The sequence below is a fragment of the Rhizobium sp. 18065 genome, from assembly GCF_902706095.1.
In the GTDB taxonomy this organism is placed as follows: Bacteria; Pseudomonadota; Alphaproteobacteria; order Rhizobiales; family Rhizobiaceae; genus Allorhizobium.
The window spans coordinates 287,330-345,000 of sequence record NZ_CACSJP010000003.1 but is presented as its reverse complement, the minus strand read 5'-3'; the positions used below and the strand labels follow the sequence as shown (position 1 = coordinate 345,000).

General features: G+C 59.5%; 46 protein-coding genes (2 of these 46 running past the window's edge). 24 read left to right on the top strand and 22 right to left on the bottom strand.

Annotated features, from left to right (window positions below):
* Together GVK95_RS10225 and GVK95_RS10220 are read left to right on the top strand one after the other, a co-directional pair.
* On the top strand, window positions 1–1,877 hold the final stretch of the coding sequence (locus tag GVK95_RS10225) for a DUF5801 repeats-in-toxin domain-containing protein (protein WP_159949134.1). Its footprint begins 15,469 nt before the window's first position; the window shows 1,877 of its 17,346 coding nt (coding positions 15,470–17,346); the start codon falls outside the window, past its left edge; its stop codon occupies window positions 1,875–1,877.
* 202 nt (window positions 1,878–2,079) lie between these two features.
* Window positions 2,080–2,838 (top strand): SDR family oxidoreductase, encoded by a 759-nt coding sequence (locus tag GVK95_RS10220; protein ID WP_159949132.1) that lies wholly within the window; start codon window positions 2,080–2,082, stop codon window positions 2,836–2,838.
* 24 nt (window positions 2,839–2,862) lie between these two features.
* On the opposite strand, the gene GVK95_RS10215 is transcribed toward GVK95_RS10220, so the two are convergent.
* Complete coding sequence (locus GVK95_RS10215) at window positions 2,863–3,525, bottom strand: GntR family transcriptional regulator (protein ID WP_159949130.1); 663 nt, start codon at window positions 3,523–3,525, stop codon at window positions 2,863–2,865.
* A 476-nt stretch (window positions 3,526–4,001) separates the two neighbouring features.
* Between GVK95_RS10215 and GVK95_RS10210 the strand changes: the two genes are divergently transcribed.
* From GVK95_RS10210 to GVK95_RS10190, 5 genes are all read left to right on the top strand, one after another.
* Window positions 4,002–5,219 (top strand): NRAMP family divalent metal transporter, encoded by a 1,218-nt coding sequence (locus GVK95_RS10210; RefSeq protein ID WP_244618744.1) that lies wholly within the window; start codon window positions 4,002–4,004, stop codon window positions 5,217–5,219.
* Window positions 5,220–5,331: 112 nt separating this feature from the next.
* Window positions 5,332–6,096 carry a 5-oxoprolinase subunit PxpA gene (locus tag GVK95_RS10205; protein WP_159949126.1) on the top strand — a complete coding sequence of 255 codons (765 nt, stop codon included), beginning with the start codon at window positions 5,332–5,334 and terminating at the stop codon, window positions 6,094–6,096.
* Between the two features lie 24 nt (window positions 6,097–6,120).
* Window positions 6,121–6,927: a putative hydro-lyase gene (locus GVK95_RS10200; protein ID WP_159949124.1), complete on the top strand. Its 807-nt coding sequence runs from the start codon at window positions 6,121–6,123 to the stop codon at window positions 6,925–6,927.
* Between the two features lie 7 nt (window positions 6,928–6,934).
* Window positions 6,935–8,536 carry a 5-oxoprolinase/urea amidolyase family protein gene (locus GVK95_RS10195; RefSeq protein WP_159949122.1) on the top strand — a complete coding sequence of 534 codons (1,602 nt, stop codon included), beginning with the start codon at window positions 6,935–6,937 and terminating at the stop codon, window positions 8,534–8,536.
* 41 nt (window positions 8,537–8,577) lie between these two features.
* Window positions 8,578–10,308, top strand: coding sequence for a biotin carboxylase N-terminal domain-containing protein (locus GVK95_RS10190; RefSeq protein WP_159949120.1), 1,731 nt, complete (start codon window positions 8,578–8,580; stop codon window positions 10,306–10,308).
* A gap of 51 nt (window positions 10,309–10,359) precedes the next feature.
* On the opposite strand, the gene GVK95_RS10185 is transcribed toward GVK95_RS10190, so the two are convergent.
* On the bottom strand, window positions 10,360–11,190 hold the full coding sequence (locus GVK95_RS10185; RefSeq protein WP_113140158.1) for a p-hydroxycinnamoyl CoA hydratase/lyase: 831 nt from the start codon (window positions 11,188–11,190) through the stop codon (window positions 10,360–10,362).
* A 57-nt stretch (window positions 11,191–11,247) separates the two neighbouring features.
* Window positions 11,248–12,816, bottom strand: coding sequence for an AMP-binding protein (locus GVK95_RS10180; RefSeq protein ID WP_159949118.1), 1,569 nt, complete (start codon window positions 12,814–12,816; stop codon window positions 11,248–11,250).
* Between the two features lie 153 nt (window positions 12,817–12,969).
* On the opposite strand from GVK95_RS10180, the gene GVK95_RS10175 reads away from it, so the two are divergent.
* Window positions 12,970–13,482, top strand: coding sequence for a MarR family transcriptional regulator (locus tag GVK95_RS10175; protein WP_159949116.1), 513 nt, complete (start codon window positions 12,970–12,972; stop codon window positions 13,480–13,482).
* A gap of 60 nt (window positions 13,483–13,542) precedes the next feature.
* Here the strand turns inward: GVK95_RS10175 and GVK95_RS10170 are convergent, their stop codons facing one another.
* A complete protein-coding gene (locus GVK95_RS10170) occupies window positions 13,543–14,988 on the bottom strand; it encodes an aldehyde dehydrogenase (protein WP_159949518.1) in 1,446 nt (481 codons plus the stop codon).
* A gap of 224 nt (window positions 14,989–15,212) precedes the next feature.
* Window positions 15,213–16,385, bottom strand: coding sequence for a 4-hydroxybenzoate 3-monooxygenase (pobA, locus tag GVK95_RS10165; protein WP_159949114.1), 1,173 nt, complete (start codon window positions 16,383–16,385; stop codon window positions 15,213–15,215).
* Between the two features lie 134 nt (window positions 16,386–16,519).
* Here pobA and GVK95_RS10160 point away from each other — a divergent pair, with 134 nt between their 5' ends.
* A complete protein-coding gene (locus GVK95_RS10160) occupies window positions 16,520–17,431 on the top strand; it encodes a helix-turn-helix domain-containing protein (protein ID WP_244618725.1) in 912 nt (303 codons plus the stop codon).
* Here the strand turns inward: GVK95_RS10160 and GVK95_RS10155 are convergent.
* Window positions 17,415–19,040: a sulfatase-like hydrolase/transferase gene (locus GVK95_RS10155; RefSeq protein WP_159949110.1), complete on the bottom strand. Its 1,626-nt coding sequence runs from the start codon at window positions 19,038–19,040 to the stop codon at window positions 17,415–17,417. The genes GVK95_RS10160 and GVK95_RS10155 overlap by 17 nt on opposite strands.
* A gap of 71 nt (window positions 19,041–19,111) precedes the next feature.
* On the opposite strand from GVK95_RS10155, the gene GVK95_RS10150 reads away from it, so the two are divergent.
* Complete coding sequence (locus GVK95_RS10150) at window positions 19,112–20,035, top strand: lysylphosphatidylglycerol synthase transmembrane domain-containing protein (protein WP_159949108.1); 924 nt, start codon at window positions 19,112–19,114, stop codon at window positions 20,033–20,035.
* A gap of 14 nt (window positions 20,036–20,049) precedes the next feature.
* On the opposite strand, the gene GVK95_RS10145 is transcribed toward GVK95_RS10150, so the two are convergent.
* From GVK95_RS10145 to ribA, 3 genes are read right to left on the bottom strand one after another with little or no spacing between them, the layout of a single operon-like run.
* Window positions 20,050–20,805 carry an FkbM family methyltransferase gene (locus GVK95_RS10145; RefSeq protein ID WP_159949106.1) on the bottom strand — a complete coding sequence of 252 codons (756 nt, stop codon included), beginning with the start codon at window positions 20,803–20,805 and terminating at the stop codon, window positions 20,050–20,052.
* Window positions 20,802–21,590, bottom strand: coding sequence for a CDP-alcohol phosphatidyltransferase family protein (locus GVK95_RS10140; protein WP_159949104.1), 789 nt, complete (start codon window positions 21,588–21,590; stop codon window positions 20,802–20,804). Before GVK95_RS10140 ends, GVK95_RS10145 begins: the two co-directional genes overlap by 4 nt.
* A 25-nt stretch (window positions 21,591–21,615) precedes the next feature.
* A complete protein-coding gene (gene ribA, locus GVK95_RS10135; protein WP_159949102.1) occupies window positions 21,616–22,722 on the bottom strand; it encodes a GTP cyclohydrolase II RibA in 1,107 nt (368 codons plus the stop codon).
* A gap of 162 nt (window positions 22,723–22,884) precedes the next feature.
* On the opposite strand from ribA, the gene GVK95_RS10130 reads away from it, so the two are divergent.
* From GVK95_RS10130 to GVK95_RS10115, 4 genes are read left to right on the top strand one after another with little or no spacing between them, the layout of a single operon-like run.
* The gene (locus tag GVK95_RS10130) at window positions 22,885–23,889 is read left to right on the top strand and encodes a zinc-binding alcohol dehydrogenase (RefSeq protein ID WP_159949100.1); all 1,005 of its coding nucleotides are present in this window, start codon (window positions 22,885–22,887) and stop codon (window positions 23,887–23,889) included.
* Between the two features lie 11 nt (window positions 23,890–23,900).
* The gene (locus GVK95_RS10125) at window positions 23,901–24,299 is read left to right on the top strand and encodes a 6-carboxytetrahydropterin synthase (RefSeq protein WP_159949098.1); all 399 of its coding nucleotides are present in this window, start codon (window positions 23,901–23,903) and stop codon (window positions 24,297–24,299) included.
* Window positions 24,296–25,339, top strand: a complete 1,044-nt coding sequence (locus GVK95_RS10120) for a glycosyltransferase (RefSeq protein ID WP_159949096.1) — start codon at window positions 24,296–24,298, stop codon at window positions 25,337–25,339. Before GVK95_RS10125 ends, GVK95_RS10120 begins: the two co-directional genes overlap by 4 nt.
* On the top strand, window positions 25,336–26,136 hold the full coding sequence (locus tag GVK95_RS10115) for a class I SAM-dependent methyltransferase (protein ID WP_159949094.1): 801 nt from the start codon (window positions 25,336–25,338) through the stop codon (window positions 26,134–26,136). The genes GVK95_RS10120 and GVK95_RS10115 overlap by 4 nt, the downstream gene beginning before the upstream one ends.
* Here the strand turns inward: GVK95_RS10115 and GVK95_RS10110 are convergent.
* The 4 genes from GVK95_RS10110 to GVK95_RS10095 form a co-directional block, all read right to left on the bottom strand.
* Window positions 26,089–26,904 carry a RibD family protein gene (locus tag GVK95_RS10110; RefSeq protein WP_159949092.1) on the bottom strand — a complete coding sequence of 272 codons (816 nt, stop codon included), beginning with the start codon at window positions 26,902–26,904 and terminating at the stop codon, window positions 26,089–26,091. The genes GVK95_RS10115 and GVK95_RS10110 overlap by 48 nt on opposite strands.
* A gap of 21 nt (window positions 26,905–26,925) precedes the next feature.
* Window positions 26,926–27,465, bottom strand: coding sequence for a cytochrome b (locus GVK95_RS10105; RefSeq protein ID WP_159949090.1), 540 nt, complete (start codon window positions 27,463–27,465; stop codon window positions 26,926–26,928).
* Between the two features lie 187 nt (window positions 27,466–27,652).
* The gene (locus GVK95_RS10100) at window positions 27,653–28,825 is read right to left on the bottom strand and encodes a hypothetical protein (protein WP_159949088.1); all 1,173 of its coding nucleotides are present in this window, start codon (window positions 28,823–28,825) and stop codon (window positions 27,653–27,655) included.
* Between the two features lie 90 nt (window positions 28,826–28,915).
* On the bottom strand, window positions 28,916–35,518 hold the full coding sequence (locus GVK95_RS10095; RefSeq protein WP_159949086.1) for a VCBS domain-containing protein: 6,603 nt from the start codon (window positions 35,516–35,518) through the stop codon (window positions 28,916–28,918).
* Window positions 35,519–35,959: 441 nt separating this feature from the next.
* Here GVK95_RS10095 and GVK95_RS10090 point away from each other — a divergent pair, with 441 nt between their 5' ends.
* On the top strand, window positions 35,960–36,760 hold the full coding sequence (locus tag GVK95_RS10090; RefSeq protein ID WP_210252957.1) for a transglutaminase-like cysteine peptidase: 801 nt from the start codon (window positions 35,960–35,962) through the stop codon (window positions 36,758–36,760).
* A 39-nt stretch (window positions 36,761–36,799) separates the two neighbouring features.
* On the opposite strand, the gene GVK95_RS10085 is transcribed toward GVK95_RS10090, so the two are convergent.
* The 5 genes from GVK95_RS10085 to GVK95_RS10065 all read right to left on the bottom strand — a co-directional run bounded on the left by GVK95_RS10085 (window position 36,800) and on the right by GVK95_RS10065 (window position 44,022).
* Window positions 36,800–37,417 carry a ribbon-helix-helix domain-containing protein gene (locus tag GVK95_RS10085; protein WP_159949082.1) on the bottom strand — a complete coding sequence of 206 codons (618 nt, stop codon included), beginning with the start codon at window positions 37,415–37,417 and terminating at the stop codon, window positions 36,800–36,802.
* A complete protein-coding gene (locus tag GVK95_RS10080) occupies window positions 37,417–38,781 on the bottom strand; it encodes an HlyD family type I secretion periplasmic adaptor subunit (protein WP_159949080.1) in 1,365 nt (454 codons plus the stop codon). The genes GVK95_RS10085 and GVK95_RS10080 overlap by 1 nt, the downstream gene beginning before the upstream one ends.
* A 3-nt stretch (window positions 38,782–38,784) precedes the next feature.
* The gene (locus GVK95_RS10075; RefSeq protein ID WP_159949078.1) at window positions 38,785–40,899 is read right to left on the bottom strand and encodes a type I secretion system permease/ATPase; all 2,115 of its coding nucleotides are present in this window, start codon (window positions 40,897–40,899) and stop codon (window positions 38,785–38,787) included.
* A gap of 52 nt (window positions 40,900–40,951) precedes the next feature.
* On the bottom strand, window positions 40,952–42,385 hold the full coding sequence (locus tag GVK95_RS10070) for a TolC family outer membrane protein (RefSeq protein ID WP_159949076.1): 1,434 nt from the start codon (window positions 42,383–42,385) through the stop codon (window positions 40,952–40,954).
* A gap of 839 nt (window positions 42,386–43,224) precedes the next feature.
* The gene (locus tag GVK95_RS10065; protein ID WP_159949074.1) at window positions 43,225–44,022 is read right to left on the bottom strand and encodes an NAD(P)-dependent oxidoreductase; all 798 of its coding nucleotides are present in this window, start codon (window positions 44,020–44,022) and stop codon (window positions 43,225–43,227) included.
* A 171-nt stretch (window positions 44,023–44,193) separates the two neighbouring features.
* On the opposite strand from GVK95_RS10065, the gene GVK95_RS10060 reads away from it, so the two are divergent.
* From GVK95_RS10060 to GVK95_RS10025, 8 genes are all read left to right on the top strand, one after another.
* Entirely contained in the window at window positions 44,194–44,937 is a 744-nt protein-coding gene (locus GVK95_RS10060; RefSeq protein ID WP_159949072.1) for a FadR/GntR family transcriptional regulator, read from the top strand.
* Window positions 44,938–45,006: 69 nt separating this feature from the next.
* The gene (kdgD, locus tag GVK95_RS10055; protein ID WP_159949070.1) at window positions 45,007–45,912 is read left to right on the top strand and encodes a 5-dehydro-4-deoxyglucarate dehydratase; all 906 of its coding nucleotides are present in this window, start codon (window positions 45,007–45,009) and stop codon (window positions 45,910–45,912) included.
* A 1-nt stretch (window position 45,913) separates the two neighbouring features.
* Window positions 45,914–47,050: a mandelate racemase/muconate lactonizing enzyme family protein gene (locus tag GVK95_RS10050; RefSeq protein ID WP_159949068.1), complete on the top strand. Its 1,137-nt coding sequence runs from the start codon at window positions 45,914–45,916 to the stop codon at window positions 47,048–47,050.
* Window positions 47,050–47,934, top strand: coding sequence for an amidohydrolase family protein (locus tag GVK95_RS10045; RefSeq protein ID WP_159949066.1), 885 nt, complete (start codon window positions 47,050–47,052; stop codon window positions 47,932–47,934). Before GVK95_RS10050 ends, GVK95_RS10045 begins: the two co-directional genes overlap by 1 nt.
* A gap of 56 nt (window positions 47,935–47,990) precedes the next feature.
* Window positions 47,991–48,965: a TRAP transporter substrate-binding protein gene (locus GVK95_RS10040; RefSeq protein ID WP_159949064.1), complete on the top strand. Its 975-nt coding sequence runs from the start codon at window positions 47,991–47,993 to the stop codon at window positions 48,963–48,965.
* Window positions 48,966–49,056: 91 nt separating this feature from the next.
* Window positions 49,057–49,578 carry a TRAP transporter small permease gene (locus GVK95_RS10035; RefSeq protein ID WP_159949062.1) on the top strand — a complete coding sequence of 174 codons (522 nt, stop codon included), beginning with the start codon at window positions 49,057–49,059 and terminating at the stop codon, window positions 49,576–49,578.
* Window positions 49,578–50,858, top strand: a complete 1,281-nt coding sequence (locus GVK95_RS10030; protein ID WP_159949060.1) for a TRAP transporter large permease — start codon at window positions 49,578–49,580, stop codon at window positions 50,856–50,858. Before GVK95_RS10035 ends, GVK95_RS10030 begins: the two co-directional genes overlap by 1 nt.
* Window positions 50,859–51,057: 199 nt before the next feature.
* Window positions 51,058–52,110 carry an ornithine cyclodeaminase gene (locus tag GVK95_RS10025; protein WP_159949058.1) on the top strand — a complete coding sequence of 351 codons (1,053 nt, stop codon included), beginning with the start codon at window positions 51,058–51,060 and terminating at the stop codon, window positions 52,108–52,110.
* 55 nt (window positions 52,111–52,165) lie between these two features.
* Here the strand turns inward: GVK95_RS10025 and pdxA are convergent, their stop codons facing one another.
* The 4 genes from pdxA to GVK95_RS10005 all read right to left on the bottom strand — a co-directional run bounded on the left by pdxA (window position 52,166) and on the right by GVK95_RS10005 (window position 56,543).
* The gene (gene pdxA / locus GVK95_RS10020) at window positions 52,166–53,149 is read right to left on the bottom strand and encodes a 4-hydroxythreonine-4-phosphate dehydrogenase PdxA (RefSeq protein WP_159949515.1); all 984 of its coding nucleotides are present in this window, start codon (window positions 53,147–53,149) and stop codon (window positions 52,166–52,168) included.
* A gap of 29 nt (window positions 53,150–53,178) precedes the next feature.
* On the bottom strand, window positions 53,179–54,312 hold the full coding sequence (locus tag GVK95_RS10015; RefSeq protein WP_159949056.1) for an iron-containing alcohol dehydrogenase: 1,134 nt from the start codon (window positions 54,310–54,312) through the stop codon (window positions 53,179–53,181).
* Between the two features lie 105 nt (window positions 54,313–54,417).
* Complete coding sequence (locus GVK95_RS10010; protein ID WP_159949054.1) at window positions 54,418–55,626, bottom strand: exo-alpha-sialidase; 1,209 nt, start codon at window positions 55,624–55,626, stop codon at window positions 54,418–54,420.
* Between the two features lie 11 nt (window positions 55,627–55,637).
* Window positions 55,638–56,543, bottom strand: a complete 906-nt coding sequence (locus GVK95_RS10005; protein WP_159949052.1) for a dihydrodipicolinate synthase family protein — start codon at window positions 56,541–56,543, stop codon at window positions 55,638–55,640.
* Window positions 56,544–56,837: 294 nt separating this feature from the next.
* Here GVK95_RS10005 and GVK95_RS10000 point away from each other — a divergent pair, with 294 nt between their 5' ends.
* On the top strand, window positions 56,838–57,671 hold the 5' portion of the coding sequence (locus tag GVK95_RS10000; RefSeq protein ID WP_159949050.1) for an ABC transporter substrate-binding protein. 810 nt of this gene lie beyond the right edge of the window; the window shows 834 of its 1,644 coding nt (coding positions 1–834); the start codon lies at window positions 56,838–56,840; the stop codon falls past the right edge of the window.

The following is a 57,671-nucleotide window of genomic DNA, read 5'->3' as shown; positions in this document are numbered from 1 at the left end:
CCGGCACGAACGATATGACGGTCACCCTGTCGGTGGGTTATGGCAAGCTGACAATAACGTCCGGAAACAGCGGCGTTCAGGTTTCGAACAACAACTCGCCTTCGGTGACGCTGATCGGCACCTACGCTGAAATCAATGCGCTGTTGGCAGGCGGGGGTTCAGGTAACAACAGCAAGACCATATACTATCTGGCCGACACTGACGCCCCTCCGTCGTCCACCACGCTCACGCTGACCGTCAATGATGGCGGCAATTCGGGCACCGGCGGCGCCAAAACTGCCAGTGATGTTGCCACGATCAACATTTCAGCTGTCAACGATGATCCGACGGCCACGATCTCGGCAAGTACCTACAGCGCTACGGAACAGACGACCCTCGTCCTGCACGGGACGGGTCTCAGCGTATCCGATCCGGATGCGGGCATGAACGATGTCACCGTCAAGTTGTCGGTGGGCTCCGGAAAACTGAACGTGGCGGCAGGCGACAGCGGCGTCGTGGTCACAAACAGTGGCACTTCGCTCGTTACACTGGTTGGCACAATCACCGAGATCAACGCTCTATTGGCAGGCGGTGGTGCAAAGACCGTCACCTATATCGCAGACAGCGACACGCCTGCCTCATCAACCACATTGACGCTTTCCGTCAATGATGGCGGCAATACGGGAAGCGGCGGCCCAGATAGCGACACCGATACCGCAACGATCAACATTGCGGCTGTCAATGATGCGCCGACTGCGACAATTGAACAGATAAGCTACAATGCAACGGAACAAGTCGCACTTGCCCTGCAAGGCAGTGGGCTAACGATCGGCGACGTTGACGCGGCATCGGATGATGTCACCGTCACTTTGTCGGTGGGTTTCGGTAAACTGACGGTCGGCTCCGGCTACAGTGGCGTAAGCGTCACCAACAACGGAACAATGTCGGTAACTCTGCTCGGTACGCTTGCAGAGATCAACGCTCTGCTTGCAGGTGGCGGTTCAGGCGGAAGTGCCAAGACCGTAACCTATCTCGCCGACAGCGACATTCCTCCGGCATCAACCGTGTTGACTATGGTCGTGAATGACGGTGCCAACAATGGATCGGGAGGCGCATTGTTGGCAACCGACTTCGCCACGATCAACCTCACCTCAATAAATGATGCGACAAGTCTTAGTGGCGATCGAGTCTATACAAACGCCCAAACTGACGGAACGACAAAAATTCCTGAATGGGCACTGCTATTTGATGATGATCGGGATTCAGTTCTCGATATGACCGGTGTCAACGACAGCAGCAGTTTAAGCGCAAGTTTCTCGTCCGCCGATGGGATTGTTACCATTCTCGACAATGGCGCCAGCACTAGCGGCAACGGCAAGACTGGAGATTTTGACTACGTCATTGCGGGGAACCTTGAAGCGGGTGTCGATCTTTACATCGATAGGAACGGGTCGCTCAACGACTCCGATTCCAACGACGACATCCTCATCGATGCCCTTGCAGGAGCACATTCCCTCGTCGCATCCGGTGGAAACGACATCCTCATCGGCAACGACGGCATCGACACCATGACCGGCGATGACGGCGCGGATGTGTTCGTCATCGGGGCGGACAGTCTCACTGTCGGGATCCACGACATCATTACCGACTATGAGATGAACGATGGCGACGTCATCGATCTGTCGGAAATCCTGTCCGGTCTGGCATCGAACACGGCGTTGGAAAGCAGCTTCGTCAAGCTCGTCCAGGTTGGCGGCAATGCTGAACTTCAGGTCGATACCGATGGTGCCGGAGCCGCGAAATCGTTCGAAACGGTTGCCGTCCTGAACAGCTTCAATGTGACGAATGAACATGTCCGGATCCTGTTCAACGATCACAAAACCGCAGATGATGTTTGATTGCGGCTTGCTCTAAGACCTCGAAGGGCCCCGATTTTTCGGGGCCTTTCTTTTTTCCCGGTCGGCTGAGCAACGGCACACAGCGCTGATATTGATTCATTCACCATAGCAGGCTGCGATTGGCCGTCCTTTGGCATCGCTTGACTTGGCGCAAGCCTGTTGTCCACTTGTCCTCGGCAAACGTTAGCAGCGGGAGAACGACATGGGACACGCACTTTTTGACCTGAGCGGGCGGCGGGCGCTGATTACCGGCTCGTCGCAAGGCATTGGCCTGGCGCTGGCCAAGGGGTTGGCGGAAGCAGGCGCCGAGATCGTGCTCAATGGTCGCGACATCGGCAAGCTGGAGGCCGCCGCACAGGACATCGGTGGCAACACCCGTATCCTCGCCTTCGATGTGACTGACCATGCCGGCGCCCGTGCGGCCGTCGACCGTTTCGAAGCGGACATTGGTCCTATCGACATCCTGGTCAACAATGCCGGCATGCAGCATCGCGCGCCGCTGGAAGACTTTCCGGCCGAGGCCTTCGAAAAGCTGCTGGCGACTAATATATCCAGTGTTTTCAATGTTGGCCAGGCGGTTGGTCGCCACATGATCGCGCGCAAGCGCGGCAAGATCATCAACATCGCCAGTGTCCAGACACGTGCCGCACGCCCGACGATAGCGCCCTATACAGCAACCAAGGGCGCCGTCGGCAACCTGACGATGGGTATGGCGACTGACTGGGCCCGGCATGGGCTGCAATGCAATGCGATTGCGCCCGGCTATTTCGAAACGCCGCTGAATGCGGCCCTGGTTGCAGACCCGGCCTTCACCGGCTGGCTGGAAAAACGCACCCCGGCCGGACGATGGGGCAAGGTCGAGGAACTTGTTGGCGCCTGCATATTCCTGGCGTCGGACGCCTCGTCCTTCGTCAACGGTCATATTCTCTATGTCGACGGGGGAATGACGGTTTCGCTTTAGACCGGGCTCGACGCAAAGCCGGTTTCAGCCGTTGGCATCAATCCGCGAGAAGGCGGCAAGAACGGTGCGCTCCGACTGCAGAAGATAGGTCTCCAGTGCCGCGGCAGCCTCTTGCGTGCGGCCGACCGCGAGCTTTTCCAGGATTTCCGCGTTGAGATCGACATAGGGCGCATGCAGGAGCTCGGGATCATCCAGCAGGCCAAAGCTCAGACGGAGTTCTGCAGCGATCTGGGCATAAAAAACATTGAGCCTCTGACTATCGGCCAGATCGACGATCGCCGCATGGAAAACCATGTTCTGGCTGCCGACGGTTAGCCAATCCTTCGCATCGCGTGCAGCCCTTGCATGTTCGACGGCTGTCTTCATCCGGGCAACGGCCGGATGGTTGGGATAGGCATTGGCGATCGCCCGGCATTCGATCGTGCGCCGCACCCGGTAGATGTCGATGATCGAGGCCATGCTCGGGGTCGCGACAAAAACGCCACGATTGGGCTCGTGGCGGAGCAGACCTTCCTTGGTGAGCAGCCGGAAGGCTTCGCGCAACGAATTGCGCGAGACATCGAGATCGGTGCTGAGTGCTGCCTCGGACAGGCGCTGGCCGGGCTTCAACTCGCCGGCAATCAGCTTGTCGCGGATCTGTTCCGCCAGCCGTGGCGCAAGCGCCGATGTCGTGTCCTGCTCAGCCATGTATGTCCCTTGAGCACCGCAACCGCGATGCACCATCCCTTGCCCGCATCGTTATCGTGCTTCGCACGCAAACAAAACCGGCGGTCACCGGTGAAAACAGTTTTATCTTCTGTCGGTCCCGAGCGGGTTACCTTGACCATAGGGCCTTCAACGCTATCCCGATTTATCCGGCAGGGATAAGATAGTGGACCGAAAGCGAACATGGCATGTCCACCGAGTGGTCAAATTTTGTCCGAACACGCATCAAACATGCCCAGAAGAGAAACAAATCGCTCAGCATTTTCACAACTTAGTAGAACGATAGAATTAAATCGTTGAACAATCTTGACAGAATTGTGAAACGCGACGACGCTGCCCTTATCGATAGTCAAGTCCGACAAGACATTTCGAATGACGAAGCGATCAACGGAGAGGGTAACATGGATCAGAATTCGACATCGCCAGGCGGCGCCAGCCGCGGCAGCGCATCGGGCGGCATGTCCGTCAAATCACGCCGCGCCGCACTGACGGCCGCCATCTTTCTTATGGCCACTTCGGCCATCGGTCCGGGCTTCATCACCCAGACGGCAACATTCACAACCAAGCTCGGCGCAGCATTCGCCTTTGCCATTCTCGCCTCGATCATCATCGATTTCGTCGTCCAGCTGAACATCTGGCGGATCGTCACGCTGACCAAGATGCGCGCTTCCGATATTGCCAATGCCGCCATCCCTGGCACGGGCTATGTACTGGCCATTCTCGTGATCGTCGGCGGCCTGTTCTTCAACATCGGCAATATCGGCGGCGCAGGCCTTGGTCTGAATGCCATGCTCGGCCTTGACCCGAAATGGGGCGGCGCGATCAGCGCCTTGATCGCCATCGCCATCTTCATGTCGAAGCGCGCAGGCGTCGCCATCGACCGGCTGATCGTGGTTGCAGGCGTGTTGATGATCGTCCTGACACTCTATGTCGCGATCGTCTCGGCACCGCCGGTTGGTGATGCACTGTTCCAGACCTTCCTGCCAAGCACGATCGATTTCGCTACGATCACCACAATCGTCGGCGGTACGGTCGGCGGCTACATCACCTATTCCGGTGCCCACCGCCTGCTCGACAAGGGCCAGGTCGGCATCGAGAACCTCGGCGCCGTCAACCGCGCGGCTCTTACCGGCATCGCAGTGACCGGCCTGATGCGCTACGTCCTGTTCCTCGCCATTCTCGGCGTCGTCGCCTCTGGCGTTGTCATCGACGTATCGGGCAAGGGCGCAAACCCGGCCGCCCAGGCCTTCCAGGCAGCTGCCGGTGATGTCGGTTTCCGCATCTTCGGTGCAGTCCTCTGGTTTGCCGCCATTACCTCCGTCATCGGCGCCGCTTACACCTCGGTATCCTTCATCACCGTGTTCAAGCAGGACATTACAGAGCGCGCACGCAACATCGCGACCGTGATCTTTATTGCCGTCTCGCTGTTCTTCTACGTGATCATCACCACGCCGCCAGCCCAGATGCTCGTCTTCGTTGGCGGCCTGAATGGTCTGATCCTGCCGATCGGCCTGTCGATCTTCATCTATGCAGCCTGGGCGCGCTCGGATCTGATGGGTGGCTATCGTTATCCGCGCTGGCTGCTGGTTCTTGGCGTCCTGACCTGCGCGTTGACCTGGTACATGGGCTACAAGTCCATCGGCCCGATCTTCGCTCTGCTGACAGCTGCCGGCTAAGAAATCCCTCCCCGTTTCCCTGAAACGGGGAGTTTCCCTTGCCATTTGTTCTGTGCAATTCCGGATACCTGGCCACCACGGGTCTTACCGGAATTGCCTTGAGGAGACTGACATGACAACCATCGATCTGAACAGCGATCTTGGTGAAAGCTACGGCGCATGGGCCATGGGCGACGACGCGGCAATGCTTGCCATCGTCTCCAGCGCCAATGTCGCCTGCGGTTTTCATGCCGGCGATTCCCTCGGCATCCTGAAGACCGTCAGGGCAGCGGCTGAAAAGGGTGTTTCGATCGGGGCGCATGTCTCCTATCCCGATCGCGTCGGCTTTGGCCGGCGCGACATGGACGTCACGCGCGACGAACTGATCGCCGATGTAATCTACCAGATCGGCGCCCTGAAGGGCATCGCGGCAGCAGCCGGCGTCAAGGTCGGTTATGTCAAGCCGCATGGCGCGCTCTACAATCGCATCGCCAATGACGCCAAGCAGGGCCAGGCTGTGATCGACGGCATCAAGGCCATCGATCCTTCGCTCGTGCTGATGGGCCTTGCCGGCGCACCGATCCTCGATCTTGCCCGCAAGTCGGGCCTTGAAGTTGTTGCCGAAGCCTTTGCCGACCGTGCCTATACGCCCGATGGCCAGCTCGTCTCGCGCCGCGAGGCCGGTGCTGTCCTGCACGACACCCAGGTGATCGCACGCCGCATGCTGCAGCTTGCCAAGGACGGCACGCTGGAAGCCATCGACGGTTCGACGATCAAGGTCGATGCCCGGTCGATCTGCGTGCATGGCGACAGCCCCGGCGCCGTTGCAATCGCGGAAGAAATCCGCCGCACCTTCGAGGCCAATGGCATCACGGTCCGCTCTTTCTTGTCAGCCTGATTTCGATACCCCGGGAGGAATGCAATGATTGCCCTAGACCATCTTCGCCACGTCGACATCGAGCCGGCCCGCAATGCTCGCGAACGCTACCGTGCAGGCAGCATTGAACCGACGTCAGGTGTCGCACCCGGCTTCACCCAGGCCAACATGATCGTGCTGCCACGCGACTGGGCCTTCGACTTCCTGCTCTATGCGCAGCGCAATCCGAAAGCCTGCCCGGTCCTCGACGTGTCGGATCCGGGTTCACATGCCACGCTGCTGGCGCCGGGTGCGGACCTTCGCCGGGATCTGCCGCTCTATCGCATCTGGCGCGACGGCAAGCTTGCTGAAGAAACGGCAGACGCGACGGCCGCATGGGCAGAGCACCCCGATCTCGTCAGCTTCCTGATCGGATGCAGCTTCACCTTCGAAACGCCGATGGTCGAGGCCGGCATCGAGATCCGCCACATGACCGACAAGTCGAACGTGCCGATGTACCTGACCAACAAGCCATGCCGCCCGGCTGGTCGCCTTCATGGCAACATGGTCGTCTCGATGCGCCCTATCCCGGCATCGCGCGTGGCAGATGCCGCAACCATCTCCGGCCGCTTCCCGGCCGTGCATGGTGCACCCGTGCATGTCGGCGCGCCGGAAGAGATCGGCATCCGGGATCTTTCCAAGCCGGAATTCGGCGATCCAGTGCGCATCGAACCCGGCGAAGTGCCAGTGTTCTGGGCCTGTGGCGTCACCCCGCAGGCGGCCGTCATGGCGTCGGGCGTGCCCTTTGCCATCACCCATGCGCCGGGCCACATGTTCATCACCGATATTCCCGATTCCGCTTATCACGCCTGAGGTTCCGATGCGTTTCCTGCCCGTCAGCCTGACAGTTCTGCTGGTCGAACTCGCCGATCTCGACGAGACACTGGCGCTGTTTGCCTCGCTCGAAGCCGATCCGGTTGATGGTATCATCGACATGGTGCCGGCCGCCCGCACACTGATGATCCGCTTCCGTCCTGAAAAGCTGACGGCGGAAAGCCTTGCCGGCGAGATCGCCACGCGCGATCTCTCGGCAAAGATCGAACCATCGGACATGCTGGTCGAGATCCCGGTCAATTACGACGGCGAGGATCTTGCCGATGTCGCAGAACTGACCGGTCTTTCGGTGGAAGAGGTCATCCGCCGCCATACCGAAAGCACCTTCACCGTCGCCTTCTGCGGCTTTGCGCCCGGCTTCGGTTATCTGGTCGGTGGCGATCCGGCATTGCATGTGCCGCGCCGCCAGAGCCCGCGCACGAAGATCCCGGCAGGCTCCGTCGCCCTTGCCGGCGCCTTTTCCGGCGTCTATCCGCAAAACAGCCCTGGCGGCTGGCAGATCATCGGCACCACGCCGGAAAAAATGTGGGACCTGTCGCGCGATCCGCCGGCTTTGTTCCAGCCCGGTCACCGGGTGCGCTTCTTTGATCTGGCGAAAACGGCCCGCAAAGTCTCTACGATAGCAACCAAGGCGCCAGCTGAAGCATCAGTCGAAACCGCCGGCGATGCGCTGACCTTCAAGGTCCTGGCAGCCCCCATGCCGGCGCTGTTCCAAGATCTCGGCCGCTTCGGCCAGACCGGCCAGGGTGTGTCGTCATCCGGCGCGCTCGATCAGGGCGCGTTCAAAGCCGCCAATCGCATCGTCGGCAATCCGGTCGCAACACCTGTGCTGGAGATCATCCTCGGCGGCTTTTCCTTTGAAGTCTCCGGCCGCGCAGTGCTTGGCGTAGCCGGTGCGCCCTGCCCGATCACCATCCGGGATGCCTCGGGCCGCAGCATTTCTGCCGAAACCTATCAGCCGATCGCGCTGGAAGCAGGTGATGTCGTCACGCTCGGTCAGGCGCCCAGGGGCATGCGCAGCTATCTCTCGGTGCGTGGCGGCTTTGCCGTCAAGCCGGTGCTCGGCAGCGCCTCCACCGATACGCTCGCCGTCGTCGGCCCCGATCCGGTCACGACCGGAACTATCCTGACGCTCCATGGCGAGACAGCATCGCTGACCAGCGTTTCACTTTCGGAAGCCCCCGCCTTCGAGCATCCGGCCTCTGGCGAAATCGTCACGCTCGACGTGGTGATGGGCCCGCGCAGCGACTGGTTTACCCAGACCGGCATCGACACCCTGTCCAGCCAGCTCTGGCAGGTGACGCCACAGTCGAACCGCGTCGGCATTCGCATTGCCGGCGATGTGCCGCTGGAGCGCAAGGACAAGGCGGAACTTCCGAGCGAAGGCACGGCCACCGGCGCCATCCAGGTGCCGCATAGCGGCCAACCGGTTCTCTTCCTTGCCGACCACCCGCTGACCGGCGGCTATCCAGTCATCGGCACGGTTGCCGAATATCATCTCGATCTCGCCGGGCAGATCCCGGTCAATGCCCAGATACGCTTCAGGCCCGTGACATCCTTTGCCGACATCAAACCCGTCAGGGCTTGAGACGCGGACGCAGGGCAACAAGAACAGTTGAGGAGACATCCATGAAAAAAGTGCTGATCGCCAATCGCGGCGAAATCGCCGTCCGCATCATCCGCGCCTGTCGCGACCATGGCATCCAGTCGGTTGCGGTCTATGCCGATCCCGACATGGATGCGCTGTTCGTTGGACTGGCCGACGAGGCCTATGGGCTGGAGGGCAGCCGCCCGGCGGAAACCTATCTCGACATCGAAAAACTGATCGGCATTGCCAAGCGTTCGGGCGCAGATGCCGTACATCCAGGCTATGGCTTCCTGTCGGAACGGGCTGAATTCGCCCGTGCCGTGCAAGAGGCCGGCCTGATCTGGATCGGTCCCGATCCGCATGTCATCGAAGCGCTCGGCGACAAGGTCGAAGCCCGCCGTATTGCCACCAGCGTCGGTGCACCACTGGTGGCCGGCAGCGACGGTCCGGTCGAGACAGCCGCCGAGGTAATCGCCTTTGCCGAACAGCATGGCCTGCCCGTTGCCATCAAGGCCGCCCATGGCGGCGGTGGCCGCGGTCTCAAGGTCGCGTGGAACATGGAAGAAATTCCCGAACTCTATGATTCTGCCGTGCGCGAGGCGAAGGCCGCCTTTGGTCGCGGCGAGTGTTTTCTCGAGCGTTTCCTCGACCGGCCACGCCATATCGAAGCGCAGGTGCTGGCCGACAAACATGGCAATGTGCTGGTTCTCGGCACCCGCGACTGCTCCTTGCAGCGGCGTAACCAGAAGCTCGTCGAGGAGGCCCCGGCCCCATTCCTCTCCGAGGCCCAGCGCCATGAAATCCATGACGCCGCCAAGCGCATCTGCGCCGCCGCAGCATATTCGGGTGCCGGCACGGTTGAATTCCTGCTCGGCGTCGACGGCACGATCTCCTTCCTCGAGGTCAACACCCGCCTTCAGGTCGAACATCCGGTCACCGAAGAAACGACTGGCATCGATCTGGTCATCGAACAGTTCCGCATTGCCGACGGCCTGCCACTGCTGGTCACCGAGACACCTGCCCCGCGCGGTCATTCGATCGAATTCCGCATCAACGCCGAGGATCCGGGGCGTGGCTTCCTGCCGACGCCTGGCACGATCACGACATTCGACGCCCCGTCCGGCCCCGGCATTCGCCTCGACACCGGCGTCGTATCCGGCTCGACCGTGCCTGGAACGTTCGATTCCCTCATGGCCAAGCTGATCGTCACCGGCGCCACGCGCGAACAGGCTTTGGCCCGCGCCCGCCGGGCCTTGAAAGAGTTCAAGATCGAGGGCATTGCCACCGTCCTACCCTTCCACCGCGCCGCCATGGAGAGCCGGGACTTCACCGGCGAAGACGGTTTCAAGGTGCATACGCGCTGGATCGAGACGGACTTTGCCGCAACACTGGATGCGGCAGCCCGACCGGAGACCACAGGTGACAACGCCCTGATCCGCACCCATGTCGAGATCGACGGCAAGCGCCATGCACTCGGCATTCCAGCCGCCCTGCTGGCTGGTCTCGGCGGACTTTCCGGTCAGAACACCGGCGCGGCTTCATCCGCGAAAGCCGAAGATGCACTCAGTATCACGGCACCCATTTCCGGCACGCTGCAGGCATTCAAGGTCGAAGACGGCGCAGAAGTTGCTGCCGGCGACCTGATCGCCGTCATGGAAGCGATGAAGATGGAAACCCAGGTGACGGCCGTGCGTGCCGGCAAGATCCGTCTGGTCGCGGAAGCTGGAGCCTATCTTCAGGCCGGCACAGAGATTGCGCGGTTCGAGGCATAGTCCGATAAAACCAACCGGCCAGAAAATTTGGCCGGTTGCTCATTCCCTGCTTCAGCGCTTGTAGGTGCCGAGCCCCGGACGATAGGTCTTGTCGTCGAGGAATTGCTTCAAACCCTCGGCGCGACCATTGCTCTTGTCCAAAAACAGCATCTGCTCCAGCTTCGCATAGATGTAATCGTCGGCCAGTTCCCAGGGCATGTTGCGCACCCGCTTGAACGTGTCCTTTGCGGCCTTCAGCACCACCGGGTTCTTTTCGAGTAAGGTCGCGCAGATGGCACGCACGCGTGTCTCGAGATCGGCCAAAGGTACGGATTCGTTGACCAGTCCCATATCCCGCGCCTTCTGGCCGCCGAAATTCTCGCCGGTCATGATGTAATAAAGCGAGTCGCGATGGTTCATCACTTCGGCGACGGCACGGGTGACATTGCCACCCGGCAGGATGCCCCAGTTGATTTCCGACAGGCCGAAGGTGGCCTCATCCGCGGCAACCGCCAGATCGCATGCCACCAGCGGCGTGAACGCGCCACCGAAGCACCAGCCATTGACCATGGCGATGGTCGGCTTTTCGAAATACATCAGTCGGTTCCACCAGCCGCCGGACTGGCGGCGGCTCTTCAACACGGCAGCTCGCCCCTTGCCGTCGTTTTCGCGGAAATACTCCTTGAGGTCCATACCCGCCGACCAGGATTGACCGGCCCCGCGCAGCACCAGAACGCCGCAACGGTCGTCGGCCTCTAGATCCTCGAGCACTTCCATCATCCGCTTGTTCAGCGCCGGGTTCATCGCATTGCGCTTTTCCGGACGGTTGAGCGTGACGAAGGCAATGCCGTTGTCGAATTCCACAAGGACCGGATCGGCCACGGTTTTATCAGTCTCGGTCATGATGCACTCCCTTTGAAGTCTGTTGATTTCAGGTCGGTTCTGACCGGCCCATGATGTTCAGGATGGAATCTGGCTCAGGCGTAAAATGTGTTTTTGCGCCTTGCCAGATGCCGTCCGTGGAATGGTGTCGAGGAAGATCACGCGCGTCGGCCGCTTGTAGGGGGCGAGCCGCTCGGCGCAGTGGACCAGGATGTCTTCTGCTGTAGCGCCCGTGTCTGCAGCCACGATGAAGGCGAGCCCGCACTCACCCCATCGGGGATCATCAACCCCGATCACGGCGACGTCGCGAACCTTGGGATGGGCGCCGATCACTGCCTCGACCTCGGCCGGGAAGACGTTTTCACCACCGGAAATATACATGTCCTTCAGCCGGTCGGGCACGTGGATCACGCCACCCGGATCGCGCCTGCCAAGATCACCGGATCGATACCAGTCGCCGACAAAGGCTTTGGCCGTCTCCTCCGGCTTGTTCCAGTAACCAGGTGTCACTGACGGGCCCCGAAGCCAGATCTCTCCGACCTTGCCATCTTCCACGTCGGCACCGTCTTCGCCGACCAGCCGAACCTCGATCAAAGGTGCCGGAAAACCGACACTGCCTGGATAGGCTGCCACCATGTCGCGGTCGAGAGGCATATGGATCGCCGTCCCCGCTTCGCTCATGCCGTAACCGTTGACCAGCGGAATGCCGTCGTCGAGGAACGTCCTGATCAGCGCCGGGGACAAGGGCGCCCCGCCGATAAAGATCGCCTGCAGTGCCTTCAGTGCCGATGGGTCCCAATTCGGCGCCGACCGCAGGGCCGCCGCCATCTGCGGCACCGCGAAATAGTGTGTGACGCCAAGCGATGCATCACCCAGTGTTGCCAGTGTGCGCTCTGTCAGGAAACGATCGGCGATGACCAGTCGACCACCCATCATCAGTGTCGTCCGGCCAATCGCGACAAGGCCGATCGTATGGAAAAACGGCAAATCACAGAGAGAGACCGACCCTGCCGTAACCTCGCCGACCAGTGCAAAGTTGATCGCAGCCGCAAACGTGTTGCGCCTCGTAATGATGACACCCTTGGGAACACCGGTGGTCCCCGACGTGTAGAGCATGATGCAAGGCGCATCCGCATCAATGGGCACAGGTTCAGCGCGCGGCATGTCGGCAGCCAGAGACAGAAGACCACCCTCGCCTTCAACAGGCAGAAGCTTTGGTCCAAGATCGCGGATCAGGCCGAGCACCTCGGCAAACTCCGTGTCATGCAAAAGAACAGCTGGCTGGCAGTCATCGATGATCGGAGCAAGCTCGATGGCGCCGAGCCGCCAATTGAGCGGCACAAAGACAAAGCCCGCCCTTTGGCAGGCAAGGCAGACGGCGATCTGGGCAATCGAGTTACGGCCGAGATAGGCGATACGCGCGAAGGCTTCGCCCGGCGCAGTATCCGGCGCAATCACCTTCGCCAGAACCGTGGCGATACGGGCGACGCTGTCGTCGAGTTCGGCATAGGTCTGGCCAAGGCCCGTCGCGACCTCGAAGACTGCGGGACGATCGGGTCCAACTCTGGCCCTATAGATCAAGGGGTCATCCGTCTCCAGTCCGACAGCGTCGGGATGCATGGCAGCGGTCAGCGTGCTTGGCTGCATAGGTGATTTCTCCTCCACATTGCCTCTCCCTGGCAATTTTGTAAGCTATACATACTATATAAAAGCAGTGACAGACAAGTGTAATTTTGGCTGCTAATGTTGGCAGTGATCATAAAGGCGCAACACAAGCGGCGCTTCAGCGAAAGACAAGTCATGACGCGACCAAGTGACCTCAGACCGGCCAATGACGATGACGCCCCGGAACTCGGTACAGGGCTGCGTACCGGGCGTCTCGATGACATACTCGGCTTTCATCTGCGCATGGCCAATGTCGCGATCTACCAGGATTATTCGGCCGCCATGTGCGATATCGGCCTGACGCAGAAACAGTTCGCGGTGCTGGAGTTGATTGCCGCCAATCCGCGCGTCAGCCAGATCGACATTGCCAACCAGTTGAGCATGGACCGCGCCACGATGATGGCGCTGGTCAACAGGCTGGAGGCACGCAAGCTGATCGAACGCAAACCCTCAGCCGTGGACCGGCGGCGCCAGGAACTACTGATGACGGCAGACGGCCTCGCGCTGATCGGCCAGGCCCGCGCGATCCAGGAACAACATGAGCTGCGCTTTACCGCCCGCTTTACACCGGAAGAGCTTCAGGTTTTCGTCGCCGGACTGAAACGCATCTATGCCGACATCATTCCAGGCCGTGGCGACTTCGAGTAAAAGCGCCTGGCAATCAAAACGGCCGCCTTTCGGGCGGCCGTTGATGGTCAAGTCTCATCCTCAGAACGGATAATGCTGGTTCGGGTCCTCGATGGTGATCCAGCGCAGATCGGTAAATTCTGCAATCGCAGCCTTGCCGCCAAAGCGGCCGTAGCCACTGCCTTTGACGCCACCGAACGGCATCTGGGGCTCATCGAAAACCGTTGGGCCATTGATATGGCAGATGCCGGATTCGATACGGCCTGCCACCGAAAGCGCACGCTGAATATCCCGGCTGAAGACAGCGCCGGAAAGCCCGTATTCGGTGTCGTTGGCAATGCGGATCGCCTCATCCTCACCAGCGACGCGAATGATCGGCTTGACCGGTCCAAAGCTCTCTTCCGAATACATGCGCATGTCGGAGGTCACATGGTCGAGCAAGGTCGCTTCGACCACACTGCCGTCGCGCTTGCCGCCGGCCACCAGCTTTGCCCCCTTGGAAACGGCATCGCTGATCAATTCCTCCATCTTCTTGGCAGACTCCAGGCTGATCAGGGAGCCCAGCACCACATGGCCGCGTGGATCGCCAGCCGGCAGTTTCGAAGCCTTGGCCGCAAGCTTTTCGACAAATTCATCAGCAATCGTTGCATCGACGATGATGCGCTCGGTCGACATGCAGATCTGGCCCATATTGGCGAAGGCGCCAAAGGCTGCCGCATTGACCGCGGCATCGATGTCGGCATCGTCGAGAATGACAAGCGGCGCCTTGCCCCCCAATTCGAGCAGCGCCGGCTTCAAGTGACGACCGCAAAGCTCGCCGATGATCTTGCCGACCTTGGTCGAGCCGGTGAAGTTGACCCGCTTGATAGCCGGATTGGTGATCAATGCTTCGACGATGCTTGCCGCATCTTCCGGTGCATTGGTGATCACGCTGATCACTCCGGTCGGCAAACCAGCTTCAACAAGGCACTGGGCAATCAGACGATGGGTACCCGGGCACTGTTCCGAGGCCTTGAGGATGACGGTATTGCCACAAGCGATCGGCATGGCGACGGCACGGGTGCCGAGAATGATCGGGGCATTCCAGGGCGCAATGCCTAGGCAGACGCCCACCGCCTGACGCATGCCCATTGAAAGCGAACCCGGCTTGTTCGACGGAATGACCTCGCCGGAAATCTGGGTGGTCATCGAAGCCGCTTCGCGCAGCATGCTGGCCGCCACCATGACATTGAAGCCGCCCCAATGACCGGTGGCACCCGTTTCGGAAATCACCAACTCGCTGAACTCGCCGGCCTTGGCCTCCATGATATCAGCCGCCTTGAGCAGGATCTTGCGCCGCTCGCCCGGACCTGTCTTCGACCAGGCAGGAAACGCCGCCGAAGCGGCATCAACCGCCGCCTGCACGTCCTTCAGGCTCGCAGCGGACGCTGTCGTTGCCACCTTCTGGGTAAAGGGATTGATCCGGTCAAAGGTCCGGCCGCCTTCGGCTGCCTGCTCGGCGCCATTGATCAGCAATGAAATATGCATATTCATGAATGTCTCCTCCTTTGTCGTATTGACCTATCCGCCAGGTTGCACAGGGAACACCCTGCTGCTGCACGCCAAAACACCGACACATCTCCCAATGCGTCAGATCGATCCTGCCAGGTCCCTCAACGAACGCTCATCGTCGGAGGCCCGGGTATCGGCAACCAGTATCGCATTATAGTAAGCTTAACATACTATTTGGCGACAGCAAGACCGCGCGACACTCAATAGGGCAAACCGACATAATTCTCCGCCATCGCTGTTGCGGCCGCCCGAGAATGCGTCAGGTAATCCAGTTCCGCTTCCTGGATCTTCTGGCCAAAATCGCCATTGTCGGGAAACCGATGCAACAGCGTCGTCATCGACCAGGAAAAGCGCACGGCGTTCCACACCCGCTTGAGCGCCTTGGCGGAATAGGCATCGAGCCCGGCACTCGACTTCTCCTGATAGAAATCAAGCAGGCCCTCGATCAGGTAGAAGACGTCGGATGCCGCCAGATTGAGCCCCTTGGCGCCGGTCGGCGGTACGATATGGGCCGCATCGCCCACCAGAAACAGACGTCCGAAGCGCATCGGCTCGGCGACGAACGAGCGCAAGGGCGCAATCGACTTCTCGAAACTCGGGCCTGTCACCACCGCATCGGCATGATGGGCCGGCAGCCGGCGGCGCAACTCGTCCCAGAAGCGATCGTCCGACCACATATCGACCGTGTCGTCGAGAGAACACTGAACATAATAGCGGCTGCGAGTATTCGAGCGCATCGAACAGAGCGCGAAGCCACGGGGATGGTTCGCATAGATCAGCTCGTGATTGACCGGCGGCACATCGGCCAGAATGCCGAGCCATCCGAAAGGATAGACCTTTTCGAAGGTCTTGATCGCAGCTTCCGGGACTGCCCTGCGGCTTGCCCCATGGAAGCCATCACAACCGGCGATGAAATCGCAGTCGATGCGATGGGAGACACCGTCCTTGTCATAGGTCAGATAGGGACTGTCGCCATCGAAACCTGCCGGTGTGACATTGGCCGCATCATGGATCGTGATGCCACCATCGCGCTCACGCCTTTCGATCAGATCGAGGGTGAGTTCGGTCTGGCCATAGACCATCATCCGCTTGCCGCCCGTCAGATCGAAAAGGTCGATACGGTGGTCGCGGCCATCAAACGCCAGTGAAAAGCCGTCATGCGGCAGGCCTTCGCGATGCATGCGCGCACCGACACCGGCACGGTCGAGCATGCCGACCATGCCTTCTTCCAGAACGCCTGCCCGCACCCGGGCGAGGATATGCTCCTTGCCCACCCGGTCGATGATGATGTTGTCGATACCCGCATTGGTCAAAAGCTGACCGAGCAAAAGGCCTGACGGGCCTGAGCCGATGATGGCAACCTTGGTGCGCATGGTTCCTCCCGAATGCGTCTGCAAACTTGTCTATACGCAAACTTTGACCCTGGAGCAGCGCCACAACAATGGACTAAGGATGTCTTTTATTGCACATTTCGAACATGACGAACCGCAAACCTCCCGCTGACAGAATGATCCCGACCTATGAGCTCTATGGCGAAGATGAGCCCGCGTCGGCGCGCTTTTGGGTGCACTGCGAAACGATACCGGCGCGAAGCAGCCAATACCATTGGGAAATCGGTCTGCATCGCCACGACCACTTCTTTCAGATCCTGCTGGTCACAGGCGGCTCCGGCGATGCCCTCTTTGGCAACGACATTGTGCGTTTCGAACCCTGCGCCGTGTTGACCGTTCCGCCCGGCATCCATCATGGGTTCCGCTTTTCGCCAGACATTGACGGGCATGTGCTGACGTTCCTCGCATCTCGCCTGCCTGCCCGTCCCGGCGAACCCAATCAACTGGGTGCCTTTCTGTCGAGCGCGCGCGTCACGCAGCTCGACGACAGGCAGGCGGATTCCGGTCTGATCAGAGAAAGCATCCTACGACTTTGCGACGAGTGGCAGGAGCGACGCAGCGGTCGTGCGATTATGATGGAGGCCTGCCTCGCCACTGCCCTGACGCTTGCTGCGCGCCTGGCCGGGCAAGATGCCGGAGACGCAGAAACCACGGATGAGAACGACCGACGCATGGAGGTGCTAAACGCTATGATGCACCGCGAAGTAAAGAATCATCGCGCGGCAAGTTTCTATGCCAAGGCCCTCGGAATTTCGCCGACCCATCTCAACCGCGTGGTCAAGGACAAGGCCGGCGTGAGCACTCAGGAACTGCTGATGCGTCGCCTTCTGGAGGAGGCCCAGCGCGAACTGCTTTTTGCCCCCGGCAGCATTCAGGAAGTGGCTTTCCGCCTCGGCTTTGCCGATCCAGCCTACTTTTCCCGTTTCTTCACACGTCAGACGGGCTCGACCCCACGCGCCTGGCGATTGCGCGAACAGCAGCGCCTGTCTCCACGCGACAATGGCGAGGCAGTCACCGGATCATCGTGAACAGGTCGATCAGGAGACCCCGCATCTGATCCATCGACCATTCGCGCGTCTCTGGCTTCGGCACCATGCCTGGAGCGAATCCCGCGCGGCGAAAACGGTCGATCAGACCCGCGTCCGCGCTCACCACATGCAGGGGTACGCTGCGCGATGCACCAGCGCCTGTCACGATCGCTGCGGGCTGGTGATCGCCGAGAATGACAAAGACCGTGTCCTTGCCGAAACGGGCCATGTAGCTCCCCAATGTCTCGAGCGAATAGTCGATGGTTTGGATATATTGCCCGCGCACACGCTCCGGATCTGCCCAGACGACCGAGGGCGCATCGCCACTCGTTGCCTGCGCATCAAAGACCGAACCATCCCCGACCGACTGCCAGTCGACGAGGCTGGCCACCGGCGTCCAGGGCGCATGACTGGAGATCAACGCGATTTCGGCCATCACCGGCTTGCGCTCTTCGGCCGGAAGCGGACGGACCAATCGCTCGAAGGCCGAAAGCGTGTACTGGTCAGGCATCGTCACCCAATTGAACGGCTGACCGCGGTAGCCAAGATCGGCAGCCGCCAGAATCCGGTCATAGCCAAAATAGGCGGCCTCCGGCCAATCCATGGTGATCGCCGGCATGACCGCGACACTTTCCCACCCAGCATCGACAAACAGCCTGTTCAGGCTTGGCTTTTCACTGGCCATCAGCCGGTCATAACGCGCCTGGCTGTCGACCCAGAGACCGGACAGCAGCGTGCCATGGGCAAGCCAGCTCAAGCCGCCCACCGTCGGCGAACCGACCCAGGCACTGGCGGAGGAGAGGCCTGCCGATACCAGCTGTGTTTCAATAGCCTGCAGGCGGGGCGTCGTCACCGATGTGTAGCGTGGATCCTCGATTGCGCTGCGGCCATAGGATTCGACGAAGATCAGCACGACATCCTGACCCGCAATTGCCGAAAACAGGCCAGTACCGGATGCTGGCCCGTCTCCGTGAACAAGGTCAGCCTCGAACATTCTGAGATCCTCGACGGAGCGTGCGACCAGAGCGAGACGTTCAAAGAGATAGCGCGGCATCCGCGCCTCGATACGGGGCTGGCCGGCGGCAAAGCCGAATGCTCCGATCAGCAGTGGCGCGGTAAAGGCAACCAGCAGCGCTTTGCGCAGCCTCCCTTCGGCCATCGCCATCCAGCCGATTGCCCGGAAAAAAACAAGCACAGAGCCCAACAAGGCTCCAACGATGGCGAAAATGGCTGCCAGCGTGGCGGCAATGCCGATCGCGCCGGACAGAAGGTTCCAGCCATCTCCCAGCATGCGGGCATCCAGGTAGGGGTTGAAGGGACGCTGAAATGCGGCCTGCGTGCCGATATCGGCAAGTTTGAGCAACAGGATCGCAAAGACGAACACCGTCACCAGCACGGCAAGAAAGCGCGCGGACCAGCCTCGGGCGAACAACAGCGCCAATCCGAGCAGCGGCACTTCCAGCGGCAACCTCGCGAAGGCATCGATACCGACGGCATCGGGATGGTCGGGCAAGGTGAAGGCAAACCAGGCGATGGCGGAAAACAGCAACAGCCCCAAAAGCGAGAATTGCTGTGAACCCGGCTTGCGATCCAGGATTTTGCGGCTCATGACAGTCCAAACCCCTCGCGCATTCGTATCAGGCTTCGAGAAACGATGTCCTGATCAGAAAGTCCAGCCACGTGTTCCTGCTCCGCCTGGCCGCCCCAATTGTGACCATTGCCCTGATCGCTGTCATGGCGATGTGGGTGGACAGGGCCGCCCTGGTTCAGGCTTTTTCCCATGTATCGGTATCCGATCTGGGGCTAGGCCTTGTGCTTGTTCAGTTGCAAATCATGCTGTCGGCCCTGCGGTGGCGTTTTACGGCCGGTCGTCTCGGCCAACGGATAGAGCTGAACCGGGCCATCGGCGAATATTATGTGGCAAGTCTGCTGAACCAGAGCCTTCCCGGCGGCATGGCGGGTGATGCGATAAGAGCCTGGCGCATGCGGACTGTAGGACAAGGTGGCTGGAAACTGCCAGCCAAGGCGGTCTTGTTCGAACGGCTTTCCGGTCAGGCCGCGTTCTTCGTGCTGGCAGCCTGCGGGATTGTCGCCTGGCCCTTGCTGATCGGCGCGTCCGAGCCTGTCCGACTGCATTCGATTTTGCCGATCATGCTCGTCATCGCTGCCATTGTCCTGATCGGCTTGATGGTGGCAATGCGCTCCAGCATCTTCAGCCGCTTCAAGACCCTGGGGCCCGAACTCGCCCAAGCCTTTGTCAAAGACCATGCCTGGGCGGTACAGACCGGATTGAGCCTTGCCATTCTTGCGACCTACATCGCTATCTTCCTGCTGGCATCGACGGCCATCGGCGCACCACTGCCGTTTGTCGCCACGTTGACCGCCATTCCGCTGGCTCTGCTGGCCATGCTGATCCCGGCAGGTTTTGGTGGCTGGGGCACACGCGAAGCGGCCGCCATGGCCCTGTGGCCGTTCCTGGGCGCCACCTCCGCCGATGGACTGGCGGCCAGCTTGGTTTACGGCGCCTTGTCTCTTGCCGGAGCCGCGCCGGGGATCCTCATTCTGGCCCTCCCCGGTTTCGTCAGGGCAAAGTCGAACAGCTAGACCTATATGGTCCGTCATTGTGGCTCCAGCCGCGCATAGATATCGCCGGAGATCGCGTCGGATGGCAGATCAGCCAGCTCTTCCAGCATGTCCTCGGCAGCTTTCCAGACGTCATCGACGAAACGATGGCTTTCCCCGATCACGCGGTTGAACCGGTAGTTGCCCAATGCCATCAGGCGCTCGATGGAGCGCGAAAGGATCGAGGGCATGGCCGGGATGTATTCGAATGCGATCAGCGCGATCGGCGTGCTCAAGCCCTCGAGGATCTCCGCCTCAGCCCCTTCCACGTCGATCTTGCAAAAGGCCGGCAGGCCGTGGCGGCCAATCAACTGGTCGAGCGTGACCATGGGCACGGTCACCTTGTGGTCCCAGACCACCTGGGCGAAACCTGGTGTCTTTTGTACAGTCTCGACAAATCGCGGCGATATGCTGGTGACTGTCGGATGACGGGATGAAATCAACAAGTCGATCTGCCCCGGCATCTGCCCAACAGCAACGCGCTCGAAGGCTTGCAGACGCCCCTTGAAGCGGCTTGCAATGAAATCGGCAAAGGCCGGCTGTGGTTCGACGGCGACGACTTTTGCGCCGAGCGAAAGCATGGTCTGACTTCGGCTGCCGACATGGGCGCCGATGTCGAAGACCAGATCGCCTGGCCGGATCAGATGACTGTAGAACCGCTTGAGTGCAAGGCGCCGCCAGGGCTGCGCGTAGTAAACGACAAGCGAACGGGCCAGACCCCACGATGTACCGAGACGCGCCATGGGCTTCATCGGGGTTTCCCCGGCTGGCCAAGCAGATAAACCGTATCGACACTGAAGGAATAGATCAGCATCAGAAGTGCAAATGCCGAAATGCCATCCGAATAAGGCGGCTCGACAAACGGCATCAACACCAGACAAAGTGCGGCGATCTGGAGGACGCAGACCAGCTTCCTGCGGAAGGATACGAAGAGCTCCCCGCGCAATTTTGGCAGGAACAGCTGGGCGGCGACAAATGCATAACGCATCAGCCCGATCAGCATGACCCAGGCGCCAGCCTTGCCAAGCAGGGCTGCGGCGACCGACAGGATCAGGATGAGCAAGGCATCGACTTCCATGTCAAAGCGCGCGCCAAAGTCCGATGTGTGCCCAAAGCGACGCGCCAGATATCCGTCAATGCCGTCCAGAGCCAGGGCTACAAGCACGACGGCGACCAATGTCCAGAGTGCCGCGTCCGCCTGATCTAACCGGTGTAGGAATAACACGGCCGCGCCGGTCAGGCTGACAAGTGCCGCACGAACGGCCGTCACCACATTGGCGGGACCGAAGCGTCGATGCGGGTGACCGGGAAGCGCACGAACGGCGAATGCGAAGATCAGCGCGATGATCGCCATGGCAGAGACGACAAAATCCCAGCCAAGCGGCACATGCAGAGTCGCAGCCATTGCAACCACCAGCGTGCCTGCAAATATGCCGACCAGATGACGCAGAGTGTCGCGAAGGAGCGCACTCGAACCTGGGCGGCGAGGCCCATCCTCGCCAACCCAATCCCCCATCCTCTCCGGCTCACTCACCATGATCCGCTCCTCGACGCGACGCAGCCTACTCCGCAGCGACCAGAGTTTCGAGGTCCATCATGTGGCCGGCACGCAGCGTCTTGGTGCGCAGGTAGTTTTGGTTTTCCGCAGTCACCAGCCCGGTGACGGGCGCGCGCGCTTCGACCTCAATGCCACCGGCACGAAGTCCTGCAATCTTGGTCGGATTGTTCGTGTAGACGGCGACGCGCTGGATATCCAGAAGCTGCAGCATGGCAATGGCTGCCTCGTATCGCCGATGATCTTCGCCCAGACCGAGCTCGGCGTCCGCGTCGATCGTGTCCAGGCCGAGATGCTGATAGCCATAGGCGCGCATCTTGGCGCCAATACCGGTCCCACGTCCCTCCTGATCGAGATAGAGCAACACGCCACCGCCGGCCTGCTTCAGCAGGGACAGGCCGTTGCGCAACTGATCGCCGCAATCGCATTTCAGCGATCCGCAGAGGTCGCCGGTCATGCACGAGGAGTGAACCCGTACCGGCACTGCCTTGGTAAGGTCGGGCTGACCAACAATGATCGCCACCTGATCCTTCTGGGCAAGTCCCCCGCGGAAGACGACAAATTCGGCCTGGCCGAGGCCTGCCAAGGGCACGCGCGTTCTGGCGATCTTGTCGAAGCGCTGGCGGGCGATGTCGGCACCGCGCAACTGGCTCGCCTCGATGGAACAGCAACCGGAAAAACGATCGGCACTGTGGGTGACATCGGCCACAACCATGGCCGGAAGCAACAGGGCGAGACGTGCCAGTTCGGACGACACGGACGCCAGTTTGTCGGCCGGCTGGTATGATTGCGGCTGATCTGCCCCCATGGCATATGCCAGCCGCGACGCGCCTTCGAAACTGACGCCGGCCAGCGGTGCCAGCATGTCCCGTCCATGCCCGAGCCCGAGGCGGCTGGCGCGCGGTGCCGTCAACAGAAGCGCATGGCTGTCTTGCGTCGCCAATGCAAACTGATCGTAGAGAGACGGTGCCACGCAATCGAGCGAGACAGCCGCGAGATGGCGCGCGCGCTCCTTCAAGATAACAGGCCGACCATAGCGCAATTCCGAGACAGCGCGCTCAACTTCGATGGCTGGCGTTGAAAACTGGAAGGCGAAATCACGCGTCGCGGACATCTTGGCACTCCTTTGATCACTGCGGAACATTACGCCAAAGAAACACAGCCGGATTGCGCCGGTGCAGTAAATATATTTTGATCATGGCGACGACCAAAATACGCACTATCACACTAGGTTCGAGCAGAGATATGGTCTCAATACGCGAAAGAGGAAGACCGCGTGAAGCCTGTGAGCGATGAACAGTCTGTGTCCGAAGTCATGACAACCACCTCCCTGTGGTTCGAGGCGGCAGGCCGCTGTCGCCTACGCCACGAAACGCTGGCGCATCCTGGAAAAGGCGAGCTTGTCGTTCGCACACTCTTCAGCGGCATCAGCCGCGGGACGGAATCGCTTGTTTTCTCCGGTAAGGTTCCGGTCAGTGAACAGGCACGCATGCGCGGACCCAACATGGGCGGCAGCTTTCCGTTTCCGGTCAAGTATGGATATGCTGCCGTCGGACGGATCGAAACAGGCCCGGCGGATCTGATGAACCGGACGGTTTTCTGCCTTCATCCGCACCAGGATTTCTTCGTGATTGCCGCCGATCAGGGCGCTGTCCTTCCAGAGACTGTCCCAGCAGACCGTGCAATCCTGGCTGCCAATATGGAAACCGCGCTCAATATCGTCTGGGATGCCGGCATCATGCCAGGCGACAAGGTCGCCGTCTTCGGCGCGGGCGTGGTCGGAAGCCTTATCGCCTTCATCGCCTCCGGCATTGTCGGCACCGAAACCTTGCTTGTCGATCGCGATCCCGGCCGCGCCCGCCTTGCCGCAAAACTCGGGCTGGGTTTCGTCGAGGCCTCGGCGCTTGAGGGCGAGTTTGATGTTCTGATCAACGCCTCCGGATCTTCCGAGGCGTTGGAAAGCGCCATCCGTCATGCCGGTATGGAAGCACGCATCGTCGAAGCCAGCTGGTACGGCGACAGGCAGGCCAGCATCCCTCTCGGCGGCGCCTTCCATTCCCGCCGGCTGCAAATCGTCAGCTCGCAAGTCGGGGCCATTTCCGCCATTCGACGCCCGCGCTGGAGCTTTGACCGTCGCATGGCCAAGGCGCTCGAGCTTTTGGCCGATACACGGCTTGATGCCCTGATTTCCGGGGAAACCGATTTCCGCGACCTTGAAGCCGCTTATCCGCATATCCTGTCCTCGCAAGATACCCTGTGCCACCGCATCCGCTACAGTTGAAAAGAGAAACCATGTTTGCCGTTGAAGTTCGTGACCACATCATGATCGCCCACAGTCTGCCACGTCCCGTCTTCGGCCCTGCCCAGGGCATGCACGGCGCAACCTTTGTCGTCGATGCTGCGTTTTTCACCCGCGATGTCGATGAGGATGGCCTGGCAGTCGATATCGGCGCGGCAAGCACGGTACTGACAGAAACCTTGAAGCCGCTGAACTATCAGAACCTCGATGAAATCGCCGTCTTCAAGGGTAAGGTCACGACAACAGAGGTGATCGCCAAATACATATTCGACCAGCTCGCGCAGGCCGTCGCCGACAAGCGGCTCGGCCCGGGCAGCCATCGTATCTGCAAGCTGAAGATCACACTGCACGAATCCCATGCAGCCCGCGGCTGGTACGAGGCCGACCTTTGAGGCGCAGGCTGACATTCGCCTATCCCGGAGCGCTCGATCTCAATACCGGCGGTTATGCCTATGACCGCCGCGTGATCGAAAAGCTTCGTGCAACCGACTGGACAATTGAGCTGTTGGGTCTGGGTGACGGCTTTCCGTTTCCCTCAGCGCAGACGCTGGCTGCCGCCGAAGAGCGGCTTTCCGCGCTTGAGGATGACCAGCTACTGCTGATCGACGGACTGGCTTATGGTGTGCTGGACAATTGGGCGCGACAGCATGCGCAGCGCGTGAACATCGTCGCACTTGTCCACCATCCGCTTGCGCTGGAGACCGGGCTGGACGACAGCCAGCAGCAGATCTTTCGGGCATCAGAGACAGCGGCCTTGTCGTTTGCACGTCATGTCATCGTCACTTCGCCGATGACCGCGCGCGAACTTGTCAGCCGATACGGAGTCGCAGAGGCCAATATAACCGTCTCCTTGCCCGGTACTGATAGGGGCCCGCCTGCCAAGGGCGACGGCGAGCCGCCGAGGATCCTGTCGATCGGGACGCTCTCGCCCCGCAAGGGGCATGACGTGCTGATTGCCGCCCTGAAGGCAAACGCGGATCTTGACTGGCAAGCCCGCATCGTCGGCAGCCGAGATCTGGATCCGAAAACCACAGAGGCACTGGAAGAGCAGATTAAAGCGCTTGGCCTATCCGACCGGATCACCCTTGCCGGGGAATGTGAAGACAGTCGGCTTGAGCTTGCAAAGGCCGATATCTTCGCGCTTGCCAGCCGCTATGAAGGCTATGGCATGGTGTTTGCCGAAGCCCTGTCGCAAGGCGTGCCGATCGTCGCCTGCCATGCCGGCGCCGTGCCCGACGTGGTGCCCGAAGACGCAGGTATCCTGGTATCCGTCGATGATGTGGCAGCCTTTGCCGCAGCCCTTCGCCGGCTGCTGCTCAACCCGGACGAGCGTCGCTCGCGCGCCCGGGCGGCAGCCAAAGCCGGTGCCCTCCTGCCGAACTGGGACAATACGGCAGCACGCATAGCCCAAGCCCTGGATAAAATCCGATGAGTGGTTTCGACAAGGACTGGTTGGCGCTTCGGGAACCTGCGGATCGCAGGGCTCGGGCCGAAGACCTGATCGACCGCCTCTGTGTGCATCTTGTTGCAGCCAAACCCCATCGCGCCTTGCTGGATATCGGCTGTGGCACGGGGTCGACTTTTCGGACCCTGTCTTCGTTCGTGCCGCCGGACACCAAGTGGCATTTGCTCGACTATGATCCGCTGTTGCTTGCCGAAGCAGAACGGCGGATCGGCGCAAAACCGACCATCCGCTTCCAGCAGCATGATCTGAATGACCTGGAAAGCCTACCGCTCGACAGCGTAACGGTCGTCACCGCGTCTGCGCTTTTCGACCTCTGTTCCGCGGACTTCTGCAATCGCTTCATCGAGACGATCAGCCAGCGTGGCACCGGGCTCTACGCGGCGCTGAACTATGATGGCGTGATGCACTGGAGCCGGCCACATCCACTTGACGAACAGGTGGTTGCCGACTTCAATCGCCACCAGCGCGTCGACAAGGGTTTCGGTCCTGCCCTTGGGCCGGACGCGACACAGCACCTTCGTCTCGGTCTGGAGTGGAGCGGCTACATCGTCCGCGTCGCTCCCAGTCCGTGGGTGCTCGGGCCTAATGAAGCAAGACTGCAGGAGGAACTCTTGCGCGGCATGCGCCCTCCTCTGGTCGAGATCGGCAATCTGTCCCTCACCCAGATCCGCGATTGGCTGGATTTCCGGCTGGCAAGCATTGCGGCTGCCGACAGCTCATGCGTGGTCGGGCACACGGATCTCATCGCGCTGCGCCGACGCTAACGCCTTCCCTTCGTCCGGTCGAAGCCGGCAGTCGAACAGGGTGTCACTGCCGAGATTGTAGACGGTGGCCTTTGGCCGCGTCGCACCAGACAACTGGTCAATCGGCGGCAGGCAGATGCCGGTCGGACCGGAGCCAATGATCAATGGTGCAATCGCCACATGCAGCCGATCGACAAGCCCACCTGCGATAAACCGTGCAATGGTGCGGGCGCCGCCCTCGACCAGAATGCGGCCAAGGCCGCGTTCACCCAACACATCGATGATCTCGCGGGGATCGAGCCCGGTTGCGCGGCGACGAATGCGGATGACGTCGGCGCGGTAGCGCTTGTGCGAAGCGTCATGTGCCTGCAACAGGATGACCGGAGCGCCGCTATCGTCAAACAGGCTCTCCTCGCCGGAGAGTTCGGCGCGACAGTCGATGATGACACGCACGGGATCCGGGCCGTCGACGGCGCGCACCGACAGTCTCGGATCATCGCATTTGACGGTGCCCACACCCACGATCACCGCATCCACCAGCGCCCGGCAGCGATGCAGATGCGCAATGCCGTCGGGACCGGATATGTCGCGGGCATCGCCGGTTGGCGTGGCCACACGGCCGTCGAGCGATTGACCGACCTGCGCCAGCACGAAAGGCTCGCTAGCGGTTGCAATCGGACCATAAAGTGCCACGGCTGGCTCGCAGTCCAGACCGTACGCAAGGCCGCTCCTTCCGCGCAAGGCGAGAATCCTTGCCCACAGTCCGTCATTCATTTCGATCATTCGCATGCGTGCCAGTCCTGCGATCTGCTAGAGGATGCGATACAAGGTTTCGTCGCGTCGGATGACGTGATGGAAGACGACCGCTGCAAAATGCAACGCAAACAGCGTCAAAAGGATCCAGGCGCTCCATTGATGAATGGCCGACAGCGTGGCCGCTACATCCGGGGTCTTGCCGATCGGGCTCCAGACCGGGATCAGCCCGAACCAGGTGAGCGGAAAGCCATGGGCATTGGTGGCGAGGAAACCGCTGACCGGCATGATGATGAGGAAAACATAGAGCAGGCCATGCACGAGGCCGGCCACCAGCCGCTCAAGCGCCGGACCTTCGATCGGCGGCATGGTGCCCGTCAGCCGCGCGCCTATGCGCAAAAGCATCAGCCAGAGAACCAGAAAGCCGATGCTTTCATGCACCACATAGAAATCGAGCTTCACCGCGTCCTTGACGAAACCGATCATCAGGCCAAGTGGCCACGTGGCGAGGACCAGTCCGGCAATGATCCAATGCAGAAGGCGCAAGCCCGACGGATATCTGCCTTCTTCCCCAAGCTCTTCTCCAGGCTTTGCCATCAGGATCAATTCGCTCCCGCAGTACCGGGCATCAGATGCCCCTCCGCATCTGATTGCATGCGTTGATTTATCAGTGAAATAGGATGATCCGCTTCCGCGGCAATGTAAACAGCACCGGCTTATGCTGCCCGCCCGGTCACACTCTGGTGATCAGGCAGCGCCCCGCAAGCATGGATAAAGGCAATGTTCAGAGGGTCGCCGGCGCCCGCTGGAAAAACACGTAGGATCCCTTGGCGACCTTGAAGATATCGCAGTTGCGCCGCACCTTGCCGCCCTCTTCCAGGCGGAATACACCGAGCGAGCCGGAGAAACCTTCAGGCGCGGTCATGCGATCGACGAGAAAGGCATCGTCGCCGTAGTTGCTGACCAGCCCGACTGCCATTGCCATCGCATCAAAGCCGTAGCCGGCCTGGGTCGATGCCGGCATGCCATAGCTTGTCATGTAGCTCTTGCCGATACGGGCCTGGATATTCTGGTCGTAGCGGCAGACGATGGCGCCGGTCATCTTGGGATCGGAAAGATCCGGTCCTGTCAGCACCGTGCTTGCGACAATGCGGCGCCCGGGCCTCGGCGGCTTTGCCAGATCGGTTTTCTTCAACAGATCGCCAGGCGTCTTCACACCCGGCATCAGCACGACCATGTCGGCCTTGTTCCAGGCGGCAAGCTGCTTGGCAGGCACTTGGCCGCCGGCAAGCTCGATGATCGGCTCGACCGAGCCGCCAAAGGCCTTGATCTGCCTCGCAATACGCTCCGCCTCGATTTTCTCGGCCGGCGACGACGCCAGGATCACCGCATGGGTCGAGCCTTCCGCCATGGCGAAGGAGGCGCCTTCGACCAGTCCGTCGACCGGACTGGAGACGAAGGAAAAGACATCCGGCGGCAACGTCACGTCGTTCATCTGGAACGATATGACGGGGATCTGCCGATCGCCGAACGAACGTTTGATCGCTTCGAATTCCGGGCCGCGGGCGGTGGTGATCAGGAGACCGATATTCTGGCTTGCCAGCGATTTCGCCGCCGCCTCGATTGCCTCGGGTTTTTCCTGGGTTTCGAGCATGGTCAGCTTGACCTTCTCAGTCCCAAGAGAATTGACGGCAAGGGCCGCACCATCGCGATATTCGCTGTCGGCCTGGCGGCTCGGCTGGTCATTGCGCCGCACGCCGAGATAGCCGATGCGCACGGGACCTGCACCCAGTGTCTGATTGTAGAGACCGGTATTGCCGGCGACGGCAACCGTTGCGGCTGCCCCGCCAGCCGCTGCCTTGTCGGCTTCCGTCGGCTTGAGAGCGTCGGTCTGGCAACCTGCCAGACCGACGAGAGTGATAGCAACGAGGGGGAGATGGGCCAAACCTCCGCGCATGCTTCGAACTCGACCCATCTTCATGCTGTCCCCACCCCGTGTATTTCTGATTGCCCTTGTTTAACCACCAGTGGTGATCAGAGGCAAGGATCAGACCTGCTGTTCGACTGGCTTATGCGTGCTGTCATCGAACAAGATGCGGATCGCCTCATTGGTGTGGGTGTAGTTCTGCAGTACCGCGACCGTGTTCCAGTTGTTGCCACCGCCATTTGTATCGACCTGCAGCAAAGTATCGCTGCCACTCTGCACAGCCTTGACATAACCCGATGTCTCAAGATCGGTCGTTTTGCTGATGCCGTCCAGCAACGCGGTGAGATCAATCGTGTCTTCGGAGGCGTTGAAGTCCGTGATCACGTCCACAGCGTTCAGATCGCTCAGGATGAACGTGTCACTGCCTGCACCGCCTGTAAGGTAGTCGATGCCTGTGCCGCCGGAAAGATCGTCGTTGCCGGATCCACCCACCAGGATATCGTTGCCAGATTCGCCGGACAAGAAGTCGTTGCCCGCTCCACCCAGCAATACATCATTGCCATCGTAACCATAGAGCGTGTCATTTCCGGCACCGCCATCGAGAAAATCGTTGCCGGTCCAGCCATCGAGAAAATCGTCGCCACCCATACCATAGATAGCGTCGTCGCCAGAACCACCGTCAATGTTGTTATCATCAGAGTAGCCGACAACAACATCATCACCCGCACCAGCTTGCACCTGATCTTTGATCCCGCTGCTGACAATGTTGATCACATCGCCATCGCCGTTGCGGTCGTTGGCATAATCCAACGAACCCGAATTGTTCCAGTTGCCATTGTTCTGGATATTGAAGGTTGTGCCTGCACTTTCGATCGCGCTGAAGGCTACATAGGTAGTCTGAGCGACGCCATTGGTGGTTGCCGTCACCTGGTAGACATACAGGCCTGTGTCGCCATTGGAGTCGTAGTTCCACCAGCTCCCATAATCGCTACGAGGATTGCCTTCGATCATCTTGCCGTCCGTCGACAGCCACGGCGTGTCAGTTGCCGAGACAACCGAGTAGGAATACTTGGTGGCACTCGTCACGCCGGTGAACAGCTTGGATGAGTCAAAGTTGATGGAATTTGGCGAGTCGTTGCTGTCGACAAAAGCGTAGCGACCAGTTGCGCTGGTGCTCTCGTTGACGGTTACTGGCGAGGCTTCAGCAGCACCCGTCACAGTCACCTTGATAACCTCGCTGTCCGAGCCATCGATCGACTTGATCGTCAGGCTCTCCGTGACCTTCTGGCCAGCCGTCAGCGCTTGGGTTGCTGCCAGCGTATTGTCCAGCGTGTAGACCCATTTGCCATTGGAAGCATCGAAGGTGAAAGAACCATAGGTACCCTTCAGTTCGCTCGCAGTCGGTGCCGCAAAGCCAGCCTGGCCAGCATCCACATCGCTTACAGCCAGTGTACCTGTGGCCGTGTTGGTCGCCGCATCTTCAGTCACATCGCCGGTCGCAGTGCCAGTGATCGCTGCGACGTCATTGGCACCCGTAACAGTGACCGTAATCGTCTCGCTATCAGAACCATCGAGCGACTTGACCGTCAGGGTTTCCGTAACCTTCTGGCCGGCCACAAGAGCCTGTGTCGCAGCCGATGCATTGTCGAGGGTGTAGACCCACTTGCCGTTCGACGCATCGAAGGTGAAATTGCCGTATGTGCCCTTCAATTCGCTTGTAGTCGGGACCGTGAACGATGCCTGGCCGGCATCGACATCGCTGACACTGAGTGTGCCAGTTACTGTGTTCTCCGACGCATTCTCAATCACAGCACCGACCGCATTGCCGGTAATGTTTGCGACATCATTGGCGCCCGTCACAGTGACCGTGATCGTCTCGCTGTCGGAACCGTCGAGCGACTTCACCGTCAGGGTCTCTGTAACCTTCTGACCGGCCACGAGAGCCTGTGTTGCAGCCAATGTGTTGTCGAGGGTATAGACCCATTTGCCGTTCGAGGCATCGAAGGTGAAGGCGCCGTAGGTACCCTTCAGTTCACTTGTGGTCGGAACCTTGAAGCCTGCCTGACCGGCGTCCGCATCGGTTACGCTGAGCGTGCCGCTCGCTGTGTTGGAGGCATCATTCTCGTTGACGGCGCCAGCGACATTGCCGGTGATCACAGCGGTATCATCCGTGCCGTTGATCGTCACACTGATGGTTTCGGTTGCCGTGCCATCGACTGACTTGACCGTCAGTGTGTCAATCAGGCTCTTGCCGGTCACCAATCCCTGGACAGCTGCATTGGTGTTGTCGAGCGTATACTTCCAGGCACCCGTCGCCGTGTCGAGCGTGAAGCTGCCGTACTTTCCGGCAAGCGACGCCGGGGCTGCGAGCTGGTTCTCGCCCGTATCCCTGTCGGAAACGGTGAGTGTACCTTCTGCAGTCTGGCCGCCATCTTCCGTGACCGAGCCACTCCTGCTGCCGCCGATCGATGCACCGTCATTGGTGCCGGTCACCTTCACCTCAACCAAGGCGGTGGTTCCATCGACAGCCTTGACTGTCAGCGTTTCGGTGACCACCTGGCCTGCCTTCAAAGCCTGTGTGGCGGCAAGGGTGTTGTCGAGACGGTATTCCCACTTGCCGCTGTTCTGATTGAACGTGAACTTGCCGTAGGTGCCGTTCAGCGCATTACCTTCGATCTTGACGAATTCGGCTTCGCGATGGTCGACGTCCTTGATGTCGAGAACGCCCGATGCGTAGGACGCGACGTCTTCGACAACTGCGCCCGTCTTTGTGCCGGTGATTTGAGCCGGATCATTCGTGCCGTTGATGGTGACCTTGATCACCTGGCTATCAGTGCCATCGAACGAGCGTACCGTCAGGCTGTCGCTAACCGTGTCGCCGGCGCCGAGCGCCTGAACCTTGCTGTTGTCGACCTTGTAGGTCCATTCGCCGGTCGTGGCGTTGAAGGTGAACTTGCCGTAGGTGCCGTCCAGAGCCCAGCTCGAAACCGACTGGAACTTGGCTTCGCCAGCATCGACATCGCTGACCGACAGTGTGCCGCCAGCTGTCTGGACGCCGTCTTCGATAACGATACCATCAGCCTTGCCGGAGATGACCGCGTTGTCATTGGTGCCGCTGACCAGGACATAGACGGTGTGGCTGTCGGTGCCGTCAGCCGACCAGACAGTCAGCGTGTCATAGACTTCCTTGCCGCCATTCAGCGCCTGGGTTGCCGAACGAGCGTTGTCGATCGTGTAATACCATTCGCCGGTCTGCTTGTTGAACTGGAAGGTACCATAGGTACCGTTGAGTTCAGCCGAAGTTGGCTGCTTGAACACTGCTTCGCCCTGATCAACATCCTTGATGTCGAGGTCGCCGGAAGCCACTTTTTCAGAATTGTAGGTGCCGTCTTCCCTGACGTAGCCAAGGTCGTTCCACCAGTCGGCGCTAATGGTCGCCGCATCGTTCGTACCGGTCACCGTAACGGTGATGTCCTGGGTGACCGTACCGCCCTTGCCGTCGGAGATCGTGACAGTGAAGGTTTCTTTCGCGGTGTCGCCTTCGCCCAGATACTGAACCTTGGCGTTATCGACCTTGTAGGTCCAGGTTAAGCTTCCGTTCTCTGTCGTGTCACTTTCAGTCACCACGCCCAGCGTCAGCTTGCCGCCGAGCGAGTTGCTCTTCGAGCCAGACACATTGAGCGTGTGGGTGTCGATCAGGTCGACATCCTTGAACGTGATCACGCCAGTGTCTGTCAGTTCCGGCTTCGAGGCATCTTCCTTTGCCGCGCCAACGGCGTCGGTCATGTCGGCAACAAGGACAGGCGCATCATTCGTGCCGACAATATTGACGGTCACGGTCTGGGTGACAGTGCCACCATTCTTGTCGTCGAGCGTGATCGTGTAGGTCTGGGTCAGCGTCTGGCCAGCAGCGAGATAATTGACCTTGGAGTCGTCGACCTTGAACGACCAACTGACGGTGCCCTTGCCGTCATTGGTCGAGTCGTTGCTGACATTGGCCTGGAACGTACCGAGGTAGGTTTCGTTTGAAGCCACGGAAACCGTATGCTTGTCCGATGCATCGACATCGGTGAAGTCGATTTCGCCCGAAGCCTTGAGCTCTGTGGACACTACCGGGGGCCTGCCATGACCATGGTCGTGGCCGTGGCCGTCGTTGCCGCCTTCAAACTTGCCCTCGGTCAGGGTTGTGCTGGTGTCGCCACCCGAGACGAAGACCGGCTTGTCGTTGGTGCCGGTGATGGTCACGGTGATCTTCTGGCTGTCGGTGCCATCGGCCGACCAGACGGTCAGGGTTTCGGTGACCGTCTCGCCGGCGGCCAGCTTCTGGACCTTGTCGGTGGCAGCCTGGTAGGTCCACTCGCCTGTCTTGGCATTGAAGGCGAACGCGCCGTAGTTGCCCTTGAGGCTGTTGCCAGACGGTGCGTCGAACACCGCTTCGCCGGTATCGACATCCGTGACGCTGAGCTTGCCGCCGGTCGTCATCTTGACGTCTTCGGTGATCGTGCCGGCGCTTTCGCCGGAAATCACGGCAATGTCGTTGGTGCCATTTACATAGACCGTGATCGTATGGCTGTCGGTGCCATCCTTCGAATAGACGGTCAGTGTGTCTTCAGCGACCTTCCAGCCATTGAGAGCCTGGGTGGCTGCGAGCTTGTTGTTGATGGCATAGGACCATTGGCCTGTTTCGGCGTTGAAGGTGAAGGTGCCGTAGGTGCCTTCGAGGGATTCCGGCGCCTGGAACACGGCTTCGCCCTGATCCACGTCCTTGATGTCGAGGTCGCCCGAGGCCGTCTTTTCGCTGTTCCACTTGCCGTCTTCGACAACAACACCCCAGTCGTCGCCGGCCCACCAGTTGGCGGTAATCTCGGCGCGGTCATTGGTGCCGACCAGCGTGATCGTGACGTCCTGGGTAACGGTCGCGCCAGAGCTGTCCACCAGCGAAACGGTATAGGTCTGGACGAGCGTGTCGCCGGCACCGAGGAAATCGATAGCCTTGTCGTCAACAGTAAACTTCCAGGTGATCTGACCGGCATTGTCACCGGTGGCAGCATCGGAGATCGATGCGACGAATTTGCCGAGATAGGCTTCGCCCTTGGCAGCAGCAGTAACAGTATGCGTGTTCGTGTCGTCTGCGTCGGAGAAATTGATCACGCCGGTCGCCGAATGCGCCTTTGCAGGACCGCCCCAGTCGCCGCCGTGGCGCTCGTCGCCGCCCTTGTCGAAGCCGTGCGGTGTTTCGTCACGACCGCGGCCATCAACGAATTCGGTGATGGTTGACGCTGTGGTGCCCTCGCCGATCACGGGAGCATCGTTGGTGCCGGTGATGGTGATCGTGACAATCTCGCTATCGGAATTGTTCGCGGTTGCCGAGCTATCGGTGACGGTCACACGGAACGACAGTGTGACTGTTTCACCAGCAGCCAGGAACTGGACGAGATCGTTGTCAATCGAATAGGTCCAGCCGGAGCCATCCTCGGCTAGCGCAAAACCTTCTTCGAGGGCAGTTGCCTGTGCCGGATCCAGTTCAGAACCGTCTGCACTCCAAGCGGCGGCGCCATCCAGAACAAAGCTCAAGGTGTGGGTATCGATCAAGTCCACATCCGTGAACGACAGCGAGCCCGACGTGGAGAGGGTTGCGCTTTCTTCGATGGCAGCAACCTTTTCCATCGGCTCATCGCCGGGCAATTCGATAACGCCGCCAAACACGTCTTCGGTCAGAAAACCGGCGTTCTCGACTGTCAGCACCGGCGCATCATTGGTCCCGATGATGTTGACCGTAATCGTCTGCTGAACCGGCAGGCCGTTGCGGTCTGCGATGGTGATGACATAGGACTGGGTCAGGGTCTGGCCCTGAGCAAGGAAATCGATCGCATTGTCCGCAACCGCAAAGGTCCATGTGACAGTGCCCTGACCGTCAAAGGTCGCGCTGTCGGTAATGACTGCGGTGAAGTTGCCGAGATAGCCTTCGCCAACGGCTGCAGCCGTGACTGTGTGCACGTCGCCGAGATCTACATCCGTGAAGGTGATTGTACCAGTGGCGGTTTGATCGGCATTGCCGATTTCGCCTTCCGAAAGATCAACCGCCTCGGTCACGCTGCCTGCGCCACCGTTGGAGGCAGACAGGATCACCGGCGCATCATTTGCATCGACCAGTTGCTCGTCTTCGCCGCCATTGCCGTCATCGACCTGGTCCGTGCCGGAAAGAAGCGAAATCGTATCGCCGGCATCGCCGATATCGCCGGAACCCTCAGCAAAATTGCCACCAGCGCTGCCGCTGTTGCTGACAACGGAAACGGCGCCATCCGGGCCGGCGGCAACATTGATGCCATTGGCCTGAAGTGCTGCGACCAGAACCTGCTGGGGAACTTCGACCGAGCCAATCAGGAATGTCGGAACATTCAGCGCACCGCCTTCGATGACGATCCGGGTGCCATCGGCCTGGACGAGAATGATGTCGTTGCCGTCGATCTCGATGTTGTCGAGCGAAACACCGACCGGCAGCGTGATCATGTTTGCCGCGTCGGCAACGAAGCGCGTGGCGACTGGATTGGACTGACCATTGGACGGAACGCCGATTGCTGCGCCGGTAGCCGGATCAACGAAAGCCGGATCCTGGCTGTTGGCCTGCGCAACTTCAACGGAAGCTGCGGGCGACTGAGAACCGTCAGCAATATACTCGGCTTCAACTTCAATGTTTTCGTTCGAAACGTTGCGATCCAGCATGGTGAACTCCTGATTAATTTAACCAGACGTAAACCATTGAATATTGGACAGCACAACGAACAAAACTGGGTGGAATTTGGTTAAAGCATAACTTAATATGCCTTATTCGAAGCTATCTGTTCTTTGGTTAATCTTGATGCATAACCTGATATCCGTTTTTGCTGATTAGAATGGTCTGTGCCCGTTTGGCTCACTTAACGGCAGCTTGGCCACCACGACCTTGATTCATAATATAAAATTTTACACAAATGCCACCACGGATATTATATAAGAATAATCTAAGTCTATTTTAGAAATTTTTGGAGCTTAAATGTAGATTTCTCCCACAACACGGAGAAAGACATGCGGTTCTCAACAAGTAAAAAACTAATAAAAAGAATAGCAACGACTGCCGTCCTGTCTCTTCCGCTCGCGGGTGCCATGGTGCCCTCGGCTTTCGCCATGCCGAACCGCCTTCCCGACGTCAGCCTTGGCTATGTGTTGCGCTCGGAAAGTCAGCTCATGCTGTCAGAAGTGATCTATGCCCGCATGACGGCTGCCATGCAGCCCGAAGCGGCTATGCCGAGAGTATCGCCGGCCAGGGCAATGCCGGATAACCCGGTGAAAAAGCCAGCATCTTCAGCGGTCTTCGCTTCGGTCACCATACCGTTCGGCAAACTGCCCGTGACAGCCAACTGGCAGCGCGTTCGTGCGCAACTGGCCATGCCCGAAATCTCGGCTTGTGCTGGAAATGACAATGGTACGCAGTGTTCAGCCAATCAGAAACGACTTGTCCAGGTGCTGGCAAGCGCCAAGCAGATGCCCTTCCAGGAACGCCTGAGCTATGTCAGCAATGCCATCAACAGCATGATCGCCTACACGTCTGACGAGAAGCAATACGGCAAGATGGACCATTGGTCCGCACCCGCCAAGACCCTGGCCACCGGCAAGGGTGATTGCGAAGATTATGCGATCCTGAAGATGGCCGCCCTGAAGGCGCTGGGTATTCCGGACGGCAGCATGTCGATCGTCGTTTTGCGCGTAACCGACCGCAACATCTACCATGCCGTCCTGGCGGTCTCCACCGCGCAGGGACACTACATTCTCGACAATCTGCGCCGCAATGCCGGTCTAGATACAAGCTATCGCACATATCAGCCGCTCTACTCGATGAGTGGCAATCGCTCATGGATCCACGGCTTCATCAATGAGGGCGAGGCAATCGCTGCGCAGACCGTTGATTTCAATTCCGTCCCGGGTTGATCTCCGGTCGCAATATTCTGTCTGCGGAAAGCTACGGGATCAGTTGATCAGAAATCCAATGATGGCCCCGCCCTCGGCGGGGTCGGCGAGCACAGCGTTCATCCGGCCACGCAGGGCCTTTTGCTGTGCCACGATCGTGTAGTTCACCACGATCGGATTTTGCGGATCATCCTTGAGACGGGCCACCAGCCCTTCGAAGGGAATGTCGAGCTGCAGCTTCAGGCCACTTCCGATCACATCGGACGACAGTGGCGAAAGTCGCGCCTGCAGAAGCGTCAGAAAAGCCGAATTATACGATATGATCTTCTTGTCGCTCGACAAGGCAAAAGCGGGAGCCGGACTGCCGGCAACCACGCCCAGCGTCAACTTGACGTCGCGGGCTGCCTTGCGCTCGTTGTATCGCTTGCGCATGGATTCCAGCACGCCGAGACGCACTGCACCAGTTGCGTTGTCGAGCATCGGGTAGCGTTCGGAATATTCCTCGATAAGGTCGCCGACGCGTTTGCCCTCTTCGCCGGCAATCTCTGCCAGCGAAGTCCAGAATGCATTCTCCAGCCTGATACCGCGACGCGATCCATTGGCCGTGACCGCGCGAAAAATCAGCTTGGCGCTGTCTTCCGGCTGATCCGAACTTGCTTTGAAGATTGTTCGCCCCATCACCGCTCCCGCAACGCTTCTTGCCGCGCCTTGATGATCGGCTTGAGCAGATAGGTCAGCACCGTTTTCTTGCCGGTGATAATATCGACGGATGCCACCATCCCCGGCGTGATCGGATAGCTCTTACCATCCTTCTCGAGCGCTGCCTTGTCGGTGCGCACGCGCACCTGGTAAAAGGCGTCGCCCGTTTCCTGGTCGACGAGACTGTCGGCAGACACCGTTTCGACCTTGCCCGGAAGACCGCCATAGACCGTATAGTCATAGGCGGTAATCTTGATGACTGCGTGCTGTCCCGGGCGCACAAATGCAACGTCCGATGGCGACAGCCGCGCTTCGATCAAGAGGATGTCCGATGTCGGAACGACACCCGCGACCACAGCGCCGGCGTTCACATAGGCGCCAACCGTATTGATATCCATTGTGTTGACGATGCCATCCACCGGCGAGCGGATATCGGTATTGCTCACCCGGCTTTCAGCACCCTTGATCGTCTCGTCGATGACCGACAACTGCGAAAGCGCTTCCGTCTTGGCGACAAGTGCTTCCTGTTGGGTCTGCAGCTTGACTTCCTCGACCTGCAACTGCGCTTCGCTAGCCGCACGCTGAATACGGTCAAGCGTTTCGGCGTAAAGCTTGAGCTGGCCTTCATTATCGGCCACTTCCTTCTGCACACGCAAAAGGTCGGTCTGAGCCGCGAGTTTCTTGGCAACGATCGGCGCCAGGATCGCTTCTTCCTTGCGCGTGATCGCGAGATTTGTCTGCAGGCGCGCAATGTTTTCGCGTGTTTCAGACACTTCCTTGAGGCGCTGTTCGTAACGCTCGACAAGGACGGAGCGCTTGTTGAGATAGGTATCCGAGCGCGCCTGCAACAAGCGGGCCTCGTTGTCGCAAATCAGCGGTGCGGTCTTGGCAATTTCGTCGGGGCACGGGTAGGTCGCGGTAAAACTGCCGGTCTGCTCGAGATCCAGACGTGCGATCTGTGCCATCAGGGAACGGGCCTTGGCCCGTGCTTCGCCAAGAGAGGACGCCGTCATCGTGTCATCGAGCCGCACCAGAAGGTCACCCTTCTTGACAACCTGTCCAACCTGGACAGCGATTTCCTGGACGATGCCCGGCTCGCTCGACTGGATGATCTGCGTCTTGGACACAGGAATGACCTTGCCGACACCGCGCGAGATTTCCTCAAGCTCGGCAAATGCCGCCCAGGTCACGAAGGTGACAAGAAGTGCCGCAAAGACGTAAAGCGTCAGCCGCGGTGCCCAGGCTTGCCGCTCGACATTCTGGCTCTCCGTATCTGACGAGCCACCCAGATTGAATGGCATCTTTATGTTCAGCAGCGCGGAGAAGTCTGGAAAATTGAACATCGCTCAACCCCGCGCCCGGGCCGGCACCGCGCCTGCCTTGAGACCTTCGATCACCTGGTTCTTCGGTCCATCGCTGATCAATCGTCCCTGTTCGAGGACAATCAGCCGGTCAACCAGCGCCAGCATGCTGTAGCGATGCGTGGAAACGAGTAGCGTCACATCTGTAGGGAAACACTTGAGCAATTTGTCGATCAGCTCTTTTTCACTGGCCATGTCCATCGAACCCGATGGCTCGTCCAGAAAGACGATCGAAGGCTTGCGTAGCATGATGCGCGCAATGGCGATTGCCGCCCGCTGACCGCCGGACAAAAGGTTGCCACGCTCGCCGACCGGCATGTCATAGCCTCGCGGATGACGGGAGACGAAACTGTCGACGCCGGCGATCTTTGCAGCCTCGATGATTTGCTCGTCCGTCGCCGTCGGTGCGGCCATCAGAAGGTTGTCCTTGACCGTGCCGGAAAACAGGTCGGAATTTTGCGACACGAAGGCGATCGCACTGCGGACCACGGCCGGATGATACTGCCTGATGTCAACGCCATCGATCAGGACGCGACCGGAACCCGTTGTATAGAGGCCGGAAATCAGCCGTCCCATCGTCGTCTTGCCGGAACCGACACGACCAATGATGCCGACTTTTTCACCGGGCTGGATGGTGAAATTGATATTGTTGATCACCTGGTGATCTGTACCGGGATAGGAAAAACCGACATTGTGGAAGGTCAGCGCGCCGCTATTGATCGTGCGGTTGACGAAGCCGGTGGTCGATGGACGGTCCTCGTCCTGCGCCATGATTTCATCAAGAATGCGCAGTGACAGAAACGCCTGGCGCATACGCGCCAATGTCAGCGCCAATTGGCCGAGTGGTGCAACAGCGCGCCCGGCCAGCATTGTCGTCGCGACGATCGCGCCGGAGGTAATATTGCCCGCCGCGAATTCATAGGCACCGGCCAGGATGATCACCACCGTCACCAATTGCTGGATGAACTGCGTGATATTGGCCGCCCAGGCCGAGATATGTTTGATTTCCTCGGATGTATGCGACGCATTCTTGGCCAGCGTGTGCCAACGGCGCAGCAACGTGGCTTCCGCATTGAGAAGCTTGATAGTTTCCAGTGCCGAAATCGACTCAATCAGCAGGGATTGACGCTGGGACGCTTCGTTCAGCGCGGCTCCCATCACCCGGCCGATCTTGATCTGCGCATAATAGCCGATCGCCGCGACAATAAAGAATGCAGCCAGCGGCACAACGGCGATCCAGCCGATGATGATATAGATGACCGCCACGAACATGAAGACGAAGACGCAGTCGATGGCCACGCTGATCGTGTTCGATGTGAAGAACTCCCGGACAAATTCATACTGCGAAACGCGGTTGGCGTATTCGCCCGTCGACATCGGTCGCGACTTCAGCGACGTGTTGAGGATTTTGTCGAAAAGTTTGTAGGAAAGCTTGAGATCCGCCTTGCGACCGGCAAAATCGATCGTTGCAGCGCGGATGGACTTCAAGATGAAGTCGAAAAGGATTGCCCCCGAGACACCGATGGCCAGAACCCAGAGGGTCGCGACCGCCTTGTTGGGCAGCACCCGGTCATAAACATTCATCGTGAACAATGGTGCCGTCAGCGCCAACACATTGATCAGGAAGGTGGCCAGCGCCACATCCAGATATGAGCGCCAGAAGGGCTTGAGAATGGCACGCAGCCAATGGACGCGATCGATCTCTTCGGCCGTGCCCGTGACACCCGCTTCGCTGTCGTTCTGATAGACGGCAGCAAAGGAAAATGCGGAAACCACCGGCTTCTGCAGGACTTCGGCAAAGGTAACTCGCGTGCCGTCGCCACAGAGCATGGATAATCCATGCGCGTCTTCCTCAAGCAGCACCATCGACGTGCGGTCTGCAAAGAGCAGCATCAGCGGCAGTTCGAAGGCGCGGCGACGAAGTTCATCGACCGTGACCTGATGGGCGTCAAGACCGATACGGCTCGCCAGCCGCTCCACTTCCTCATAGCTGGGAGCCTGAGGATCGAATGGTACACCGGAGAAAAGGAGAATATCGGCCGTTGGCCGGTTCATGAAACCGGCCAAGGCGCGAAAGGACGCGGTAAACTCGTTGGTCATCAGGCTGAGCCTACCATTCTAAGATACCGTTCCTGATCTACCGACGCTTCGCTCAGTCGTTGGCTGTGGCGAAGAGATCGATCGGGAGGCCGGCATTCTGCTTCGAGACCAAACGCTTCTGCTGGGGCTCGCCGCCGGAACGGACCTTGAACTCGCTGCGCGCATAAGCATCGTTCTGCTTCGGCGGCGTGATGTTCATGGCCTTCAAAAGGCTGCCAGTCGAAGCGAGCAGGCGATATTCGGCAAACAGCGATGCATATTGTGCCGTCATCGAAAGAACATTGACATTGTACTTGGTGTTCTGCGCACCGAGTACGTCGAGCAGCGAACGCTGGCCGATATTCAACTGTTCACGATAGCTCGACACCAGCTGCGCATTGACATTCGACTGCTGCTTGAGCAGGCCGGCAAGTTCACGCTGCTGGATACGACGATCCCAGGACAGGCGCACGGCTTCGTCGACTTCGCGATGGGCAGAGTCGAGTGCGAAGCGCTGTTCGCCCGCGCGGCGGATCTGCTCTTCTTCGCGTGCCTGATCGATGCCGCCCCGATAGAGGTTCCAGCGAGCGACGAGACGAATCTGAGCATCGGTGGTGCGGCCTTCGTCGCCACCGGTGTCCGTGCCGGTGACCAAACGGCCTTCGGCGGAAACTTCCGGCAGATAGTTATTGCGCGCACCACGGACTCCCGCATCGGCCGCATCCACATCAGCCAAACCGGCCTTGATACGCGGATTGTTGCGGCGTGCGGTTTCCAGCGCTACGTCAAGGCTCTTCGGCAGCTGGGCAGCCAGCGAAGGCGGCATCTTGCCGCCGGTGATCGGCGTGCCGACCAGACGCAGAAGCGAGATCTTCACCTGCTGGAGCGCTTCCGTTGCCTCCTGGAGGCGAGCCCGGGCAGCGAGCAGACGCTCATCTGCCTGCTGGCTATCAGCCTCGGTCAGGGTGCCGCTGGAGATCAGCGAACCAATATCGCCGCGAAGAGCCTGGTGAACACGGACATTCTCTTGGGACTCGGCAACAATCCGCGACTGCAGCAGAAATTCGAGATATTCCCGAACGACCTGAAGGGCGATCGTCTCGCTACGCTCCATCACACGGAAGGACGCGCTATCGACACGAGAGGCCTGCTGGTCGAGCTGCGCGCGACGACCACCGCCATCAAAAAGCTTCTGCGTGATCGTCAGACCGGCTTCGCTCGGGTAGAGATCGTCGCCGTCGATACCCGACGCACGGCGGCTGGGGCTGTCGAGGTTATTCACACCGGTCGAGGCTTCCAGGTCAATGCTGGGGAGATAAAGACCGCGTGCCTGACGCAGTTCGAATTCGACAGCCTCACGGTTTTCAACCGCCTGACCGATATCCGGGTTGGTGGAAACGGCAGTCTGCATAGCTTCGCGGAGATCAGCAGCAGTGGCCAGCGACGTGGTGAGAGCAATCGTGCCGGCGAAAATTGCCGTCGTTGCGAGCATCGAAAATTTCTTCATATCCCCCTCGTAGCCGAACTACGCAGTTATTGAGACCGTCTGATCAAGTGTGGCGAAACCTAGCCGAAGCCGTCACGCCAATCTATGAATTCTTACGGGTTAAAAGAACCATTTTTGGGCCTATTAACCTTTGAGAAGCCATCAATGACCCTGCGAATCTCTGCCCTCTAACGGAATCCCCAACAGTGCAGGAACAAATCCAGACTCGGATGTATACTCACGCCTTTCCGAGAGTCACGCGCTTTTGCAAAACATGGAAAACGCCACATCGAAAAAACCAAGTATAGTTGCAGAATTGTCGTACCGACAACTGTCGGAAAGGGAAAGTCCGCGCGAACAATTTTACCGCAAAATTTCCTCTTTATTCATTGTTTTTCAGTGACTTAATTGAACCAGAAGCTGGACGATTTCCCGTGGAGAAATCCGAAAAATATCGCCATTAATCCTATTTAACAAAGCCTGACATCAAAAAATTTTTGTAGAGGTGAACCTTTTGCAATAGACAGAAACACAAACGACTCCGGGTCTTCTTGATCACGACTCACCACCAGAAATCAAAACTAGCCAAAACTACGCAATGCATACCTCAATATGCCATTGATAAGATAACATCTTAAGCTGATATATCATGTTATGTTTCGAGCCCACTTTGCATTGCACCATAACAATGCAGACGGCTACCCACATGGGCGCAGCAGCTACCATCAGCTATGTGAACGACAAAAGGGGCCGATGGAACCATATGTCGACATGCGCATTGACAGAATCAGGCAAAAAAATGGCCGCACAAGGCGGCACATTTTCCTTCAGCATCCGACAGTCATGACGCACAGATGGCATCAGTCCTCTTCAAAGATCGGATCATCGACGAAGGGGCCACCCTGATAGATGGCGATTGCATCATTTGCAGCGGGCCGTGGAACCGTTGCCTCAATTTCGGCGCGGAACCGCTCGGCATTGTCCTTGGGATGCCAACCAAGATAAGCGACCGGTGAGTTATCCCACCAGCGACTGTCATTGTTGGAGCAACCCCAGATCACCGGGCAGCCGAGGCGCGGAACGCGGAAGATGCATTCGATCATGGCGAGGAAGTCGTCATGGCTCATCCAGGTGGACAGCATCCGATGGTTCTTCGGCTTCTCCATGCAGCTGCCGATACGCACCAGTGCCGTCTCCTGGCCGAACTTGTCGAAATACATGCTGGCCAGCGCCTCTCCGAAGCATTTCGACACACCATAAAGACCATCAGGCCGCATCGGTGCGCTGGCATCGAGATGGTCGTCCTGAGCGTAAAAGCCGATCGTGTGATTGGAGCTGGCAAAGAGAATGCGCGGCATGCCGTTCGCCCGCGCCGCCTCATAGAGATTATAAAGTCCTAGCAGATTGGCATTGAGGATCTTGGAAAACTTGTCCTCGACGGAAATACCACCAAGATGAATGATGCCGTCACATCCCTCGACGAGCCGGTCGACGGCGGCACGATCGCCCAGGTCGCAGACAACCAGTTCCTCGTGCGCCGCCGCCTCGCCCATGTCGACAATGTCCGAAAGGCGCAAGACATCCGCCATGCCCTTCAGACGATCACGCATCGCCTTGCCAAGTCCGCCCGCAGCGCCGGTTACCAATAGTCGCTTCACATAAACCTCCCTTGTCCATTCTCGGATGGCCGCATTCAGACCCATTCAACTCATCATACAGGTCACGTCAGTTGGGTCAATATTTCCCGATGGCCGCCTTCACGCTTGGCTAACTTGACAGACGAGTTTATGCATAAGCTCACTGACTGTTGAACGAACGTGGAGATGAGCATGGCGCTGCAGGCGAAAATGGAGGCTGGATCAGGAACTCTGACCCAGAGGCTGAGCGACAATCTGCGCCGCGCCATCCATGGCGGCCAGTTCCCGCCGGGCAGCAAGCTGCCGAGCGAGGCGCAGCTGTCAGAGGCCAATGGCGTGTCACGCACCGTTGTCCGGGAGGCCATTGCAGCCCTTCGCGCAGACCGCCTCGTCGAGGCACGCCAGGGCGCTGGCGTCTTTGTTCTGGAGCCACGTGAACCCGCCCCCGCTCCCCTGTCCATTGCCCATATCGACCCGGCGCGGGTCTCCTCTATGATCGAGCTACTGGAGCTTCGAACCGCCGTGGAAGTTGAGGCTGCAGGACTTGCAGCGCTGCGCCGCTCCCCCGCACAGGAAGAGGTCATCCTGGAGCAGCACTATGCCGTGCGCGCCTGTCTCGATGCCGGAAAATCGAGCAGCGAAGCCGATTTCGCCCTGCATCTTGCAATCGCCGAGGCGACCAACAATCCGCGCTTTCGCGAATTCCTCGCAATGATCGGGAAAAACGTCATTCCCCGCGCCGCCCTGCGTGGCGAAGAAAGCGACGAGGATCAGGCAGCCTATATCCGCCTGATCGATGCCGAACATGCCGATATCGTCGAGGCGATTTCCGCCGGCGATGAGGAAGCCGCACGAGAGGCGATGCGCCGGCACCTGCGCGGCAGCCAGGCCCGTTACCGCATGCTTTTGCGCGAGCAACGCCAACCTGTACGATGACTATTGACGAATTGATGGATAATACGTATGACAACTTTGCCGGAGGAGGCAAAGAGAGGATATACGCATATGACGCCGCAAGAAATCAAGGTCGCGCTTGGCGCCGGCCTTTTGTCCTTCCCTGTCACCCATTTTGACAGCGAGGGACAGTTCCAGCCAGACAGCTATGCCAAACACGTCGAGTGGCTGTCCGGTTATGATGCGCCGGTCCTGTTCGCTGCCGGTGGCACCGGTGAGTTCTTTTCCCTTTCCCCCAGTGAAATTCCGCGCATCGTCGCAACCGCCAAGGAAGCAGCCGGCAAGACTGCGATCGTATCCGGCTGCGGTTACGGCACGGAAATGGCCATCGAAATCGCCCGCGCCGCTGAAAAGGCTGGCGCCGACGGCATTCTGCTTCTGCCGCACTATCTGATCGATGCCCCGCAGGAAGGTATCTACAACCATGTCAAGCGCGTGTGCCAGTCGGTCGGTATCGGTGTCATGGTCTACAACCGCGACAATTCGGTCATCGGTGTCGACGTGCTTCAGCGCCTGTGTGATGCCTGCCCCAACCTAGTCGGCTTCAAGGATGGCACCGGCGAAATCGGCTTGATCCGCCAGATCACCGCGACGCTTGGCGACCGCCTCACCTATCTCGGCGGCATGCCGACGGCAGAGCTGTTTGCCGAAGCCTATCTCGGCGCCGGATTCACAACCTATTCGTCGGCCGTGTTCAACTTCGTTCCGGGTCTCGCCGTCGATTTCTACAAGGCGTTGCGCGCCGGCGAACGTGAGCGCTGCGAAACCATCTTGAGGGACTTCTTCTATCCATTCATGGAGCTGCGCGGCCGTCGCAAGGGATATGCCGTGTCGGCTGTCAAGGCCGGCGTTCGCCTGCAGGGTTTCAATGCAGGCAAGGTTCGCCCGCCGCTCGATGACCTGACGCCGGCGGAAGAAGAAATCCTCGCCAAGCTTATCGAACCCTGGAAGCGTTGAGATGAAGATCGTCGACGTCCGCACACATCTCCTCGAGCACAGGCTCGCCGTTCCGTTCCAGAGCGCGTCCATGCGCTTTGACCGGCGCGCCCATGTGCTGGTCGAGATTGTTTGTGACGACGGCACGACGGGCTGGGGCGAATGCCTCGGCCCGGCGCGACCGAATGCAGCCGTGGTTGCTGCCTACAGGACCTGGCTGATCGGTGCCAATCCGCTGGAAACCGAAAAAATCTGGGCAACACTTTACAATGCGTTGCGTGACCAGGGCCAACGTGGGCTGACCCTCACCGCCCTGTCCGGCATCGATATCGCGCTGTGGGACATCAAGGGTAAACATTTCAACGCCCCTGTCTCCATCCTGCTCGGCGGGCGCTTCCGCGAAACCGTAAAGGCCTACGCCACCGGCAGTTTCAAGCGCGACGGCGTTGATCGTGTCGAAGACAATGCTACCGATATTGCGGCCTACCGCGCGCAAGGCTTCCATGCCTCGAAGATCAAGGTCGGGTTCGGTATCGAGGAGGACCTGCGGGTGATCAAGGCAGCGCGCGAAGCCGCCGGCGCCGATATGCGCCTGATGGCCGACGGCAATCATGGTTATGGCGTCCTGGAAGCGGTCGAGTTCGGCCGTCGTGCTGCCGAATACGGTCTCGACTGGTTCGAGGAGCCGGTCGTTCCAGAACAGCTTGCAGCCTACCGCGAAGTGCGTGCCAAGCAACCGATCCCGGTTGCCGGTGGCGAAACCTGGCACAGTCGCTGGGGCATGAAAGAGCCGATCGAAACACGTTGTGTCGATATCGTGCAGCCGGATCTGGCAGGCGTCGGCGGCTTCACCGAAGCCAAGCGGGTGGCCGACCTCGCAGCGCTTTATGGCGTGCGTGTCGTTCCGCATGTCTGGGGCACTGCCGTGCATATCGCCGCCGCACTGCAGTTTATCGCCGCCATGGTCCCCGATCCGGTCCGCGTCAATCCGATCGAGCCGATCCTCGAATTCGACCGCACCGACAATCCGTTCCGTCAGGCGGTGATCAAAACCCCGATCGAACATCAGAACGGCGTTGTCGCCATCCCGAATGGTCCAGGCCTTGGCATCGAGATCAACCGCGATGCCCTCGCCGACTTCAAGATGAAGGACGACTGATGACACTCGATCGCCCCCTTTCCGGCCGCAAACCCAAGATCGCGTTCCCGAAGGGGGCGATCGACACCCAGATGCATGCCTATCTGCCGGGCTTTCCCGCGATTGAAGGTGGCCCACCATTGCCGGCCGGCGAATTGCCAAGCCCATCGCAGTACCGCGAATTCATGAAATGGATCGGGATCGACCGGGTCATCGTCACCCAGGGCAATGCGCATCAGCGCGACAACAACAACCTGATCGCCTGCCTGAAGGATTTCGGCAACCTCGCCTGGGGCGTGGCCGCCGTCAACGGTCAGGCAACCGAAGCCGAACTTGATGAACTGGCCGATGCGCGCGTGATCGGCCTACGGATCATGGATCTACCCGGCGGTGGCGTAGACCTGACCCATCTGGAAGATGTCGACGCCATTGCCGCGAGCCGCAACTGGATGCTCGCAGTGCAATTCGACGGGAGCAACATCGTCGACCACGAAGCCCGTCTATCCAGGCTGAAATCACGCTGGGTGCTCGATCATCACGGCAAGTTCTTCTGCGGCGTGACGGCGGACAGCCCGCAGGTGGCAGCCGCAAAACGCCTGATCGATCGCGGCAATTGCTGGTTCAAGTTTGCCGGCGCTTACGAATCGTCAAAGACCGGCGCGCCTGATTTCGCCGATGTGGCTGAGGTTGGCCGCACGATTGCGGCGCACGCGCCCGAACGGATCGTCTGGGGGTCGAACTGGCCGCACAATCTGGCGAAGACACAAGCCGACTATCCCGATGACGCTGCCCTCACCGACACAATTCTTGGCTGGCTGGCCGATGATGCCGCCCGCCGTCTCGCACTCGTGGACAATCCCGAGCAGCTCTTCGGCCTTGAACCAAGGGGGAACAAGGGGACCTGAGAGCCAACCGCCAATCCAGGGAGGTTTTGGCGGATCACTTAAAAGAGGAGGAAGACATGAAAACTGCCGCAATGCTGAGCCTCGCCATGGGGCTGACACTGGGTGCCGGCGCGCTGAATGCACAAGAGATCACCTTGCGTTCCGCCGACATCCATCCTGATGGCTATCCGACCGTAGACGCGGTCAAATATATGGGCGAACTGGTATCCCAGAAAACCAACGGTCGCATCAAGATCCAGGTCATGAACAATGCGGCGCTTGGCGCCGAGAAGGACACGATCGAACAGACCCGTTTCGGCGTGATCGAAATGAACCGCGTCAACAGTGCGCCGTTCAACAATCTGGTGCCGGAAACAGTTGTCTTCGGCCTGCCCTTCCTGTTTCGCGATACCGAGCACATGCACAAGGTCGTCGACGGCCCGATCGGCGATGAAGTGCTCGCTGCTTTCGAGCCGCACGGCCTGATCGGCCTTGCCTTCTACGATTCCGGCGCACGCTCGTTCTATTCGACCAAGAAGCCGATCGAGAAGCTCGCCGACCTCAAGGGCATGAAGGTGCGCGTCCAGCAGTCCGACCTGTGGATCGCGATGATGGAAGCCTTCGGTGCCAACCCGACCCCCATGCCATTCGGCGAAGTCTATTCCTCGCTTGAAACCGGTGTCGTCGATGCCGCCGAAAACAACTGGCCGTCCTACGAATCCTCGCGCCACTTCGAAGTAGCGAAGAACTACACATTGACCGACCACTCCCTGACCCCGGAAATCCTGGTCATCTCCAAGATCACCTGGGACAAGCTGACGCCGGAAGACCAGACCGTCATTCGCGAATCCGCCAAGGAATCCGTCGCCAAGATGCGTGAACTGTGGCAGGCCCGCGAAAAGGCCTCGGAAGAGAAAATCCGTGCGTCCGGTGCCAACATCATCACCGTCGACAAGGCGGAATTCTCCGCGGCGATGCAGCCGGTCTATGACAAGTTCATCACCGATGCGAAGATGAAGGACCTGGTTAAGCGCGTACAGGACGTCAAGTAATCGGAAAGAATCGGCCGCATCGCAAGATGCGGCCGGTTTTCATTCGAGATTGCATTGTGGCCGCCGATCCATGGTGGCTGTGGAGGGAACTATGTTGCGCTTTATGATGGCTGTACGCCCGGGTCTCGCACGCCTTAGCCAATTCTGCCTGTACGTCTCTGGCATCGGCCTAGTCGCGATGACCTTGATCATCGGATGGCAGATCTTTGGTCGCTATATTTTGAACGATACGCCGAGTTGGTCCGAACCGCTGTCGCTGATGTTGATGTCGTGGTTCATCATGCTGGGCTCTGCCGTCGGGGTCCGGGAAAGCGTGCATCTCGGCCTTGATTTCGTCCGTCACGGCGCATCTCCGGCAATCCAGAAGATCATGGACCTGGTCAGCCTCGGCTTGATCGTCCTGTTCGGCATTGCCATGAGCTACTACGGCTTTCTGCTGGCCGCCGGCACATGGACGGCAACCATCCCGGTTCTCGGCCTGCCGGGCGGCGTCGACTTCTTCCCGCTGATCGCCGGCGGCGCCATCATCGCCATCTTTGCCGCCGAGCGCTTCATTGATGTTTCCATCGGCGAGACAATCGCCGCCACCGTTGTTGTGCAGGAGGCTGCGTGATGGCCTATACCGTTCTATTCGGCGTCTTCACCCTGCTGATGATGATCGGCATGCCGATCGCTTTCTGCCTGGGCATAGCATCGCTGGCGACCGTACTTTATATCGGCATACCGCCGATCGTCGTCTTCCAGCAGATGAATTCCGGCATGAACGTCTTTGCCATGATGGCAATCCCGTTCTTCATCTTTGCCGGCGACCTGATGGTCCGCGGCGGCATCGCCAATCGCCTGATCCGCTTTGCCGCCGGCATTGTCGGCCATCTGCGCGGCGGCCTGGGCCAGGTCAACATCGTTGCTTCAACCCTGTTCGGCGGCATTTCCGGATCCGCCGTCGCCGATGCGTCCGCCGTTGGCGGCCTGATGATCCCGCAGATGGCAGCCCGCGGTTACGACCGCAGCTACGCCGTCAACGTCACCGTCAACGCTGCGATCATCGCGCTGATGATCCCGCCCTCGCACAACATGATCCTCTATTCGATTGCCGCCGGCGGCAATGTTTCGGTCGCTGACCTGTTCACCGCCGGTGTCATTCCCGGCATGCTGCTCGCCGCCGCCTTGATGGTCACCGCCTATATCGTTGCGCGGCGCCGCGGTTATCCCTCGGAACCCTTCCCCGGCTTCCAGAAGCTCGGCTACTACTTTCTCGCCTCCCTGCCGGGCCTTCTGCTGATCGGCATCATCTTCGGCGGCGTGCGCTCGGGCATCTTCACGGCGACGGAAAGCTCATGCATCGCGGTTCTCTACGCCTTCCTCGTGGCCATGCTGGTCTATCGCGAACTGAATTGGGATGGCTTTGTCGAAGCCGTGCTGGGAGCTGTGCGGACCACGGCCATGGTCCTGCTGGTCATCGGTACGGCCGCATCCTTCGGCTGGCTGATGTCCTTCCTGCAAGTCCAGACATTGCTGGTCCAGGCCATCAGCGCGGTGTCCGACAATCCGATCATCGTGCTGCTGATGATCAACATCATCCTGCTGCTGCTCGGAACCTTCATGGACATGGCTCCGATGGTGATCATTGCAACACCCGTATTGCTGCCGGTCGTCAAGGCTTTCGGAATCGACCCGGTGCATTTCGGCGTGGTGATGATCCTCAATGCAGGCATAGGCCTCAACACACCACCGGTCGGCACGGTTCTGTTTGTCGGCTGCGCGGTCGGTGGCATCACCATTCGAGAGGCGATGAAAACAATCTGGCCCTTCTTCGGTGCCAGCATCGCGGTTCTGATGGCCGTGACGTACATCCCGGCTCTGTCGCTGTGGCTCCCCAGCCTGTTCAAGTAAGCAAAGCTGCTACCACAGGCATCTCGCGGGGGCTTCGGCCCCCGCCTTTTTTCGCCAGCTGCCAAGGACCTGGCACTTTGCGCAACACCGCTAGGCAAATCGTCAGTTTCACCGATCAAACAGATAGATTATCGCCATTTCGCATAACCTGCCCGCCGGACTAGACTGCCGGGAGATAAAGCTCCAGCACCGGTGGATCATGACAGCACCCAGCCCTTCGGAAAAAGCCTTCGTTCCTTTCGTCAGCGTCGAAAACATGATGCGCCTTGTTCATCATATCGGCATTGAAACGGTCCTCACCGAGCTTACCGACGTCATCGAATCCGACTTCCGCCGCTGGCCGCTCTTTGACAAGACGCCACGGGTGGCCTCCCATTCGCGCGAGGGTGTAATCGAGCTCATGCCGACCTCGGACGGCGAGATCTATGCGTTCAAATATGTCAACGGCCATCCGAAAAACATGGCCCAGGGACTGCAGACTGTCACGGCCTTCGGCCTGCTGGCCGAGGTTTCCACCGGCTATCCGGTTCTGCTCACGGAAATGACGCTGCTGACCGCGCTGCGCACAGCTGCCACATCCGCCATGGCCGCCCGCCATCTGGCGCCCAAGGGTGCAAAGACCATGGCGATGATAGGCAATGGCGCACAGGCAGAATTCCAGGCCCTGGCGATGAAGGCTGTGCTCGGCATCGACAAGATCCGGCTCTATGACATCGACCAGCGGGCCAGCGACAAGGTTGCACGCAATCTGGCAGGCTCGGGGCTGACGGTCACCGTATGCACATCGGCCCAAGCGGCGATCGAGGGTGCCGAGATTATCACCACCTGCACCGCCGACAAGCAGAACGCGACGATCCTGACCGACAACATGGTCGGCGCCGGCGTGCATATCAATGCGATCGGTGGTGATTGCCCGGGCAAGACCGAGCTGCACAGAGACATCCTCAAGCGCGCCGATACCTTTGTCGAATACCCGCCGCAGACGCGCATCGAAGGCGAGATCCAGCAGATGGATCCCGACTATCCGGTGACGGAACTGTGGAAGGTGGTGACCGGAGAGACCATCGGGCGCCGCGAACCAGGCCAGATCACCCTGTTCGACAGCGTCGGTTTTGCCGTCGAGGACTTTTCCGCCCTGCGCTATGTGCGCGCCAAGCTTGAAGGCACCGGCTTCTACCAGGATATCGACATCATCGCCGATCCAGACGATCCGCGTGATCTGTTCGGCATGCTGCAGCGAGCGAAGGACTGAGGTCTGACCTCTGATTGCCGCTACATTGCATCTCGCCTCAGCCTGAAGTCCGACGTTACGTCAGACGGGGTGCGCGTGCCATCAGCCGTGCGTAGGCGATTGCTGACAGCATGTTGACGTGATTGGCCTTGCCGGTTCCGGCAATATCGAAGGCCGTGCCGTGATCGACCGACACGCGGTCGATCGGCAGTCCAAGCGAAACATTGACTGCGGTCTCGAAGGCAACGAGCTTGATCGGGATATGCCCCTGGTCGTGATACTGGGCAATCACCAGATCGAAAGCGCCGTTGTAGGCGCGGGCAAAGACGGTGTCGGCCGAAATCGGCCCGACGACATCGATGCCTTGTGCCTGGGCGAGTTCCACGGCAGGCGCCAGGAATTCAGCGTCTTCGGTGCCAAACAACCCGTTTTCGCCGCAATGCGGGTTGAGGCCGGCGACCGCGATGCGGGCCTTCTTGCCGAGCCGCATGAAATGCCTGTGTCCAGCCTCGATGGTCGCCAGAACACGCGCGGTCGTTGCCCGTTCGATTGCGCCCTTCAGCGAGATATGTGTGGAGACATGAATGGTGTTCAGCCGCTCCGAGGCGAGCAGCATGAATGAGCTTTTCGAGCCGGTCAGATGGGCAAGCAGACCCGTGTGGCCGTCGTGATGATGGCCGGCAAGGTTCATCGCTTCCTTGTTGATCGGTGCCGTGACGATGACATCGGCCTGACCGCTCATGGCAAGTTCGACGGCGCGGGTGATGTAGCGGACAGAAGCTTCGCCGGCGATCGGGCTGACCTTGCCGATCTCCGGTAGGGGCGCATCAAGCGCCACTTCGTCCACGGCTACCGCATCCACATTGCCCTCCGCCTCCAGACCGTATCTAAGGCCAGCGCCGGTCGCCTTGTCGGCACGCTCGAGCGCTTCGATATTGCCGACGATCACGAAATCGCGGCGTTCCTCGGACCTCATGCTCGCCAAGGCCTTGACGATGACTTCAGGGCCGACACCGGCAGGATCGCCCAGCGTGACTGCCACTTTCGGATTGCGCGCCATGGTCATGCTTCCTTCTTCAAAAAATCGGCTCAGTAGGCTGCCTGGTAGATTGTCAAAATATCGGCCTGGCTGAGGTCGCGCGGATTGTTGTCGAGCAGACGGCGGATTGCAAAGGCGTCGCTTGCCATGATCGCAAGATCATCCGCGTCCACCCCCAGACCCGACAGGGTCATTTCAATGCCGAGGTCGGCACAGAAGGCGTAAGCCGCATCAAAGACAGCGCCGACGTCATGTTTCCCCTCATATCCGAGCGCCTGCATGACGGCTTGCGTCTTCACCGGTACGGTCGGTGTGTTAAAGGCGAGGACATGCGGGAAAATCAATGCATTGGCCGCGCCATGCGGCACATGCCAGCGTGTGCCGAGCGGATAGGCAAGCGCATGGCCGCCGGCCGTATTGACCGGGCCGAGACAAAACCCTCCATAAAGCGACGCCAGCGCCAGACCGGAGCGGGCTTCGGCATCTGCGCCATCACGCACGGCGCGGGCCAGATAACGCCCGACAAGCCTTGTACCCTCCTGTGCATACAGATCGATTGCCGGATGTGCCTTGCGGTTGGTGAAGGCCTCGACACAATGCGCCATGGCATCGACACCAGTCGCCGCCGTCACCTTTGCCGGCACGCTGAACGTGAAAGCAGGATCGATCACCGCTATGTCGGCCAGCATGTGCAGACTTTCGACGGCGAGCTTTGCCTTTGTCGCCGGATCGGTCACCAACGCGCGAATACCTGCCTCGCTGCCGGTTCCAGCGGTGGTCGGCACCTGTGCCAGCGCAACGCGGCGTGGCCCGTCGACCTTGTTGGGGCCGACCACATCGCGGAGGCTCTGCGACGAGCCGACCAGAACCGCGGCCAGCTTGGCCAGATCCATGGCGCTGCCGCCACCAAAACCAACGATCAGTTGGGCGTTTGCGGCGTTTGCGGCGGTCAGAACCCTGTCAAGATTGTCGGTGTCCGGTTCGGGCTTCACCTCGCCGAACACCGTAACATGCCCCGGCAATTCGAGCGCATCGACGCGACCCGCGTTAAACGCATCGGAAATCACCAATGTGTGCGCAAAGCCTTTGTCTGCCGCCCATTTTCCGAGTTTTGCCGCCGTTCCCACGCCGAATTCGATCAGATGCGGACGAACGATTGTGATCGGCGCTTCAAGGCTTGCCATCGAACATTCCTCCCAGAATAGCCGCTGACAAGCGGCTCCAATTTGTAAAGTTGTTATTGCGCGGGAGGCGACCAAGCAGGACGTCTGACCGCGGCACGCCGGGCATCAGATCTCTTTGCCGGCTGGGATGCGGACATATTTGATCGCGCGGCGGAAATAGGTATAGGCCACATGCAGCGTGCCATCCGGTCCCTCGACGATCGAGGGATAGGAGAACTCGCGATTGAACGACAGCTGCGAATTGTTGCTGAGGCAGTAGCCGTCGCCTGTATCGAGATCGACATGCTCGAGGAAGCTCATGCCGTCGTCATAGGAAAAAGCCAGCGACAGCGGTGCGCGGGGAACGCCCCACACCGCCCGCGGGCCATCATAAGTGCCGGCAACTGCCGCCTCATCCATCTCGTCTCCCGCCTCGCCCTCGATCTCGTCATAGAGCGAGTGCCGTCGCTGGTCTGAACTCGCAGCGTTTGAATGATTGTAGACAATTGCAATCGAACCATTCTTCAGATCGATCGCCTGGATCGAGGAATTGTTGTTCGGCAGCACGGTCGGTTGCGGCGGGCTCCAGTTGCGGCCATCGTCGTCGGACCAGCAGTGCAGGATCTGCTCTGCGTACCGATTGCGGAAAAAGGCGGTCATCCGCCCATCGCCGCGGGGCACGATGTTCATATGCACGGCACCGTAGCTCTCTGGCACGTCTGTCAGGCTCCAGGTCTTCCCATTGTCCTCAGACACCAAGACGCCCGCCGTATCGGCATCGCCGGTCCAGCGTTGGCCGGGCAGCGAGCGGCACAAAAAGACTGGCAGGAGCCAGTCTCCAGCGGCATTCACGATCACAGGCTGGCGCACGAACGTCCCGGGCAGATCGCACAGAATGCGTGGCTCACCGAAGTGTTTGCCGCCATCCGACGAGATCCGACACTTTACAACTGCTCCATCCTGATTGCCCGAAACCTGAGACGTATAAATCAGCCAGATATTGTCGTCTGGAGCATTGAAAACAATAGGATTTTGTTCTGATTTGCTGGAATCTTCGGTCATTTTTTCCGGAATGGACCAAGCGGTCGAGCCAGGCGCCAGTCGCGACATGTAAATCGAGATATCGCCCATGCCTTCCATGGTTCCGCCAAACCAAACGCAGGTCAGGGTACCATCGTCGAGAAATGCCAGGTTCGCGGCGTGATTTTGCACCGTCGGCGAAGCAAGGAAAGCCTCCTGCCACCCCTCACGGTGGGGATGCGCCGTCAACATGCCCGTCATGCGCGCCGGAACATCCTCGGGCGCCAGTTCTGTCGGCGCGGTCAATGCGGACATAGTATCCATCCTCACGGCAAAGCGTTGAAACTCTTGGAGAGACTGGCAAAGTGGACGTCGGAAAGCGGCATCAAGGGTGCACGCGTCCGCCGCCAGCCTGCTTCTCCGGTTTTCAGCTCGACCATCGCCTTGATCGTCGGGATCTGCACATAGGAATTGGAGAGCGTGCGATAGGCGTTGATCCGCGCCTGCGCCGCCTCGACAGAGCCAGTCTCGCCGGCCTCTGCTACCTTATCATAGATTGTGCGAAGTGACCCAGCGACGAGGTTGGATGTTGCCGTAATACAGCCGGCACCCCCTGCCTTGAGCAGGGGCAGCAGCAGCGGATCGGCGCCAGCAAGTACGGAAAAACCCGGGAACGTTTCAACAAGCGACTGCATGTTATTGAAATCGCCGGCCGAATCCTTGATACCGACGATCTGGTCTGGAAAAGCTTCTATCAACCGGCCGATCAGGTCCTGGCTGAGCGGCACGCCGGAAACCTGTGGGATGTGATAGAGGATGACCTGCAGATCAGGATTGGCAATACCCTCGATGATCCGGGCATAAGCGGCAAATAACCCGTCATCCGAAACGCCCTTGTAGTAAAAGGGCGGCAGCATGACGACCTTGCGCACGCCGTTGGACAGTGCATGTCTGGTCAATTCGATCGTATCGGATGAGGCGACGACGCCCGTACCCGGCAAAAGTGCGTCACCTGGTACACCCGCCTTCAACGCAGCTTCCAGAATGGCGAACCGCTCGCGCATCGAGAAGGAATTAGCCTCGCCCGTCGTGCCCAGCAAAGCCACGCCATGGCAACCTTCGGAAAGCAGGCGCTGGCAGTGACCCGTGAACCGGGCAAGATCCGGCTCACCCTGCTCGGTGATCGGAGTGGTCGCTGCGCAAAATACGCCTGTAATCTTGTGAACCTTCATCTCCGCCCTCCTCCGGCGAAAAACTGGCGCCGATCCGTAATCGGCGCGCCCTAAAAAGCGTCGGTTGACAAAATTTGTCAACAACAGTTTCCGTTCATAAAGTTTGATTTTCCACCATCATATTGATTATATGACATATTTTTCTCATCATCCGGAAAGACGAACAAGAAATCGACCTTCTCGATTGACATATTTACAATAACATCGCAGTGTCCGTCATCCCGGCGATGGCTCGAACGGCCTTGCCCCTCGGAGGAGGCTGCCGGTGATGGGAGATCAAAGGGAGGAGACGGAATGACTGACGGTAACGTTGGAACACTCGGCGCGGGTCTGTCGCGTCGCGAGGCATTGAAACTGGGCTTGGCGGCCGGCGTGAGCTTCACGCTTCTGGGCGTCAGCGCAAAGATCGTCCAGGCAGCGGGAGAGCAGATCCTCAAGATCGCCCATCCGACCTTCAGCCAGGACTGGTCGCCCCTGCGCGGTGGTGGACCGCCCTTCCGCTGGAATTCCCTGTGGTGGGCCTCGCCGATGTATTTCGACGGTGACGGCAAGATCAATCCGTATGTCTTCACCAGCTGGGAAACGACGGACAACAAGGTCTGGACATTCAAGCTCGATCCGAAGGCAACCTTTTCCGATGGCAGCAAGATCACCTCGGCTGACGTGCAGGCATCCTGGAACGTGGCAGCCATGCCCAATACCAAAAACCAGCGCGCCGATCAGGTCCTGTCGAAGGTAGCGGGCTTTGCCGATCTGACCGGCGGCACTGCCAAGGAACTGTCGGGTGTGGCCACCCCGGACGAAGGCACCGTTGTCGTCACGCTTTCGGACATCGATCCGATCTTCTTCATGCGTCTTGCCAATCACATCGTCCCGATCGCCAAGGCATCTCAGGTGCGTGGCGAAGACGGCGAGGAAGTCGCTGACTGGTACATGCCGGCCAATGACACGGTCTATTCCGGACCATTCAAGCTGGTCGAGATCGATCTCGACGCGGGCACGCTTGCCTTTGAACCGAACGAGAATTTCTTCGGACCGAAGCCGAAACTTGCCCGCATCGAGTTGTCGTCGATCGAAGACAATGTCACGGCGACATCGCTTTTGAACTCCGGTGAATACAATGCCCAT

What these genes read in the sequence shown, in the direction of transcription:
- GVK95_RS10035 (WP_159949062.1), top strand. Translation starts at nt 49,057, where the DNA reads ATGTTGCGCTTTATGATGGCTGTACGCCCGGGTCTCGCACGCCTTAGC.
- GVK95_RS10210 (WP_244618744.1), top strand. Translation starts at nt 4,002, where the DNA reads ATGTCCGTCAAATCACGCCGCGCCGCACTGACGGCCGCCATCTTTCTT.
- ribA (WP_159949102.1), bottom strand. Translation starts at nt 22,722, where the DNA reads ATGTCCGCGACGCGTGATTTCGCCTTCCAGTTTTCAACGCCAGCCATC.
- GVK95_RS10190 (WP_159949120.1), top strand. Translation starts at nt 8,578, where the DNA reads ATGAAAAAAGTGCTGATCGCCAATCGCGGCGAAATCGCCGTCCGCATC.
- GVK95_RS10220 (WP_159949132.1), top strand. Translation starts at nt 2,080, where the DNA reads ATGGGACACGCACTTTTTGACCTGAGCGGGCGGCGGGCGCTGATTACC.
- GVK95_RS10160 (WP_244618725.1), top strand. Translation starts at nt 16,520, where the DNA reads ATGATCCCGACCTATGAGCTCTATGGCGAAGATGAGCCCGCGTCGGCG.
- GVK95_RS10030 (WP_159949060.1), top strand. Translation starts at nt 49,578, where the DNA reads ATGGCCTATACCGTTCTATTCGGCGTCTTCACCCTGCTGATGATGATC.
- GVK95_RS10085 (WP_159949082.1), bottom strand. Translation starts at nt 37,417, where the DNA reads ATGGGGCGAACAATCTTCAAAGCAAGTTCGGATCAGCCGGAAGACAGC.
- GVK95_RS10140 (WP_159949104.1), bottom strand. Translation starts at nt 21,590, where the DNA reads ATGGTGAGTGAGCCGGAGAGGATGGGGGATTGGGTTGGCGAGGATGGG.
- pdxA (WP_159949515.1), bottom strand. Translation starts at nt 53,149, where the DNA reads ATGGCGCGCAATCCGAAAGTGGCAGTCACGCTGGGCGATCCTGCCGGT.
- GVK95_RS10170 (WP_159949518.1), bottom strand. Translation starts at nt 14,988, where the DNA reads ATGCATATTTCATTGCTGATCAATGGCGCCGAGCAGGCAGCCGAAGGC.
- GVK95_RS10215 (WP_159949130.1), bottom strand. Translation starts at nt 3,525, where the DNA reads ATGGCTGAGCAGGACACGACATCGGCGCTTGCGCCACGGCTGGCGGAA.
- GVK95_RS10110 (WP_159949092.1), bottom strand. Translation starts at nt 26,904, where the DNA reads ATGCGAATGATCGAAATGAATGACGGACTGTGGGCAAGGATTCTCGCC.
- GVK95_RS10045 (WP_159949066.1), top strand. Translation starts at nt 47,050, where the DNA reads ATGACACTCGATCGCCCCCTTTCCGGCCGCAAACCCAAGATCGCGTTC.
- GVK95_RS10125 (WP_159949098.1), top strand. Translation starts at nt 23,901, where the DNA reads ATGTTTGCCGTTGAAGTTCGTGACCACATCATGATCGCCCACAGTCTG.
- GVK95_RS10175 (WP_159949116.1), top strand. Translation starts at nt 12,970, where the DNA reads ATGACGCGACCAAGTGACCTCAGACCGGCCAATGACGATGACGCCCCG.
- GVK95_RS10025 (WP_159949058.1), top strand. Translation starts at nt 51,058, where the DNA reads ATGACAGCACCCAGCCCTTCGGAAAAAGCCTTCGTTCCTTTCGTCAGC.
- GVK95_RS10105 (WP_159949090.1), bottom strand. Translation starts at nt 27,465, where the DNA reads ATGGCAAAGCCTGGAGAAGAGCTTGGGGAAGAAGGCAGATATCCGTCG.
- GVK95_RS10005 (WP_159949052.1), bottom strand. Translation starts at nt 56,543, where the DNA reads ATGAAGGTTCACAAGATTACAGGCGTATTTTGCGCAGCGACCACTCCG.
- GVK95_RS10095 (WP_159949086.1), bottom strand. Translation starts at nt 35,518, where the DNA reads ATGCTGGATCGCAACGTTTCGAACGAAAACATTGAAGTTGAAGCCGAG.
- GVK95_RS10155 (WP_159949110.1), bottom strand. Translation starts at nt 19,040, where the DNA reads ATGAGCCGCAAAATCCTGGATCGCAAGCCGGGTTCACAGCAATTCTCG.
- GVK95_RS10040 (WP_159949064.1), top strand. Translation starts at nt 47,991, where the DNA reads ATGAAAACTGCCGCAATGCTGAGCCTCGCCATGGGGCTGACACTGGGT.
- pobA (WP_159949114.1), bottom strand. Translation starts at nt 16,385, where the DNA reads ATGCGCACCAAGGTTGCCATCATCGGCTCAGGCCCGTCAGGCCTTTTG.
- GVK95_RS10050 (WP_159949068.1), top strand. Translation starts at nt 45,914, where the DNA reads ATGAAGATCGTCGACGTCCGCACACATCTCCTCGAGCACAGGCTCGCC.
- GVK95_RS10185 (WP_113140158.1), bottom strand. Translation starts at nt 11,190, where the DNA reads ATGACCGAGACTGATAAAACCGTGGCCGATCCGGTCCTTGTGGAATTC.
- GVK95_RS10070 (WP_159949076.1), bottom strand. Translation starts at nt 42,385, where the DNA reads ATGAAGAAATTTTCGATGCTCGCAACGACGGCAATTTTCGCCGGCACG.
- GVK95_RS10115 (WP_159949094.1), top strand. Translation starts at nt 25,336, where the DNA reads ATGAGTGGTTTCGACAAGGACTGGTTGGCGCTTCGGGAACCTGCGGAT.
- GVK95_RS10195 (WP_159949122.1), top strand. Translation starts at nt 6,935, where the DNA reads ATGCGTTTCCTGCCCGTCAGCCTGACAGTTCTGCTGGTCGAACTCGCC.
- GVK95_RS10200 (WP_159949124.1), top strand. Translation starts at nt 6,121, where the DNA reads ATGATTGCCCTAGACCATCTTCGCCACGTCGACATCGAGCCGGCCCGC.
- GVK95_RS10180 (WP_159949118.1), bottom strand. Translation starts at nt 12,816, where the DNA reads ATGCAGCCAAGCACGCTGACCGCTGCCATGCATCCCGACGCTGTCGGA.
- kdgD (WP_159949070.1), top strand. Translation starts at nt 45,007, where the DNA reads ATGACGCCGCAAGAAATCAAGGTCGCGCTTGGCGCCGGCCTTTTGTCC.
- GVK95_RS10060 (WP_159949072.1), top strand. Translation starts at nt 44,194, where the DNA reads ATGGCGCTGCAGGCGAAAATGGAGGCTGGATCAGGAACTCTGACCCAG.
- GVK95_RS10205 (WP_159949126.1), top strand. Translation starts at nt 5,332, where the DNA reads ATGACAACCATCGATCTGAACAGCGATCTTGGTGAAAGCTACGGCGCA.
- GVK95_RS10075 (WP_159949078.1), bottom strand. Translation starts at nt 40,899, where the DNA reads ATGACCAACGAGTTTACCGCGTCCTTTCGCGCCTTGGCCGGTTTCATG.
- GVK95_RS10145 (WP_159949106.1), bottom strand. Translation starts at nt 20,805, where the DNA reads ATGAAGCCCATGGCGCGTCTCGGTACATCGTGGGGTCTGGCCCGTTCG.
- GVK95_RS10080 (WP_159949080.1), bottom strand. Translation starts at nt 38,781, where the DNA reads ATGTTCAATTTTCCAGACTTCTCCGCGCTGCTGAACATAAAGATGCCA.
- GVK95_RS10010 (WP_159949054.1), bottom strand. Translation starts at nt 55,626, where the DNA reads ATGTCCGCATTGACCGCGCCGACAGAACTGGCGCCCGAGGATGTTCCG.
- GVK95_RS10015 (WP_159949056.1), bottom strand. Translation starts at nt 54,312, where the DNA reads ATGGCAAGCCTTGAAGCGCCGATCACAATCGTTCGTCCGCATCTGATC.
- GVK95_RS10100 (WP_159949088.1), bottom strand. Translation starts at nt 28,825, where the DNA reads ATGCGCGGAGGTTTGGCCCATCTCCCCCTCGTTGCTATCACTCTCGTC.
- GVK95_RS10090 (WP_210252957.1), top strand. Translation starts at nt 35,960, where the DNA reads ATGCCGAACCGCCTTCCCGACGTCAGCCTTGGCTATGTGTTGCGCTCG.